Annotated in this window: 60 protein-coding genes, 1 tRNA gene and 1 pseudogene (1 of these 62 cut by a window edge); 23 read left to right on the forward strand and 39 right to left on the reverse strand. The window is 44.7% G+C overall.

Features of this window, described 5'->3' with window-relative positions; genetic code table 11:
* From CWC22_RS12200 to CWC22_RS12245, 10 genes are all read right to left on the reverse strand, one after another.
* Positions 1–766, reverse strand: the 5' portion of a protein-coding gene (locus CWC22_RS12200; RefSeq protein WP_138539609.1) for a hypothetical protein. It extends 263 nt beyond the left edge of the window; only the first 766 of its 1,029 coding nucleotides appear in the window; the start codon lies at positions 764–766; the stop codon falls past the left edge of the window.
* A 198-nt stretch (positions 767–964) separates the two neighbouring features.
* A complete protein-coding gene (locus tag CWC22_RS12205) occupies positions 965–2,227 on the reverse strand; it encodes a tetratricopeptide repeat protein (protein ID WP_138539610.1) in 1,263 nt (420 codons plus the stop codon).
* A gap of 12 nt (positions 2,228–2,239) precedes the next feature.
* Positions 2,240–2,854, reverse strand: a complete 615-nt coding sequence (locus CWC22_RS12210) for an energy transducer TonB (RefSeq protein WP_021032687.1) — start codon at positions 2,852–2,854, stop codon at positions 2,240–2,242.
* Positions 2,854–3,258 (reverse strand): ExbD/TolR family protein, encoded by a 405-nt coding sequence (locus CWC22_RS12215; RefSeq protein WP_010381814.1) that lies wholly within the window; start codon positions 3,256–3,258, stop codon positions 2,854–2,856. The genes CWC22_RS12210 and CWC22_RS12215 overlap by 1 nt, the downstream gene beginning before the upstream one ends.
* A 14-nt stretch (positions 3,259–3,272) precedes the next feature.
* A complete protein-coding gene (locus CWC22_RS12220; protein WP_125561636.1) occupies positions 3,273–3,797 on the reverse strand; it encodes a MotA/TolQ/ExbB proton channel family protein in 525 nt (174 codons plus the stop codon).
* Positions 3,797–5,161, reverse strand: a complete 1,365-nt coding sequence (locus CWC22_RS12225; RefSeq protein WP_125561638.1) for a MotA/TolQ/ExbB proton channel family protein — start codon at positions 5,159–5,161, stop codon at positions 3,797–3,799. Before CWC22_RS12225 ends, CWC22_RS12220 begins: the two co-directional genes overlap by 1 nt.
* 6 nt (positions 5,162–5,167) lie before the next feature.
* A complete protein-coding gene (locus tag CWC22_RS12230) occupies positions 5,168–5,938 on the reverse strand; it encodes a DUF3450 domain-containing protein (RefSeq protein ID WP_010381823.1) in 771 nt (256 codons plus the stop codon).
* Between the two features lie 395 nt (positions 5,939–6,333).
* Entirely contained in the window at positions 6,334–6,981 is a 648-nt protein-coding gene (locus CWC22_RS12235) for a CatA-like O-acetyltransferase (protein ID WP_138539611.1), read from the reverse strand.
* Between the two features lie 52 nt (positions 6,982–7,033).
* Positions 7,034–8,074: a Leu/Phe/Val dehydrogenase gene (locus CWC22_RS12240; RefSeq protein WP_125561642.1), complete on the reverse strand. Its 1,041-nt coding sequence runs from the start codon at positions 8,072–8,074 to the stop codon at positions 7,034–7,036.
* Between the two features lie 428 nt (positions 8,075–8,502).
* Positions 8,503–10,029 carry a fumarate hydratase gene (locus CWC22_RS12245; protein ID WP_125561644.1) on the reverse strand — a complete coding sequence of 509 codons (1,527 nt, stop codon included), beginning with the start codon at positions 10,027–10,029 and terminating at the stop codon, positions 8,503–8,505.
* A 225-nt stretch (positions 10,030–10,254) separates the two neighbouring features.
* Here CWC22_RS12245 and pabB point away from each other — a divergent pair, with 225 nt between their 5' ends.
* The 3 genes from pabB to CWC22_RS12260 all read left to right on the forward strand — a co-directional run bounded on the left by pabB (position 10,255) and on the right by CWC22_RS12260 (position 13,724).
* The gene (gene pabB / locus CWC22_RS12250) at positions 10,255–11,598 is read left to right on the forward strand and encodes an aminodeoxychorismate synthase component I (RefSeq protein ID WP_138539612.1); all 1,344 of its coding nucleotides are present in this window, start codon (positions 10,255–10,257) and stop codon (positions 11,596–11,598) included.
* On the forward strand, positions 11,595–12,152 hold the full coding sequence (locus tag CWC22_RS12255) for a CoA pyrophosphatase (protein ID WP_138539613.1): 558 nt from the start codon (positions 11,595–11,597) through the stop codon (positions 12,150–12,152). The genes pabB and CWC22_RS12255 overlap by 4 nt, the downstream gene beginning before the upstream one ends.
* Before the next feature lie 195 nt (positions 12,153–12,347).
* Positions 12,348–13,724, forward strand: a complete 1,377-nt coding sequence (locus CWC22_RS12260) for an L-serine ammonia-lyase (protein ID WP_125561650.1) — start codon at positions 12,348–12,350, stop codon at positions 13,722–13,724.
* An 87-nt stretch (positions 13,725–13,811) separates the two neighbouring features.
* Here CWC22_RS12260 and cysB read toward each other — a convergent pair whose 3' ends face one another.
* Positions 13,812–14,789 carry an HTH-type transcriptional regulator CysB gene (gene cysB, locus CWC22_RS12265; protein WP_049866017.1) on the reverse strand — a complete coding sequence of 326 codons (978 nt, stop codon included), beginning with the start codon at positions 14,787–14,789 and terminating at the stop codon, positions 13,812–13,814.
* Between the two features lie 278 nt (positions 14,790–15,067).
* On the opposite strand from cysB, the gene CWC22_RS12270 reads away from it, so the two are divergent.
* Positions 15,068–15,829, forward strand: coding sequence for a hypothetical protein (locus CWC22_RS12270; protein ID WP_010381845.1), 762 nt, complete (start codon positions 15,068–15,070; stop codon positions 15,827–15,829).
* Positions 15,830–15,835: 6 nt separating this feature from the next.
* Here the strand turns inward: CWC22_RS12270 and CWC22_RS12275 are convergent, their stop codons facing one another.
* The gene (locus CWC22_RS12275) at positions 15,836–17,125 is read right to left on the reverse strand and encodes an NCS2 family permease (protein ID WP_125561654.1); all 1,290 of its coding nucleotides are present in this window, start codon (positions 17,123–17,125) and stop codon (positions 15,836–15,838) included.
* Between the two features lie 118 nt (positions 17,126–17,243).
* Between CWC22_RS12275 and CWC22_RS12280 the strand changes: the two genes are divergently transcribed.
* The 3 genes from CWC22_RS12280 to CWC22_RS12290 all read left to right on the forward strand — a co-directional run bounded on the left by CWC22_RS12280 (position 17,244) and on the right by CWC22_RS12290 (position 18,724).
* Entirely contained in the window at positions 17,244–17,708 is a 465-nt protein-coding gene (locus tag CWC22_RS12280; protein WP_125561656.1) for an SEL1-like repeat protein, read from the forward strand.
* Positions 17,709–17,826: 118 nt separating this feature from the next.
* Positions 17,827–18,252 (forward strand): SulA-like leucine-rich domain-containing protein, encoded by a 426-nt coding sequence (locus CWC22_RS12285; protein ID WP_138539614.1) that lies wholly within the window; start codon positions 17,827–17,829, stop codon positions 18,250–18,252.
* Between the two features lie 16 nt (positions 18,253–18,268).
* Positions 18,269–18,724: a YchJ family protein gene (locus tag CWC22_RS12290; RefSeq protein ID WP_138539615.1), complete on the forward strand. Its 456-nt coding sequence runs from the start codon at positions 18,269–18,271 to the stop codon at positions 18,722–18,724.
* Between the two features lie 441 nt (positions 18,725–19,165).
* On the opposite strand, the gene CWC22_RS12295 is transcribed toward CWC22_RS12290, so the two are convergent.
* Positions 19,166–19,687, reverse strand: a complete 522-nt coding sequence (locus tag CWC22_RS12295) for a VC2046/SO_2500 family protein (protein WP_138537803.1) — start codon at positions 19,685–19,687, stop codon at positions 19,166–19,168.
* 112 nt (positions 19,688–19,799) lie between these two features.
* Here CWC22_RS12295 and CWC22_RS12300 point away from each other — a divergent pair.
* Positions 19,800–19,884, forward strand: a tRNA-Tyr gene (locus tag CWC22_RS12300).
* A 453-nt stretch (positions 19,885–20,337) separates the two neighbouring features.
* Here CWC22_RS12300 and CWC22_RS12305 read toward each other — a convergent pair.
* Positions 20,338–21,183 carry an enoyl-CoA hydratase/isomerase family protein gene (locus CWC22_RS12305; RefSeq protein WP_138537802.1) on the reverse strand — a complete coding sequence of 282 codons (846 nt, stop codon included), beginning with the start codon at positions 21,181–21,183 and terminating at the stop codon, positions 20,338–20,340.
* Positions 21,184–21,437: 254 nt separating this feature from the next.
* Entirely contained in the window at positions 21,438–22,139 is a 702-nt protein-coding gene (locus CWC22_RS12310) for an IS5 family transposase (protein WP_230090569.1), read from the reverse strand.
* Positions 22,140–22,479: 340 nt separating this feature from the next.
* Between CWC22_RS12310 and CWC22_RS12315 the strand changes: the two genes are divergently transcribed.
* Entirely contained in the window at positions 22,480–23,202 is a 723-nt protein-coding gene (locus tag CWC22_RS12315; protein WP_138537800.1) for a substrate-binding periplasmic protein, read from the forward strand.
* A 478-nt stretch (positions 23,203–23,680) separates the two neighbouring features.
* Here CWC22_RS12315 and CWC22_RS12320 read toward each other — a convergent pair whose 3' ends face one another.
* Positions 23,681–24,361, reverse strand: coding sequence for a M48 family metallopeptidase (locus CWC22_RS12320; protein ID WP_138537799.1), 681 nt, complete (start codon positions 24,359–24,361; stop codon positions 23,681–23,683).
* A 72-nt stretch (positions 24,362–24,433) separates the two neighbouring features.
* Here CWC22_RS12320 and CWC22_RS12325 point away from each other — a divergent pair, with 72 nt between their 5' ends.
* Positions 24,434–25,414 (forward strand): ion channel, encoded by a 981-nt coding sequence (locus tag CWC22_RS12325; RefSeq protein WP_125561666.1) that lies wholly within the window; start codon positions 24,434–24,436, stop codon positions 25,412–25,414.
* Here the strand turns inward: CWC22_RS12325 and CWC22_RS12330 are convergent.
* Complete coding sequence (locus CWC22_RS12330; protein WP_125561668.1) at positions 25,411–26,058, reverse strand: HD domain-containing protein; 648 nt, start codon at positions 26,056–26,058, stop codon at positions 25,411–25,413. The genes CWC22_RS12325 and CWC22_RS12330 overlap by 4 nt on opposite strands.
* A gap of 83 nt (positions 26,059–26,141) precedes the next feature.
* Here CWC22_RS12330 and CWC22_RS12335 point away from each other — a divergent pair, with 83 nt between their 5' ends.
* Positions 26,142–27,332, forward strand: coding sequence for a class I SAM-dependent methyltransferase (locus tag CWC22_RS12335; protein WP_138537798.1), 1,191 nt, complete (start codon positions 26,142–26,144; stop codon positions 27,330–27,332).
* 67 nt (positions 27,333–27,399) lie between these two features.
* On the opposite strand, the gene CWC22_RS12340 is transcribed toward CWC22_RS12335, so the two are convergent.
* Positions 27,400–29,259 carry a S8 family serine peptidase gene (locus CWC22_RS12340; protein ID WP_138537797.1) on the reverse strand — a complete coding sequence of 620 codons (1,860 nt, stop codon included), beginning with the start codon at positions 29,257–29,259 and terminating at the stop codon, positions 27,400–27,402.
* A gap of 516 nt (positions 29,260–29,775) precedes the next feature.
* Here CWC22_RS12340 and CWC22_RS12345 point away from each other — a divergent pair.
* The 9 genes from CWC22_RS12345 to CWC22_RS12385 all read left to right on the forward strand — a co-directional run bounded on the left by CWC22_RS12345 (position 29,776) and on the right by CWC22_RS12385 (position 35,877).
* Positions 29,776–30,378 carry a hypothetical protein gene (locus CWC22_RS12345; protein WP_138537796.1) on the forward strand — a complete coding sequence of 201 codons (603 nt, stop codon included), beginning with the start codon at positions 29,776–29,778 and terminating at the stop codon, positions 30,376–30,378.
* Between the two features lie 173 nt (positions 30,379–30,551).
* On the forward strand, positions 30,552–31,178 hold the full coding sequence (locus CWC22_RS12350; RefSeq protein WP_138537795.1) for a hypothetical protein: 627 nt from the start codon (positions 30,552–30,554) through the stop codon (positions 31,176–31,178).
* Between the two features lie 116 nt (positions 31,179–31,294).
* Positions 31,295–31,672 (forward strand): hypothetical protein, encoded by a 378-nt coding sequence (locus tag CWC22_RS12355; RefSeq protein WP_138537794.1) that lies wholly within the window; start codon positions 31,295–31,297, stop codon positions 31,670–31,672.
* A 37-nt stretch (positions 31,673–31,709) separates the two neighbouring features.
* Entirely contained in the window at positions 31,710–32,141 is a 432-nt protein-coding gene (locus CWC22_RS12360; RefSeq protein WP_138537793.1) for a GNAT family N-acetyltransferase, read from the forward strand.
* Between the two features lie 321 nt (positions 32,142–32,462).
* A complete protein-coding gene (locus CWC22_RS12365) occupies positions 32,463–32,834 on the forward strand; it encodes a VOC family protein (protein WP_138537792.1) in 372 nt (123 codons plus the stop codon).
* A gap of 182 nt (positions 32,835–33,016) precedes the next feature.
* On the forward strand, positions 33,017–33,313 hold the full coding sequence (locus CWC22_RS12370) for an antibiotic biosynthesis monooxygenase (RefSeq protein ID WP_138537791.1): 297 nt from the start codon (positions 33,017–33,019) through the stop codon (positions 33,311–33,313).
* 55 nt (positions 33,314–33,368) lie between these two features.
* Positions 33,369–34,157, forward strand: a complete 789-nt coding sequence (locus CWC22_RS12375) for an alpha/beta fold hydrolase (RefSeq protein WP_138537790.1) — start codon at positions 33,369–33,371, stop codon at positions 34,155–34,157.
* Positions 34,158–34,166: 9 nt separating this feature from the next.
* Complete coding sequence (locus tag CWC22_RS12380) at positions 34,167–35,159, forward strand: S66 family peptidase (protein ID WP_138537789.1); 993 nt, start codon at positions 34,167–34,169, stop codon at positions 35,157–35,159.
* A 4-nt stretch (positions 35,160–35,163) separates the two neighbouring features.
* Positions 35,164–35,877, forward strand: a complete 714-nt coding sequence (locus tag CWC22_RS12385) for a hypothetical protein (RefSeq protein ID WP_138537788.1) — start codon at positions 35,164–35,166, stop codon at positions 35,875–35,877.
* A 168-nt stretch (positions 35,878–36,045) separates the two neighbouring features.
* Here CWC22_RS12385 and CWC22_RS12390 read toward each other — a convergent pair whose 3' ends face one another.
* Positions 36,046–36,732: a DUF4386 domain-containing protein gene (locus CWC22_RS12390; protein ID WP_138537787.1), complete on the reverse strand. Its 687-nt coding sequence runs from the start codon at positions 36,730–36,732 to the stop codon at positions 36,046–36,048.
* Between the two features lie 140 nt (positions 36,733–36,872).
* The gene (locus CWC22_RS12395) at positions 36,873–38,009 is read right to left on the reverse strand and encodes a helix-turn-helix domain-containing protein (RefSeq protein ID WP_125561695.1); all 1,137 of its coding nucleotides are present in this window, start codon (positions 38,007–38,009) and stop codon (positions 36,873–36,875) included.
* A gap of 370 nt (positions 38,010–38,379) precedes the next feature.
* Between CWC22_RS12395 and CWC22_RS12400 the strand changes: the two genes are divergently transcribed.
* Positions 38,380–40,176 carry a serine hydrolase domain-containing protein gene (locus CWC22_RS12400; RefSeq protein WP_138537786.1) on the forward strand — a complete coding sequence of 599 codons (1,797 nt, stop codon included), beginning with the start codon at positions 38,380–38,382 and terminating at the stop codon, positions 40,174–40,176.
* A gap of 67 nt (positions 40,177–40,243) precedes the next feature.
* Here the strand turns inward: CWC22_RS12400 and CWC22_RS12405 are convergent, their stop codons facing one another.
* Both CWC22_RS12405 and CWC22_RS12410 read right to left on the reverse strand, forming a co-directional pair.
* A complete protein-coding gene (locus CWC22_RS12405; RefSeq protein ID WP_125561699.1) occupies positions 40,244–41,521 on the reverse strand; it encodes a metal-dependent hydrolase family protein in 1,278 nt (425 codons plus the stop codon).
* A 118-nt stretch (positions 41,522–41,639) separates the two neighbouring features.
* Positions 41,640–43,415, reverse strand: coding sequence for an MFS transporter (locus CWC22_RS12410; protein ID WP_138537785.1), 1,776 nt, complete (start codon positions 43,413–43,415; stop codon positions 41,640–41,642).
* A 66-nt stretch (positions 43,416–43,481) separates the two neighbouring features.
* On the opposite strand from CWC22_RS12410, the gene CWC22_RS12415 reads away from it, so the two are divergent.
* Complete coding sequence (locus tag CWC22_RS12415; RefSeq protein ID WP_138537784.1) at positions 43,482–45,884, forward strand: hypothetical protein; 2,403 nt, start codon at positions 43,482–43,484, stop codon at positions 45,882–45,884.
* Between the two features lie 92 nt (positions 45,885–45,976).
* On the opposite strand, the gene CWC22_RS12420 is transcribed toward CWC22_RS12415, so the two are convergent.
* From CWC22_RS12420 to CWC22_RS12470, 11 genes are all read right to left on the reverse strand, one after another.
* Entirely contained in the window at positions 45,977–46,288 is a 312-nt protein-coding gene (locus tag CWC22_RS12420) for a hypothetical protein (protein WP_125561704.1), read from the reverse strand.
* A 518-nt stretch (positions 46,289–46,806) separates the two neighbouring features.
* Positions 46,807–47,133, reverse strand: coding sequence for a DUF5992 family protein (locus CWC22_RS12425; protein WP_138537783.1), 327 nt, complete (start codon positions 47,131–47,133; stop codon positions 46,807–46,809).
* Positions 47,134–47,486: 353 nt separating this feature from the next.
* The gene (locus tag CWC22_RS12430) at positions 47,487–47,996 is read right to left on the reverse strand and encodes a type II secretion system protein GspG (protein WP_138537782.1); all 510 of its coding nucleotides are present in this window, start codon (positions 47,994–47,996) and stop codon (positions 47,487–47,489) included.
* A 61-nt stretch (positions 47,997–48,057) separates the two neighbouring features.
* Positions 48,058–48,552 (reverse strand): AAA family ATPase, encoded by a 495-nt coding sequence (locus tag CWC22_RS12435; protein WP_138537781.1) that lies wholly within the window; start codon positions 48,550–48,552, stop codon positions 48,058–48,060.
* 325 nt (positions 48,553–48,877) lie between these two features.
* Positions 48,878–49,144 carry a hypothetical protein gene (locus CWC22_RS12440; RefSeq protein WP_138537780.1) on the reverse strand — a complete coding sequence of 89 codons (267 nt, stop codon included), beginning with the start codon at positions 49,142–49,144 and terminating at the stop codon, positions 48,878–48,880.
* A gap of 178 nt (positions 49,145–49,322) precedes the next feature.
* Positions 49,323–49,640, reverse strand: a complete 318-nt coding sequence (locus CWC22_RS12445; RefSeq protein ID WP_125561714.1) for an antibiotic biosynthesis monooxygenase family protein — start codon at positions 49,638–49,640, stop codon at positions 49,323–49,325.
* A gap of 223 nt (positions 49,641–49,863) precedes the next feature.
* Entirely contained in the window at positions 49,864–50,223 is a 360-nt protein-coding gene (locus tag CWC22_RS12450; protein ID WP_138537779.1) for a hypothetical protein, read from the reverse strand.
* 132 nt (positions 50,224–50,355) lie between these two features.
* Positions 50,356–50,973 (reverse strand): LysE family translocator, encoded by a 618-nt coding sequence (locus CWC22_RS12455; protein ID WP_138537778.1) that lies wholly within the window; start codon positions 50,971–50,973, stop codon positions 50,356–50,358.
* Between the two features lie 263 nt (positions 50,974–51,236).
* Positions 51,237–51,692: a GNAT family N-acetyltransferase gene (locus CWC22_RS12460; protein ID WP_138537777.1), complete on the reverse strand. Its 456-nt coding sequence runs from the start codon at positions 51,690–51,692 to the stop codon at positions 51,237–51,239.
* A gap of 186 nt (positions 51,693–51,878) precedes the next feature.
* The gene (locus tag CWC22_RS12465) at positions 51,879–52,409 is read right to left on the reverse strand and encodes a hypothetical protein (RefSeq protein WP_138537776.1); all 531 of its coding nucleotides are present in this window, start codon (positions 52,407–52,409) and stop codon (positions 51,879–51,881) included.
* A gap of 112 nt (positions 52,410–52,521) precedes the next feature.
* Positions 52,522–52,896, reverse strand: a complete 375-nt coding sequence (locus tag CWC22_RS12470) for a hypothetical protein (RefSeq protein ID WP_138537775.1) — start codon at positions 52,894–52,896, stop codon at positions 52,522–52,524.
* A gap of 298 nt (positions 52,897–53,194) precedes the next feature.
* On the opposite strand from CWC22_RS12470, the pseudogene CWC22_RS24445 reads away from it, so the two are divergent.
* Positions 53,195–53,428, forward strand: a pseudogene (locus CWC22_RS24445) (IS4 family transposase); the annotation flags it as partial.
* 196 nt (positions 53,429–53,624) lie between these two features.
* Here the strand turns inward: CWC22_RS24445 and CWC22_RS12475 are convergent.
* From CWC22_RS12475 to CWC22_RS12500, 6 genes are all read right to left on the reverse strand, one after another.
* Positions 53,625–54,089: a hypothetical protein gene (locus tag CWC22_RS12475; RefSeq protein WP_138537774.1), complete on the reverse strand. Its 465-nt coding sequence runs from the start codon at positions 54,087–54,089 to the stop codon at positions 53,625–53,627.
* Between the two features lie 89 nt (positions 54,090–54,178).
* Positions 54,179–54,934: a type 1 glutamine amidotransferase domain-containing protein gene (locus tag CWC22_RS12480; protein ID WP_138537773.1), complete on the reverse strand. Its 756-nt coding sequence runs from the start codon at positions 54,932–54,934 to the stop codon at positions 54,179–54,181.
* Between the two features lie 445 nt (positions 54,935–55,379).
* Entirely contained in the window at positions 55,380–55,790 is a 411-nt protein-coding gene (locus tag CWC22_RS12485; protein WP_138537772.1) for a hypothetical protein, read from the reverse strand.
* A gap of 78 nt (positions 55,791–55,868) precedes the next feature.
* Positions 55,869–56,357, reverse strand: a complete 489-nt coding sequence (locus tag CWC22_RS12490) for a GNAT family N-acetyltransferase (protein ID WP_138537771.1) — start codon at positions 56,355–56,357, stop codon at positions 55,869–55,871.
* Between the two features lie 98 nt (positions 56,358–56,455).
* Complete coding sequence (locus CWC22_RS12495; protein ID WP_138537770.1) at positions 56,456–57,016, reverse strand: hypothetical protein; 561 nt, start codon at positions 57,014–57,016, stop codon at positions 56,456–56,458.
* Positions 57,017–57,200: 184 nt separating this feature from the next.
* The gene (locus tag CWC22_RS12500; protein ID WP_138537769.1) at positions 57,201–57,560 is read right to left on the reverse strand and encodes a hypothetical protein; all 360 of its coding nucleotides are present in this window, start codon (positions 57,558–57,560) and stop codon (positions 57,201–57,203) included.
* Positions 57,561–57,671 lie beyond the last annotated feature (111 nt).

The following is a 57,671-nucleotide window of genomic DNA, read 5'->3' on the forward strand; positions in this document are numbered from 1 at the left end:
TTAAACCCGCAACTTTATCGCACTTAGCCAGCAGCTGATGTACCAAAGGATCACTTGCCTTGTAATTCACCCGTACCATAACGTCCCTGGTATCATTCGTTACACTCTGTAATTTACTAAACAAGGATTCAGGTGCACTCACAGAGCCACCATAGAAATTGAGCTTGCTCTGATACCACTCTTTGCCGTTCGGCAGCTGGTACATCCCCAGAGACGACCTGACCCGATAACTTTCCAAATACTCCGCCAGCTGCTGCGCAGCTTGTGATTGTCTGGTTACCTCAGGCGTAAGATGTTCAAGCAACTGATTTCTCTCTAACCGGTTAAGCACAATTTTACTTTCCCGGGCTTCGCTCAGACGTGACTCTACATATCCGTACCAGGTATCCAGTTGAGACGACAACACACCACGCTCTTGTGCAACCTTGGGGAGATTAATATGTACCGGCCAGGGTAAAAAGCGTTCAGGGTATCTCTGCTGTATGCTCAGATACTGACTTTCCTGAGCTGCTATTTCCGTAAAACTACTCAAGTCTGCGCGCTGTAAAAGATCGTGACGTTTTTTCAGATAAAGTTCTGTAAAAGGTAATCCGGCAAGGTCATTCTCAGGTAAACCCTGCGACTGACTTACAGATGAAAACCAATTAAGTTGCCTGAGCTGCGCCGACAACTCTGTGTAAGGGAGGTTTACTTGCGGCTCAGTGCAGCCGCCAATCATAGTTAGCAGCACAAGTGCTGAGGACACATAATGCCGAGAGGTTTTCATGTCGGTTTATCCACTTTGTTTCACGTTGCAGATATGCACTAGGCACAGCTGATCCCAATCGGGTTAGATTATAACAAAGATGAGGAGAGATTTTAGTACTTAAATCAGCGTACTAAGCTCGAATATATCACTGTGGATGACAGCGTTAGGTGAGCTGGGGCTATAAAAGCAAAAAGCCCCTTGCGGGGCTTTTTCGACTTAAAGGCTGATGCCTTTACGCTGTGCTTTCTCTTTAATGAAAGAGGCCCAGCTGCGAGCAAATTTACGTGTTCTAGGATCTTCCTGAGCCTTAACAATCGCAGTATATGCTTGCTTATACTTTTCCTGATACAGGTAAGCTTCCGCCAAGTCTGAGTAGATTGTGCCTTTTTTCTCAGAACCCAGTTCCAACGCTTTGTTCAAACGAACAACGGCTGCGCTGTACTGCTGATCCTGAAGTAACAAGCTACCAGCTTTGCGGTATAACTCAGCATCTTCGTCAAACTTTGCAGCTTCTTCATAGTACTTAGCAGCATCGCTGATGTGCTTAGCCTGATGATAGTAGCTGGCAACAGCCGTCACGTTTTGCTTAGTGCGCTTAACCTTCTCCTCTTTGACCGACTTTTCCATCACCTTAGCGGCTTTGTATGGAATTTCGTTCAATGAGTAGTAGCTGCTCAGAATTTTATAATGGTTTTCTTTTTCAAAATAACCATTTTTATAAGCCACTTCCATCACGGTTTGACCTTTTTTGTAGTCTTCCGTTTGCATATAGAAGGAGCCCAACTGAGTCCACATTTTCGGGTCTTCAGGGAACAGTTTCACCAGCTCTTCAGCCACCTTTACGGCGTTTTTGAACTGCTTAAGCTCAAAGTAAGAACCAATTTTAAGCATATAGAATGACTTATTTGGTTCTTCTTTGTTTAGCGCAATTGCCTGGTCCGCCGGCTCAATCACATCTCTGAACTGCTTGAGTTCATAGTTTGCCTGAGCAATACGGCCATACACTTTAGCATCTAGCTCGCCAGTGAAATCCATCCAGTCGTAGTAAGCTTTCTTGGCACCGTCGTATTGCTCAGTACCAATCAGAAGGTCACCTAACAACTTAATTAGATCGCCTTGATCTTTAAAGTTCAGCACATCTGGCGCAATCGCCTGACGGATGTACTTGATTGCTGTTTGATACTCTTCTTTCTGAGCATACAAGTTACCCAGGTAACGGTTTACCGTAGCGCGGTCGAAGTCGTCAGACGCGTCGATTTCAAGCAATAATGCAATCGCTTCATCAACTTTGTCTTCGTTATACAAGTCAAACGCTTTGATAACCTTTTTACCAACTCGCTCACCCATAACCTTAGTTTTGGCATTTTTGCGCGCTTCGATCTTTGCAGGATCAGGGGCGGCAAATGTGGCAGTGCTTAAAGCACCGCCAGCCAAAGACATCATCAGAGCAAGAGCTGTTGCTTTAGACATTTGCTTCATACCTTACTCCTATTAGTCTTGGTTAAGTTTAAAGTCGAGTTGTACAGTAATACCTGGCTGTTTCTGAGGCTTACCATCAACGATTTTAGGTCTGTACTTCCATTTGCGAAGCGCACGTTTTGCTTCACGGTTGAAAATACGCTTTGGTTCAGCATCGATGATCTCAATGTCATCTACACCGCCCAGCTCGTTGATAGTGAAGCGCAGCTGTACCCAGCCTTCTTTACCATCACGCGCTGCTTGAGGCGGATACTTAGGTTCGATACGAACGATAGGTGTTGCTTCACCGTCACGACCGAAATCACCAGGACCACTTAAACCACCAGCTGTGCCACCGATGTCAATGCTTGGCATGTTAAAGCCAATTGCACCTGCATTTGGGTTAGCATTCTCAGGCTGAGGCGGCTGCGGTTTAGGCGGCTGCTTTGGCGGTGGAGGAGGTGGAGGCGGTACACGCTTCCTCTCCTGCACATCTGATTCAGGCGGATTCGACATAATCTCGACTATGATCTCTTCCTTCTTATTATCAGCCCTATCCGCTCCTCCTGAGATAAGATAGGACATAAAGAAGAATAAGCCGAAGGTTACTGCCCCACCTGCAAGAAGTGAAAACAGAAATCGAATCATCACTTAGCTCCAGCTATTGAAATCTTCAAGGCGTCGTCAGTTGCCTTAATCTGGTCCATTACCTTAACAACTACACCGTGTTTCGCGCCTTTATCCGCCTGGATAATAACGGTCTCGGTTTGTTGCTCAGCTAACAGATTTTCAAGGTTCGCACTTACACGCTCAACATCAACCTGACGCTTATCCATCCAAATCTCACCGTTTTCACGGATAGCGATGAAGATGTTCGCATTCTTAGTTTGTTGTGCCTGCGCAGCTTTTGGCTTTTTAACTTCAATACCAGCCTCTTTAACAAAAGAGGTAGTAACGATGAAGAAGATCAACATGATGAATACGATGTCAAGCATCGGGGTCATGTCTACTGCTGCTTCTTCTTCCTCACGAAAACGTTGTTTACGTGCCATAATAAAATCTCTCTCTAGTGATGTGGCAAGCTATCAATTAGTTTCTCTTTAGCCATCTTCGCTCTCGCTTCAAGACGGGTGCTAAAGAATACACCTGATAGTGCCGCAACCATTCCAGCCATTGTTGGTATCGTTGCCATTGAGATGCCTGAGGCCATCAATCGAGGGTTACCTGTACCTTGTGTAGCCATGGTTTCGAATACCGAAATCATACCTGTCACTGTACCTAGTAGACCGATTAACGGACACATTGCAACCAATGTTTTGATAATCAACATGCGCTCATCTAATTTTTCAGACGCTTCAGAAATCCATGCATCGCGGATTCTGTGTGCGTACCAAGATGTAGTATCTTGGCGGGCATCCCATCTGGCTACAATTCCCTTCTTAATTTTAGGAAACTCAGCCAATAGGAACCAATAGCGCTCAATCATTAATACCCACATTAGAAAGAGTGCTATCGCGACCACGTATAATACATCGCCGCCTGTAGCAACAAAATCCCTGATAGATTCCCACGTCTCCACCAGGACTAGCATTATGCTCTCTCCTTCTCCGCGTGCGCAGCAACGATACCCGCGCTTTGCTCGTCAAGAATGTGTAGGATAGATTTACTACGACCCGCAACGATAGCGTGAAGTAGGATTAACGGTAGCGCAGCAATTAGACCAAGCGCAGTAGTAACAAGAGCTAGAGAGATGTTACCTGCCATGATCTTCGGATCACCAGTACCAAATAGTGTGATTGATTCGAACGTCAGGATCATACCAACAACCGTACCTAGTAGACCTAGTAGAGGTGCGATAGCTGCAAGGATCTTGATGATGTTGATACCAGCTTCGATACGAGGCGTTTCACGTAGAATTGCTTCGTCAAGTTTAAGCTCAAGGTTTTCAACGTCTTGGTTCTTGTTGTCGTGGTACACTTTCAAGATACGACCCAGTGGGTTGCTGTCACTTGGGTTGTTAGCGTTCTTGATTTGTGCCTTGATCTTCGCACCAACCAGCATTAGGTCTAGGAAACGAACAACAGCGATTAATGCACCAAGTGCCAACAATGCAGTGATGATGTAACCTACTGTGTCACCCTGGTGCCAACGTTCTTCAACAGTTGCACGCTGAGTGTTCAGACGTAGGATAGCACCACGCGTTGGGTCAACAACGAAAGGTGTGTACTGGTCAGCAGACGTGCTCAGAAGATCAGCAACAGTTGCTAGAACGTCTGAAGAAGGTTGCTTACCTAAAGGTACGATTTGTTTGTTTTCTGCATCGTAAACAACGTAGCCGTCTTTAGTTACTAGGTTGAAGTTACCAACACGAGTTACTTGTTTAACATTGATGTCGCCGCTTAGTTCAGCTACTTCAGATTCGAAAGTAGAGATTTTTGCAGACTCAGTCATTTCAGTTTGGAAAGCAATCCAAAGCTCTTCCAACTCGCGAGTAGTTGGTAGTTCTTTAGCAGCTGCCAGTGAACGAAGTACTTCTGAACGTCCAGGCTTTTCAGCACTGATGATTGACGCTTCGATAGCACCGATTGCTTCAGCAGCGTTACGACGTACCACACCGAACATCTCACCCAGGGTACCCTGTGCGTTAAGTAGTTCAGTTTCTTTCTCAGCAAGTGTTACTTCGTTTTGCTTGAATTCCTTGTTAAGACGCTCACCACGTGCTTTTTCAGCAGCAAGGTCGCGCTTAGCTTTGTTCAGCAAAGCTTGCTTGTCAGCACGATCTGACAGGAACTCTTGTTCGCGAGCTTTGTTGATTTTACCTTCAGAGATACGGTTCTGCTTTACTTGCTCAAGGATTTTATCCAGAGACTCAGTGCTTGCATGTGCGTTCAATGCGCCACCAGCAGAAACTGTTAATGCTGCAGCAACGGCAAAACCTTTAAATAGTTTCTTCATGTTTTATTACTCCGCGCCGAAAATAGGTAGTTTAACTAGTTCTGGGGCAGCCTGACCACGTGCGATACGGATCATGTCTTTAATAGGCTTCAGATATTCTTCACCTAACTGATCCCACTGCTTGCTGCTGGTGTTCCAAACCCACGCTTGCTTCTGGTCGAAAGACTGAGCAACAAATGCGATACGGCCTAGACGGGCGAAGTCAACATTGATGTTTTTACCGTTGATCTCAAGTGAACCTTGAGAAGCAACCATTGCAGAACCATAGTTGGTTTCAATGCTGTATGCTTCAAGTACCTGACGGTATTTTTCAGACGTCGTTACTTTTGCATTAGTAAGTGTCTCACGTAATCTCTCAATACGCTCTAGACGCTTTTCAGTATCAAACGGCACGTCCGCTTTGATGAATTGCTCGAGTGTATCAATCATGCGATACATCAAAGGCACAACGTCTTGCTTAGTTTTATCAACCGTCGCGATCTGACGTTCTAGAGATTCGATATTTGCATTTTGGTCTGCAACCAAACGTGCTACGTGGTCGTTGTAAACTTTCAGAAGTTCTGTTTCGTCAACAATTCCACGGTACTCAGCTACCATTTCGATAGTTTGACCGTAGATACCATCAATCTTGTCTTGAGACTTTTTAGCAGCCGTTTGAGTTTGCTGACCTACTTTTTGTATGTCATTCAAAGGATCTGCCATCACATTGCTGCTTGCAATTGCCGCTGCGCCAAAAAGCGCTGAAGCTACAAGGCTCTTTCTGATTTTAACAGACATAGTTCCCAACCAATTAAGTAATGTTACTTTTATAATTTTTGCACTCTCTTAGAGAGTACCCCGGATACTTTTAGCAGTATCAACCGTGCAATAATGCTAAATGCTATTGCCCATGTCAACTTCATGTTTAAAACAATTTTTGCTTGTCGCGATGAAATAAATTGAAAAAAAACATTGTATTAACAAGGAAACCAAGAATAAAAACCTTAAGCACTTATATTTCATACACAAAGCAACTTTATTTACATTTTATTACAGCTATTTAGCCCTAATCTACAGCCTTAAATTTGCACAACTTAGTAATTTATTTCGTTTTTAATATCAAGGATCTAGGCACCGACTGAACACTTAGCATTCACCTTTGTGCAACAGCGAATACAGCCAGAAAGGAAGACTTAGCCTAATAACTGTTCACACAATAACCGGCACTGAATTTCTATTTCCTGGATAAATTCCGCTACATGTAAGCCATCCATCAAAGCATGGTGTACTTCAATAGAGAATGGCAATTCACCTGTTTGCACATCAAAGCGACCGAAAACACACTTTGGAATACCAAGGTTATCTTTTGCGTTTCGGGCATGGCTGAAGCTACTGAAATCCAACCAAGGCAATATGGATAAATAAAGTTGCTGTGGAGTCTCAGAAGTCGCCAAAAAGTGTTCACTAACCAAAGGCTGTTCCAGATACGCATTTTTCTGCGCTACATTCTCTTTAATGTAGTCGTGGATACCTTCACAAGCAACCAAAGGCACAAATCGAAAGCTTCTGTCTTCACGCAAAAATACACAGCTCATCTCAACTTGATCAACAACACATGGGTGTTCATTCATTATTCGGTAGCGGATAGGCTCGTATTTCTGACAGGCTTTGCTCAGACAATACAAATAGCTAAAGGTAAAAGAGAGTTGCTGTTGCTTGCAAAGTGTGTACAGCGTGCCCATCTTCAGGCGGGTCGTAATATTAAAATAAGGCTGGTCGAAACCTAAATAAAATTCAAAATGTTCGGCTCTGGGCCAGTCTGAGGGAGTGATTTTTTTCATAATTCAATATAGAGGGAATACTCCCCTCTATATTGAGTGTATCAGCTTACGATTACAAACCGTTTGCGATGATCTCTTGTGCCAACTCATCGGCAATCAGATGCGTTGATTTTTGCTCAGCATCAGAACGAGCAAAGATTTCAGTCAGGGTGTCGTAGATGCCCTCAACGTGCTTAGTTGCCGCCTCTTCGCTGTACCCCTCAGGTTTTGTCTCGTAATATACATTGATGATACCACCCGCATTAATGACATAGTCAGGTGCATAAAGCACACCCTTTTCGCGCAAGATCTCACCATGTCTTGATTCAGCAAGCTGGTTATTCGCACAGCCAGCAATGATGCTAGCTTTAATACGAGGGATAGTTTCATCGTTTACTGTTGCACCTAGTGCACACGGCGCGTAAACATCTACTTCCAGGTCGTAGATTTCATCAATGCTCACCGCTGTTGCGCCAAAGTCATTCACGACTTTATCAATCGATGCCTGATTGATATCGGTCACAAACAGCTCAGCACCCGCTTCGTGCAAGTATTTACACAAAGTGTAAGCAACCGCGCCCAGCCCCTGAACGGATACTTTCACACCAGACAGGTCTTGATGACCATGCTTGTGTTGGTAAGCAGCCTTAATACCTAGGAACGTGCCCAATGCAGTGAAAGGCGACGGGTTACCGCTTTTGCCTTCGAGACCCATTACATAATTAGTCTCTTTATGCATTGTCATTACATCACCTGTGGTGATGTTAACGTCTTCTGCTGAATAGTAGCTACCACCGAGGCGTTCAAGGTGTTTGCCAAACGCTCTGAATAACGCTTCAGATTTGATTTTCTTAGCATCACCAATGATCACAGATTTACCACCGCCAAAAGGCAAACGCGCGACGGCGTTTTTATAAGTCATGCCCTTTGAAAGACGCAATACGTCATAGACTGCATCGGCATCATCTGCATAGTCCCAAAGGCGACATCCGCCAACCGCAGGACCAAGCTTAGTATTATGAACAGCAATGATTGCCTTCAAGCCCGATGCTTCATCAGAACAAAAAACTACTTGTTCGTGGTTATCAAATTCAACTTGGTTAAATACAGCCACTTTGTTTGTTCTCCGTTATAGACTGACTTTAAGTCAGATAGCGCTGAAATTCATCGAACTGTATCACTAACTCTCTAACCAATCCACAATATGAGTTGATATTGACCTTAAAAGCGTTAAACCTGCCTTCATGATACATTAAATAGTCATATATCGGCTTGATTATGCATTTCATTTGAATATATGAGTTTAATTCTTCACTATTTTAACGATTTTTAGAGGTTAATCTTTACGTAAACGTCAACACAAACGATTGTGTACGGTTATTTGTACGATAAATAGAGGTCTGATGAGGAGGTGAGCACGTTAAGAAACGCTGAATCGCAGTTGCAAAGTATGGCGTCTGAAGCCAATTCAGCAAAATACACAGCGACAAGATCAAAAAAAGAGGGACATGCCCTCTTCTTTTAAGTCACTCAGGATTACCGTTATTTCAGCTTACTATCAAGCTCTTCAATCTTAGCTTTCCAAATTGCCGGACCTTGAGTGTGTGCGTTAACACCGTTGCTGTCTACAGCCACAGTGACAGGCATGTCTTCTACTTCAAATTCGTAGATAGCTTCCATTCCCAGGTCTTCAAACGCAACAACTTTAGATTTCTTAATCGCTTTAGCTACCAGATATGCAGCACCACCCACAGCCATCAGATAAACAGCTTTGTTTTCTTTGATGGACTCTACAGTCGCTGGACCACGCTCTGCTTTACCTATCATGCCGATCAGGCCAGTCTTCTCTAACATCAGATCAGTGAACTTGTCCATACGGGTCGATGTTGTTGGACCAGCAGGACCAACTACCTCATCACCTACAGCATCTACCGGACCTACGTAATAAATGAACTTGTTGGTCAGATCAACCCCGTCTGGCAACCCTTCACCTGAGTTAATCATGTCCTGCAAACGCTTATGTGCTGCATCACGACCCGTCAGGATCTTACCCGATAACAACACGGTCTCGCCCATTTTCCAATCCTGAATATCCTCTTTCGTGATTTCATCCAGGTTAACACGACGAGTATCTTCCCCGACTTCCCAGGTCACTTCTGGCCAGTCTTCCAGTTTAGGCGCTTTAAGATCAGCAGGGCCTGAGCCGTCCAGAGTGAAATGTACGTGACGTGTCGCAGCACAATTTGGGATCATCACTACTGGCTTAGAGGCAGCGTGGGTAGGCGCAGACTTGATTTTCACGTCAACCACGGTAGTTAAGCCACCCAAACCCTGTGCACCAATACCGAGCTTGTTTGCGCGCTCGAAGATTTCTAGACGCAGTTTCTCTTCTGCTGTTTCCGCGCCACGCTCAAGTAGCTCATGGATATCAACTGGATCCATCAATGATTCTTTTGCCAGAACCGCGGCTTTTTCTGCGGTACCACCGATACCAATACCCAGCATGCCAGGCGGACACCAGCCAGCGCCCATTGTTGGCAATGTTTTCTCTACCCAGGCAGCAACATCGTCTGATGGATTAAGCATGACCATTTTGGTCTTGTTTTCAGAGCCACCGCCTTTGGCAGCGATCATCACCTCAACTTCTGCGCCCGGGACCATATCAATGTGAACAACAGAAGGTGTATTGTCTTTGGTATTTTTACGAGCACCAGCAGGGTCCGCAACGATTGAAGCACGCAATGGGTTATCCGGGTTGGTATAGGCGCGGCGTGTGCCTTCATCTACCATTTGTTGAACAGTCAAGTCTGTTTTATCCCATTTAACATCCATACCGACCTTTACAAAGCAAGTCACGATCCCGGTATCCTGACACAAAGGACGTTTGCCCTCTGCTGACATACGCGAGTTAATTAAGATCTGCGCGATGGCATCTTTGGCCGCTTTACTTTGCTCTTTGTCGTACGCCTTTTCTAAAGCTTGCACAAAATCCAACGGATGATAGTAAGAAATGTATTGCAATGCATCTTCGATGCTGTCAATGAAGTCTTGCTGACGAATAGTACTCATGACGGTTCCTTTATTCTCCGGCCTGTGACGAGGCAAACCGGTGTTTATTGAGAGGCGCGATTATATACCATCTTGCGATGAGTGAGTATCGCAATCATAGACTAGCGACCAAAGTCCGACACTTATCTAAAATCGTTCGATGGAATATAAGGTAACGCTCTAGGGATTCAATGACAATTATGATACCCTCCTCGCCCGTTTCGGGCTAGCATTCGGGTTCAGTAAATGACAAATCCAAGTAGTAACTCCATTGAACTAGACATTTCTTTGTCAACCATCGAGGTGTTTGGCACCCTCGCCTCCCAGCAACTGGCAATCTTGCTCGATTCCAGTGACGCCAATCACGAAAATAGCCGCTTCGATATCATGAGTATCAACCCACTGTGTATACTCGAAGCCAGAGACGGTCAGTTTTACCTCGACGGTGAGCAGGTTGAGCAAGATGGCTTCACGGTAATGCAAGACAAGCTTACAGAGCTCGATTCAAGGCCTCATTCAGATATTCCCTTCACGGGTGGCTGGCTCGGTTACTTTGGCTACGATCTCGGCCGATACATAGAGGCCATGCCCAAAATCGCGATGCAGGATATTGCACTGCCAGACATGATAGCCGGTCTTTACCCCGATGCTCTGATACGCGATAACCTGAGCAACCAATGGTACTTTGTTACGCAACCAGGATACAACCGGCTGAGTACTTACCTGTCACTGATTGAACAAGGTGGCCGTGATGATGATACTTTCACGCTAACCAGTCGCTGGCAGGCCAATATGACCCAGTCAGAATATGCGCACAAATTCGCCAGTATCCACGACTATCTGAAAAGCGGCGACTGTTATCAGATAAATCTGGCGCAAAGATTCAGTGCCGATTATCACGGCTCGCCCTGGCAGGCCTATAAAACGCTGCGCGCAAATAACCAGGCACCTTTTTCTGCTTTTATTAATCTTGGTGAGGATGCTATCGTGTCTGTGTCACCAGAGCGCTTTATCTCAGTACGCAATGGCCAGGTTGAGACCAAACCAATCAAGGGCACTTTGCCCAGAATACACGACGACAAACAAGCAGATGCGCAGCAAGCCACCCGGTTACAACAGAGCCGCAAAGATCGCGCAGAGAATGTGATGATTGTAGACTTGCTACGCAATGACCTTGGCAAAGTGGCAACGCCTGGTAGTGTGCAAGTGCCCAAGCTATTCGAAATTGAAAGCTTTCCGGCTGTTCACCATCTAGTTAGTACAGTCACGGCGCAATTGGCAACAGGCAAAACAGCCGTTGATCAACTCAAAGCCGCATTCCCGGGAGGCTCAATCACAGGTGCACCGAAGATCCGGGCAATGGAAATCATCGAAGAACTTGAACCTCACCGGCGCAGCGCTTACTGCGGCTCAATTGGCTATCTGAGTGCTTGTGGAGCAATGGACACCTCGATCACTATCCGAACCTTAGTTTGCCATCAGCAAAAAATTCACTGCTGGGCCGGAGGGGGGATTGTCGCAGACTCAGACTGTGAGTTAGAGTATCAGGAGACTTATCACAAGGTGAACAAAATACTCCCTGTACTATGAATCTACAACATGTCATTAGCCGCTTTAGTTTAAGTGCTTCAGATCACGTGCCAGCATCAGGACAAGGACAAGAAAGCGCGGTATTAGTCCCCTTACTCGAGGTGGATGGGGAAGCATCCCTGCTGCTTTGCAAGCGCAGTGCGCAACTGCGCAGCCATCCAAGTCAGCTCTGTTTTCCGGGTGGTAAAGTTGAATTACAAGACAAATCAGTGATCACTACGGCATTACGAGAGAGTCAGGAAGAAATTGCCCTTGATCCACTACTAGTTAACCCGGTTGGTATTTTACCTTTGCATACAACACTGACCGGCTTTCGTATTACGCCTGTGCTGGCAACCTTAGCACACAGTGCGACCTGGCAAACCCACAGTGATGAGGTGGAGCAAGTGTTCACCCTGCCATTGTCTTTGCTCGCACAACAAGGTGTCTGGCAACCTGTGCAGACGCGATTACAAGGAAAAACGGTGACCTTCAACGCCCTCATGACAGAGCATGGGTTACTTTGGGGAGCCACAGCGAAGATTGTTCAACAGTTGCTGAACAGAGTAGCCTGACCAGCCAAACACGCGTATCTGCCACCCCACTAACTAAGTGATTTTGATTACATTTCAATATATTTTACTCACCATTGGTTACAATACCTGCATGTCCAGATAAAACTGTATACAATTTTGCTGTGAAGTGGGTTACTTATGCAATAATTAACGTTATGATGTGCGCCCGTTCAGAGGCAATGTTGAGTAGAATTTATGATTAGTGCATTTGACATGTTCAGTGTTGGTATTGGACCGTCATCTTCCCATACTGTTGGACCTATGCGTGCTTCGCGCTTGTTTGTGAAAGACCTGCAAAGTAGCCGCATTATTGATAAAGTCACATCAGTAAAAGTAGAGTTATTCGGCTCATTAGGTCAGACTGGTATTGGGCATGGTTCTGGTAAAGCGGTGATCTTAGGGCTGGCTGGATATGATCCTGAGTCGGTAGATGCGGACAAAGTCCCTGAGATCCTGGATACCATTGAGCGTGAGCAGGTGATTTACCTGGATAAAACCCATAAAGCCGATTTTCCTAAACAAGGCGCAATTGTCTTTCATCGCCGTAAAACGCTGCCTAAGCACTCCAATGCCATGGAGCTTCAAGCTTATTCGGGTGCAGAGCTCGTACATAGCCAGATTTATTATTCTATCGGCGGTGGTTTTATTGTCACTGAAGAGCAGTTTGATACTGAGAAACAAGCAGCGCTAGATGTACGTGAGCAAAATCCAGCGCCTTACCCTTTTGAGAATGCGCAACAACTGCTCGAGATGTGTAAAGAAACAGGCCTGAGTGTCTCTTCGCTCATGATGCACAATGAAAAAACGCTCCGCAGTGAACAAGAAATCAAAACAGAGTTGTTTCATATCTGGGAAGTGATGAAAGCGTGTATTGAACGCGGTATGCGCACTGAAGGCATTTTACCTGGCGGGCTAAAAGTAAAGCGCCGCGCGCCAAGTTTGTATTTAAAACTAAATGTTGAAAACAGCAACGATCCACTTCGGGCAATGGACTGGGTTGATCTGTTTGCGCTGGCCGTTAATGAAGAAAATGCTGCTGGCGGCCGCGTAGTAACGGCACCCACAAATGGTGCTGCCGGGATCCTACCTGCGGTACTCATGTATTATCATACGTTTATCAAAGAAGTGGATGCCGAGATAGCAACGCGCTACCTGCTCACTGCCGCAGCAATTGGTATTCTGTATAAGAAAAATGCCTCTATTTCTGGTGCTGAAGTTGGCTGCCAGGGTGAAGTAGGTGTGGCCTGCTCTATGGCAGCTGGCGCACTCACAGAAATCATGGGTGGTAATGTGGTACACGTGGAAAATGCCGCTGAAATAGGAATGGAACATAACCTGGGGTTAACTTGCGACCCGGTCGGTGGATTGGTACAGGTACCATGTATTGAGCGAAACGCCATGGGCGCCGTAAAAGCCATTAACGCATCACGTCTTGCCATGCGTGGCAGCGGCGAGCAAAAAGTCTCTTTGGATAAGGTTATCAAAACCATGCTGGATACTGGTAATGATATGAAAACCAAGTACAAAGAAACGGCACGTGGTGGACTCGCGGTTAATATCATTGAATGTTAATCCGTACCGTCAGACATTAAAAAAGCCGCTTTTGCGGCTTTTTTAATGTCTGATATCAGGTCGCATTCAGCAACCTGGTGTGCTCATTTATTTGACTGGTAACTCAGTGTTTTCAAACAGCGCATCCACATCGTCCTGATTGCGCATCAGGCTGGCGCGTTCAACCAAATCTTTAGTCAGGTGTGGTGCAAAACGTTCGATAAAATCGTACATGTAACCACGCAAGAAACTACCCTTTCTGAATCCAATCTTGGTTGTACTTGCCTCAAACAGATGACTGGCATCAATGCATACCAGGTCATTGTCTGTGATTTCATCAACTGCCATTGTTGCCAGCACACCCACGCCCAACCCTAATCGGACATAGGTTTTAATCACATCGGCATCCGTGGCGGTGAACACAATATGCGGAGACAGCCCATGCGCATTAAAAGCTTTATCCAGTTCAGAGCGTCCGGTAAAACCAAACACGTAAGTGATCAAAGGAAACTTAGCGACATCCTGAACCGTAATATTACTGCCTTTCTTTGCCAATGGATGATCTTTCGTCACCACAATACTGCGATTCCAGTGATAGCAAGGCAGCATGATCAGATCGCCGTAAAGATGAAGCGCCTCCGTTGCGATGGCGAAGTCTGCATCACCTCGCGCAGCAGCATCCGAGATCTGTTGCGGTGTACCCTGGTGCATATGTAATGACACGGCCGGATACTTTTGCATGAACCCCTGGATCACATTCGGTAATGCATAACGCGCCTGAGTATGTGTAGTCGCGATATTAAGCTTACCTTGATCGGGTAAAGTGTGTTCATTGGCAACGGCTTTAATGCCTTCTACCTTCGACAATATCTCTCGGGCAATATTTATAATTTCATTGCCTGCACTGGTAACATGTGTGAGATGTTTGCCACTGCGGCCAAAGATCTGTACACCAAGCTCGTCCTCCAGCATACGCACCTGCTTGGAAATTCCCGGCTGGGAGGTATACAAGCTTTCTGCGGTTGCTGACACATTGAGATTGTGATTCAGAACTTCAACTATGTATTTCAGTTGTTGTAATTTCATAACTAAGCGTTTGTTTTAATTGTTATCTGGTGTACGACTAGGCCAATTATCGTTAGATACAGGCAAATAATGACTCAGCCTAGCATAATTATAGTATATCCGATAGGACAATACTTTCCCCAGTGTATTAGAGCCAGCTTCCAAGCATTAAGCTATACTAAAAAATGATGGAATTTGGTGGATTTTCAAGTCTCTTGTTATTAACACTGTTCAATCCCCAATTATTTGATGTAATATAAAAAAACTGTCAGCTGTATGATTTACGAAGAGATCCGGGTATGTTTATTACCGTAATAATTTTGTTGATTGTAGCACTCATTGTCATTGCAGTGTGGGTCAGTGCTATTCAACAACACAAAGAAAAACAAGAAGCGGAACGCCGTAAAGAGCTGGCAAAACAAAAGCGGATCATTGAAGAAGCCGAAGATGTAATCCTTAATAGCAGCAACATTCCTATGTCCGGTGCCATGATCAAAGTCATTCAGCGCCGTGTGCATGATGCACTGGTATCTATGGTCGAGCTTTCACCCACCTCTCGAGAATTAAAAAGTCGCATGCATGAATCTCAGGAGCGTTTAAACAACGAACCTCAAAATGCAAACGAATCTGATAAAGTCACATTACCCGACAACGATAAGCAGCTCATCGCGCTGGTTCAGGGCATTAAAAAATTGCGCCACTTACTACGTTCAGAGCACAGCAAAGGCAAAGTAGACACACAAGTGTTTGTTCAGGAAGACCGTAAAATGGAGCGGTTGCAACTAAGAATAAATGTAGAAAGCCAAATCAAGCGGGGAATGTCAGCTAAGAGCGCTAACATGGTGGGATCGGCACGTCAGTATTTTGAAAAAGCCTATGCGATCATCTGCGGTGTCACCCACGCCGATGAGTACACCAAAGAAAAGAAAACTCTGCTCGAAGGATACCTGAGTGAGATAAGCACTGAGCTTAAAGCCTCCAATGCCTCTGCGGTGAAAAAGAAAGCAGAGAAAGAAAAGGACGACCTCGATGTCCTTTTCGCTCCCAAGAAAAAGTGGTGATCAGCCTCAGCTGATCGCAAACTTGACAATAAACAGCACGGTCAATACCCAGACACTGACAGAGATCTCCTCGCGTTTATTACACGCCAGCTTCACCGCAGTATAAGAAATAAAGCCAAGCGCTATGCCATGCGCAATTGAGAACGTCAGTGGTGTCATAAGTAACACCACACTGACCGGAATGGCATCACTCATATCATCCCAGTTCACCAGCTTCAAATTTTGCAGCATCAGTACAGCGACGTACAAAATCGCTCCGGCAGTGGCATACGCAGGGACCATTTGCGCCAAAGGTGCAAAGAACATCATAAGCAGGAAACACAAACCAACCACCACTGCGGTTAATCCTGTACGCCCACCCACAGACACACCTGACACAGATTCAATGTACGAAGTGGTTGTGGAGGTACCAAGAAAAGATCCAGCTATCGTTGCTGAGCTGTCAGCCGAAAGCGCTCTGCCAAGGCGTGGCATCCGCCCTTCTTTATCTGCAATACCAGCTTTTTGTGTCACCGCAACCAAAGTGCCACTGGTATCAAACAAATCAACAAATAAAAATGCGAACACCACGCTCAGCATCGAGATTTCCAACGCACTGGCAATATCAAGTTGCGCCAGAGTTGGTGTAATACTCGGTGGCATAGAAACAATACCGGCATATTCGACCAAGCCAAGGCCCCAGGCAAGCACAGTAACCAACAAAATACTCAGCAGCACGCCACTTTTCATATCACGATACATTAAGGCAGCAATAACAAAAAAGCTCAGAATGGCAAGTAAAGGGCCAGGGCTGGTGATGTCACCCAATTGCACAAAGGTTGCCGGGCTGGCAACGATGATCTGCGCATTTTTAAGCGCTATCAGTGCCAGGAAAGCACCAATACCTGTAGCAATGGCTTGCTTGAGTACCAGCGGGATTGCCTGTATCACCCACTCTCTGACCTTAAATATACTGAGTAATAAAAATAGACACCCAGATAAAAAAACCGCGCCCAACGCGCTTTGCCAGGAATGACCCATACCCAACACGACGCCATAAGTAAAAAAGGCATTTAAGCCCATGCCTGGCGCCAAAGCCAGCGGATAATTGGCCCACAAGCCCATGATAAAACAACCTATAGCTGCGGCTAAACAAGTGGCAACAAACGCAGCACCATGATCGATGCCCGCCTCAGCTAGCATGGCAGGGTTCACAAAAACAATGTAAACCATAGTGACAAATGTCGTCAGGCCGGCGATAAACTCGGTTTTGACTGTGCTCTGCTGTGCACGGAGCGAAAATAATTTTTCCAGCATGTCTTTGTATTTTATATAGAAACGAAAGCCGGATTTTATCACAAATCTCTGGTGTAATCGGACAAAATAGTTAAAAATCAGCTACACTCTGATCTAAGTCGTATTAAGTGAAATCAGTATGAAAAAGAACCAATTAGCAGTTGCAAACGGCAGTGATTTAGAGCAACAGCTGCTCAATGTGCTGGAATTTGTGACCGCAACACCGGACTCTGAAAACCGCTGGCCCAACGATACCGATAACAAAGCTGTCTATAAAAAAGGCCTTTATTATCTGAAAAATAAACAATATCCGCTCGCTGCGAAATGGCTTCGGCTTGCTGCGATGTCAGGTGATAATAAAGCCCAGTTTTATCTCGGGATGTTATTTGTAAAAGGTCAGGGTGTACCAAAAAGCGTTTTTCATGGTATTGCCTGGCTATCGCTCTCTCAAAGTCAGGGAAATCAGGCAGCAGCTGGCACACTTGAGCAAGTGCGTACCCATCTGACAGCTAAGCGATTCATAGATGCCCAGTGCTATGCCGCTACCCTGTATGAGCAAATCCATCAAATGATGCACTTTAGCCCGGACGCGAACCCAAAATAAAAGTAAATGTAATCAAAGCACTATTAAAAAAGCACAAAAAACACGCGATATTTTACTTGCCAAATAGCACTGTATGAAATACTGTATAACCACTGTATAGAAAATCAGTGGTCTGCTCATGTTACATACTCAAGTGCAAAATATATCAGTGTCTCAGGCTAAAACAGCCAATAAACGCTATCAGTTAGTATATGCGGAAGATGACATAGTAAGCAGTTTAGAACTGCTTAAAATCCTGTATCGATGCAATTCACTTCACAGATGGACCTTGCTTATTGCACCAGACAACATTCCAAGCAAAGCCCTGCTGGATAACAGTTCAATTGATAGCAGCAAGCTACTGGTGCTACGTCAAAGACATTTGATAAACTTAGAGTATGTTATCAACAGCGCTTTATGCAAAGGTAACTTTGCAGCGGTGATCACCTGGACAGACATTGTGTCGGAACAACAGCTGTCTCAGTTTAAACTGATAGACAGTGACACTGAGGTCTTTTGTTTTACCCGCACCTCTGGACATGAGGTATCTGTCGTTGCGCATTAAGTTCAAATGAGAAAATATGTGTTATTGCGGTTCTGAAAGAGAAGCACAAGCATGCTGTCTGCCTTTTATAGCAGGCCAAAAGCTACCTGACAGTGCGGAGCAGTTAATGCGCTCCAGATACAGTGCTTATTGCCTCAAAGACACAGGGTACATACATCGTACTTATGCACAGTGCAAACGTGCAGAAAATAGTGAGGCCAGTATCAGTGCATTTGCTGAGCACGCAACCTTTATTGGCTTGGAGGTCATCCAAAGCAATGATTCTCCAGAACATCACTTTGTGGAGTTTAAGGCTACATACCTGGATGGCAGCACCTGTATCACTATGCACGAACGGTCTCGCTTTTTACGTGAAGACGGCCAGTGGCGTTATCTTGATGGTGAACTGTTTGCCTGCCCTGAGAAAAAAATTAGCAGGAATGATCCTTGTCCCTGCCAAAGTGGGAAGAAGTTCAAAAAATGCCACGGCTAGATAGGCAGGCTAGATGATCTGGGTTATTGAACCTTCAATAACCCAGTTCTAAGTAGGCAGCTTCTTCGCGTTTGTTGTACCCAATTTATTTGTGCTCTGCAACTAAGGCCCCCTAAGCGACTTCAAAGCCTTGGAAGCGGCCTAACAAAATCAAAGACAAAGACTCTAGCAAACGACAACATCATTCCAATATGCTTATGATGTTTGCACGCATCAAATTACTCGCCCAATATTTACGCATCGCTTAGTTTTCTTTTTTAAACTCGCTGTGGCGTTTGTTATACCAATTTGCTTAATTAAGTGATCTATTTTGAGGCGAGAAAATAGGGTCGATAACAAGGCAAAAATTTTGCTATTTAGTTGTTCTAAATAAGAAATTTTTAACGCCGTTAGCGTCCTATTTGCTCCTTCAAATAGACCAGGTATTAAGTGAAATTGGTATTACACCGCAACCTGCAACATAGATTGCATTTCACCACTGGCTATCTGATCATAGAAACCTGCAGCATCTATATCGTGTTTATCAACAAGCATTTGCGGATTTCTGGTATTTTCGAGCTTCTGTCTTACGGCAGGCTCCAAATTATCAACGATATGCAGCGGAATGTGCTTTTTGTCGTTACGTACCGCAAAGGGCTCTGGCTGCAAACATTCTTTAAGGCGAAGACTTGTCAGATCGCCCCCCTGAGCCATAAACCCATTGCTCTGGCCAATCAGCATATCGAACTGTTCTGGGGCAAGTGGCTTTTGCGGACCAAGCTGCAACGCCTTTTTAAGCGCTTCTTCTGATTTATCAGCTTCCTGTGAAGACGAATGCGGCAGGTCAAACTGGCTAAAATCTAATGCATCCTGAGACAATAAAGACAGCAGCAAGCCAAAGTCGCCGCGTCTTGCTTCATGAACGCTGTGATTGAGTGCACTGCCCAGCTGAGCCTCTTTGCACAAAATGCCATCTATCTGCATGTAAAATCGCCACAATTTATCAAATATGAAAATTTATCGGCATTTTTTCAATTTTCTTTAGGACATTTCTTTACTTCACTAAAAACTTTGATATTATCAGCGCCCATGTTGAGGAGGGGTTCCCGAGCGGCCAAAGGGATCAGACTGTAAATCTGACGGCACTGCCTTCGCTGGTTCGAATCCAGCCCCCTCCACCACTTTACAATTTGTTTTCTCCTAGGAGGGGTTCCCGATCGCCCAAAGGGATCAGACTATAAGCCTGACAACACTGCCTTAGCTGGTTACAATACAGCCTCCTTAGCCACATTAAGCCATATAAAACAGTCAGTTAGAAAGTTTCTTCAACTGTCTTTTTGTGTCTGCTGAAAAACATCCAATTTCCAAAAGCATAGTCCCACTTGGGACACTCGCTAGCTGCCAAAAACAGCCTCTACAATAAAAAAACACATGATTTTTCACAGTAGTAAATAAACAAAGTGCAGTTACGTTAACTGCACTTTGTTTGGTACAGAACCGAATATGGGCATTGCATGATTTTCGGTAAAACAACTTAACTCAATATTACTAGAAGGCCGGCCATAACAGTGCCATAACGACTAGATCAAAGTTGGAACATGGTCACATTAGTGACTAACTCATCTTATTTGACCCTATTTAATATCCTGAATACCCATCACTAATTGATCCCAGTTGCGCTGATTTTCCATGCTATCTTGCGCACCATTATCGTCAGCATACTGAAAACGTTTTTGTGCTGGTGTTTTGCTCATTGATTGATACAACCTGTAAGCTTCTTCTTTTAGCGAATCTTCAATTGGCAAATCAATTGAGGCATATACAGCGCGTTTACAGGCTTCTATCGATTCAGCAGGAAATTGACTAATTCGATTAGCTAGTTCTTCTACATAAGGACCAATTTTATCCGCATCCAGTGCTTGGTTAATTGTGCCATACGCTTGTGCTTGGTCGGCATCAAAATCACGCGCACTCAAAATTATCTCCAATGCACGCCCTAACCCTACCTGCCGAGCCATGCGGGATGCTCCACCGCCACATGGTAAAATCCCCATACCCACCTCCATTTGCATAAACTTGGCTTTACCGCGAGCAGCAAAACGCATGTCACAAGCCAGCATAAATTCATGACCCCCACCACGTGCAAACCCCTCTACTTTTGCGATGGTGGCTTGTGGCAGTACACTGACTCTCTGCAAGACTTGCTGCAAATAAAGTAATTCAACCTCTTCTCTCGCCACCGCTTGAGTAGACATATCCTTTAAAAAGTTTGTGTCGGCATGTGCAACAAAAATTTCTGGGTGTGCAGATTGAAATACAACAACTTTTACACTTTTGTCTGTCTCCAGTGCTGCAGATAAGCGATTAAGATCATCCAACATAGGAATGCCTTGAATATTTACAGGTTCAAAATCAAAGGTAACTGTAAGCACTCCTTGATTTTGCCTTGCCTTAAATGTTGTATAATTTTCATAAACCATAATTATCTCCACTCGTCACAGTCGTTCAAAAAGTAAACTTTAAAATGGAGAGTAACACCCACTCAAAACCTTTATAACCAGCCTTAGTTAAGATTGAGTTTATGGGTTTTATTGATAATCATTTTTATGCTCAAATCCGGCCTTGTTGATCAAATCCAGATAGCTTAAACAACGCTGTATTTCAGCTGTTTCCACCAGTGAGCGTTGATGGTAATTCACACACTTCTTCCACTCACTGCTACCTATATGCTTTGTTAAAATGACCACGCTATTCGAGTATGCGCATTCTCCCACAACTGCGCGTTGCACCTTGGTGGGATCACTGCATCAGCCTTTTTGACTGCGACTTCGGCATAACAGCCTCTAGTATCATAAGCGCCATCAGCTTTTACCGAACTGATTTTCCTGCGCAATGGTCTGAGCAAATCGCCCAGAACTTCTGGATCAGCTACGGAGATTGCAGACAACTCAGCACCCACGATTTGGTGCGTATTTGCATCAATGGCCAGATGTAACTTTCGCCATGTCCGGCGTTTGTTCGCACCATGCTTTCTTGCATGCCACTCACCATTTCCGTGCACCTTCAAGCCAGTGCTATCAACCACGATATCAATGCCCGCAGATGCACTGGAGCTTGGCCTGTAACGAACTGCGAGCTCTGCACTACGCTTGCACAAACAACTATAAGTTGGCGTTTCCAAATTAAGCTTCATCATTGATATCAGAGAAGAAACAAAACCCTGTGCGGCTCGAAGAGACAAGCGAAATACAGCCCGTAAAGTCAGGCAGGTCTCAATCGCCAGCTCAGAGAAATGATTGGCTCGCCCTTTACCGCCGTGATGTTGCGTGTTGTTCCACTGAGTAATTGCATCCTCGGAAAACCAAAGTTGGATGTTGCCTCTGGCGATAAGGGCTTTGTTGTAATCGCGCCAGTTGGTGATACGCTTTTCTTTCAAAATTCAGTCTCGGTGTTTGCTTTTGAGATCTGATCACACAAGGCTAAATTAGTTCAATGATTTAGGAAACAATGCCCTCAAATCCCCACATTTCGAGTTAGTTCTCGTTGTTAAATGCCCACACAATAACAATAATAAAAACCTGACTTTAACTGTAGAAAACCTCAATAGCTCACTTCTATCGCACAACAATATATGAATGCATCAGGCGTCCTTTTATCAAAGCTACACTCGAACAATTGTGATGATTTTACCCCTTCTCGACAGGCTACCAACAAATTGTGCCATCGAAGCGGATGATGACTATAATTGAATTGGTCGATAACACAGGCAAAAATTCATGCATGCGACAAAAGCGCTTCTTTTATTTTGTATTTTCTTTGGAATATCCCCTCTTCTATTCGCACAACAAATAAAAGTTGTCACAGAACACTTTCCTCCGTATCAAATAGTTGAAAATGGCTTGCCAATTCAGGGAAGTGCTGTTGAGCTAGTCAAAAAGCAGCTTTCCAAAGCCAATTACAAAGTACCTATAGAGGTATACCCTTGGGCGAGAGCATATAAACTGGCTCTCAACGAGCCTAATACAATGATATTTTCATTAGCTAGAACTAAAGAGCGAGAACACTTATTTCATTGGGTTGGTCCGATTAGTAAGCTAAAGGGTCATATATGGGCTCTTACAAGCAGCTCCCATATAGAAATTAATGCTCTAGCTGATGCTAAGCACTTTTCAATTGCTGTAATCAGAGAAGACAGTACTCATCACTTTTTAAGATATATCGGTTTTAATGATGAATCCAATCTATATTTAACAACCACCTTCGAACAAAACGTCCAAATGCTCTTTTTAAAACGGGTTGATCTAGTTATTGGAACGCAATCAATGCTAGAGGAACAGATGAGTAACTTAGGGTTAGACATAAAAAAACTAAGAAAGATCTACACGTTCGGCCCTGATGATTTTCAGCTTTACATTGCCTTCAACAATGACACCTCTCTTGAATTAGTATACAAATTTCAACGAATATTAGAAGAAATACAACAAAGTCATAGCCACTAAATTTTTGCAGTCTAAAACATTAGTTTTGTCAGTTTAATCCCAGGACACATGCTACTGTGTAACTCCACCTAACCTAGTACAGCTCATTAGTAGAATTATGCAGCCTCAAGGTAGCCAACTGAAGTCAAGTCCTACCGCGTATCGATAAAGCTAACTTCAATTGGACGTGTATCGGCTTCTTTTGGGTTCAAATCTACGCTTCTTATGAACAAGTAAAGCGTCCAGCAAAATGTCCTCGATTCTCGCCATTTCATCGAACAATTGGTTTAACTCATTTTACGTAAGCTCCACCACTTTTCTACTCGGCACCGTACAACACCCTGTGTTAGCTTTTCATACGGGCATTCATGTTCAGGCAGTCGCACCAGCGCCATTCGTAAACCGATGTTTTCATTAATGCCCAAAATGGAAGCAAGCTTCAGGCTGCCTATCTCAAAACCATCACTCCATCAGTGTCACTGTGTAGATCCGGTCTCCGCTATGGCTTTTCGATCTGTAACCCAACCCCATATTGCTTCAGGTAAGCTTGAGCTTCCCGGTACCTGGGATAATGACGTGCCACTATCTGCCAAAAGGCCTGATTGTGTGCCATCACATGACCGTGTGCCAGCTCATGCACAACAACATAATCTATAACCCACTTAGGCGCACCAACCAACAGGCTGTTAAGCGCCAGCGTGCCATTTGAAGACAAACTTCCCCAGCGGCGTTTATATTCCCTTATTTTCAATTCCTGATACTGACTGTTCATCAGGACCGAATACTCAGCCAGTACCGGCGTTACATAGCTGAGCAGTATCTGGTTTAAGAGCTTAAATAAGGCTTTGCGCGCGCCCTCTGTTCCTGGTTGTGCCCGGGTTTTTAGACCAATACATTTGGCGTCATGATCAATATAAGAACGACGCGGCGACAGCACCAGCTGATATCGTTCACCAAATATCTGAATTTCTTTGTGACAGAAAGGTGATTGGATCTGTTGTTGCTGAGCAGACACTGCTAGCTTCTTATCCTCAACCCAGCTCGACTTGCTCTTCAGCCAGGTTTCCAGCCATTGTCGGTCAATGCCATGCGGCGCAAACACTTTCACGCCATTCGCTGTGACTTTTATCGCAACACTCTGTCTGCGCTTACTGATACTTAACTGATAATCGAATGACATAGATACAATTTTTTATTTACCCTGAAAAAATGCTGCTACCCTTACTAATAGGAAGGATTAAACTGGCGTAACATGAATAACAAACCACTTTGCCAATATGAATCTCCCGACGGCCATAAATGCCAGGAAATAGACATGGGTTCAGGCTATTGCTTCTGGCATGATAGCAAATTTGACAAAAGCGGTCTGGAGTTAACTCAAAAGCTGGAGCGGTATGCAAAACGAGGCGGCCTTTTACAGGGGTTGGAGTTAAAACGTGCCAACCTGGAAGGTCTTAACCTGGTTAAATTTGGTAACCACGAAGGCTATGACCTGTCATACAGCAACTTCTATCGTGCCAACTTGCAAGGTGCTCACCTGTTCAACAGTACCATCAAAAATGCTTCCTTAATGAAAGCGGACTTGCGAGATGCCAATCTACATTGCTGCAAACTCGAAAACACCAATCTGCTCGGCATGAAACTCGATAAAACTCGTATCGATAACCTCTACCTTGGCGATAAACTGTTACAAGAAAAACAAGCCAGCGACGCACTGAAAGAGCAAGATTTAGATGAAGCCAACGACTTGTTTTTACAATCAGAAGAAATCTATCGCTTATTGAGAAAAGGCGCAGAGCAGCAAGGTCTGTTTGAAATGGCTGGCAAATATACCTACAGCGAACTTCGCATGCGTCACGCGCAATACCCTAAATTGTCCAAACGCCGGTTGGTATCCTCTTTCGTTGATATGTTATGTGGCTACGGCGAAAAGCCCGAAAATGTGATCCGCTTCAGTCTGGGCATGATAGTCGCCTGTGCGATTTGCTACTTTATATTCGGAATCAATTATAACGACGGGCTGATCCAGTTTTCCAGTCAGGCCTCATGGTCAGACAACCTCAGTACATTACTCAACTGCATTTATTTCAGTGTGGTCACCTTTACTACACTGGGTTATGGCGACATAACGCCGACCGGCATTACCCGGTTAATCGCCACGGTTGAAGCGTTTACCGGGAGCTTTTCGCTGGCGTTGTTTGTCGTTGTATTCGTAAAACGCATGACCCGCTAGTCGGGGACACCTATCTCTCTGCCCAATTCGAGCAAGAATCCACGCATAAACTCAGTTCGGCGCTGCGCTTCTTGTTTTGCCGACTGCGTGTGCATTTGCTCCGCAATATTCAGCAGCTTGATGTAGAAGTGATCTAACGTGTACTTTTTATCATCCGCTTCTCGTTGCTGACAAAATGGGTCATCAATGTGATACAAATGTCTGGCAATGGCACCGCCCACTTTCATGCATCGACTCACCCCAATCGCCCCAAGCGCATCCATTCGGTCTGCGTCCTGAACAACTTTAGCTTCCAGCGTATCGGGTGGCACGTTGGCACTGAAGCTATGTGCAACTATCGCATGATGTACCGCTGAGAGTTTGTGCTCTGGATAATCCAGGGTTGATAGAAAGGCAACCGCCCTGTCCCCGGCCAATTTCGACGCTATGGGCCTGTCCGGGTGATTCTTTGCCACAGCCACACAGTCGTGTAACCAGGCCGCGGGCAACACAACTTCAAGATCAGCCCCTTCCGCAGCACAGAGTTGCTTGGCGGTTTTAACCACACGCAGGATGTGTGATAAATCATGGGCGGTATCGGCAAACTCGGTTGTGAGCATAAAATCTCTGCATGCCGTCTCTAATTCCGTCATATTTACTGTCATTTATCCCTTAACCTTATGGTTCTGATTGTATGTTTTTATTGGCTTCACTAAAATGTCACCATTATCCATAGTAAGGAATTTATATGTCTTGCGCGCTGTATTTACAACCTGGCCGTGAAAAATCTTTAAAAAGAAAACACCCCTGGATCTTTTCCAAGGCAATCAAAAAAGTCAAAGGTAAGCCTGCGCTTGGCGATACGGTGACCATTTATAGTCACGACGGACAGTACCTCGCAACAGCCGCATATAGCCCCGATTCACAGATCCGTGCCCGGATCTGGAGTTTTGATCAAGCAGAGTTAATCGATCAGGCCTTTTTCGAACGCCGACTCGCACGCGCACTTGCAGCCCGCGAACAGGTCATTGAGGAAGGACAGTTAACCGGTTTCAGATTGTGTGCCGCGGAGTCAGATGGTTTACCCGGCATTACCATAGACAAATTTGATAACTATCTGGTTTGCCAGTTACTCAGCGCCGGTGCAGAGCGTCACAAGGGCGAAATTGTACAAGCGCTCAGAACGCTGTTCCCTGAATGTCATATTTACGAACGCTCTGACGTCGATGTACGTAAAAAAGAAGGGCTTGAGAAAACCACTGGCGTATTGTGGGGAGACGAGCCAACGGCACCTGTGGTGATCATGGAAAACGGCTTAAAAATAGAAGTCGATATAAAATCCGGACATAAAACAGGTTTTTATCTGGACCAAAGAGACAGCCGGGCAGCATTAGAGCGCTTTTCAAAAGGTAAATCTGTACTGAATTGTTTTTGCTATACAGGCACATTTGGCTTGTATGCGCTGCGCGGCGACTGTGATGAAGTCATTAATGTCGATGTGTCTCAACCAGCTTTAGATACGGCGAAACGTAATGTCGAACACAATGAGCTGGATGTATCCCGTGCTCAGTTTGTTAAACAAGACGTGTTTAAGCTTCTCAGACAGTATCGGGAAGAAGGCCGTCAGTTTGACACTATCGTCATGGATCCACCTAAATTTGCAGAGAGTAAAGCACAGCTCAATGGTGCATGTCGCGGTTACAAAGACATCAACATGCTGGCAATGCAATTGCTAAAGCCAGGTGGCACTTTATTGACCTTCTCTTGCTCAGGCCTGATGGAACAGAATCTATTCCAGAAAGTCGTAGCTGATGCAGCGCTGGATGCCGGTAAGGATTTATTGATCATGGAGCGTCTTAATCAGGCTGCTGACCACCCCATTGCGGGTTGCTATCCGGAAGGTTTTTACCTGAAGGGTCTGATCTGCAAAGTCTATTGATTGTTACCAGCAAAGTAAAAAAGGCCGCTCCAGAGCGGCCTTTTCTATATTACTTACTCGGTACTGTTTAGAAACTGCCTTGCAGAGTCAGGCCTGAGTAACTGCTGTATCCACGTACCATGATGTGGTAAGTACCGCCATCTGTACCTGAACTCAGACTACAGCTTTCTGTGTTGCCAGACAGATATGGACGACAATCATAGTTATTAGTGGTTGGCTGAGTGCCTTTACGGACATACAAGTCCGCATCACCTGATCCACCTGAAATGCTCACATTCAATGTTACATTGGCCGGTACTTCGATGGTATAACGGGTATCTGTGTTAGTACCACCAGACAACCCCGTGACTGGCACGCCGTTTTGAAGGCAGTTTGCCCCACAGCCTGAAGCATCACCAAAAGTACCCGTCAGCGTAGCGCCTGAGTACTGGCTATAGCCATGTAGCATTACGTACCAGTCACCCGCTGCCGGGTTAGAGAACTCACATGATTCGTTGTTGCCGTTTTTATATGGACGACACGCGTAGCTGCTTTGAGTCGGTTGAGTGCCTTGTTGAACGTACAGATCCGCATCACCCGAGCCACCAGCCAGAGTGAACGAAACCGACGCTGCACCAGCTGGAACAGCAAGCTTATAGAAGGTCTCAGAGCCAGACGCACCTGACGCCGACACACCTACACCTGAAACAAGCTCAGTTGGGCCTGGAGGAGGCGGTGGTGGTGGCGCATCACCTTCCAGCGTATAAAGCAGTTCATTAGGCGAGCTTGCTTTTGCATCAGACACTGCACCTTTAGTACTTCTGCTGCTCAGCAATGAGTCAATCTGAGCTGGCGTAAGCGTCGGATCCTGGTCAAGGTATAAAGCCACCGCACCGGCAACATGAGGTGCTGCCATTGAGGTACCACTGATAGTGTTAGTAGCGCTGTCTGAGTTATACCATGCAGATTTGATGCTTGAACCTGGCGCATAGATATCCAGACAAGAGCCGTAGTTAGAGAAACTAGAGCGGCCATCACTGCTTGTTGTAGAACCAACGGTTATCGCATCAGCCGCACGAGCAGGTGAATAGTTACAGGCATCGCTGTTATCATTACCCGCAGCCACAACGAAGGTAACACCCGAGGCAACGGCAGCATTAACCGCATCATCAACAGCCTGAGATACACCACCACCCAGACTCATGTTGGCAACAGACGGGCCTGACGCATTATTTTTAACCCAGTCAATCCCTGAAATCACACCAGAATACGAACCGGAACCGTTACACCCTAATACGCGGACGCCTACAACATTGACATTTTTCGCAACACCGTACTCTGAACCACCGATAGTACCAGCAACGTGTGTACCGTGACCGTTACAGTCAGACGAGTCTGCATCGTTGTCAACAAAGTCATAACCATGGCTTGCACGATTACCGAACTCACTGTGCGAAATACGCACACCAGTATCGATGACGTACGCGGTCACACCTGTGCCGTCAAAGTCATAGTGATAGTTTGAATTCAAAGGTAATGCACGCTGATCGACACGGTCAAGGCCCCAGATCGCATTATTCTGATCACCAGAAGCCTGAGGTGTAACAGTGACAATCTGATCTTGCTCAATGTAAGCAATGTTAGGGTCTTTAAGCATTGCTTTAACATCGCCTTCAGATGCATTGACTACCACACCGTTTAGCACGCCGTTAAAGCGTTTAGCAACGCTTACATTATAAGCATTGCTAAGTGCCTGTGCCTGGGTAGTCGCATAATCAGAGATAGCCATAGCGCTTTGTGTATTAAGCACGGTTGGCGTTTTAAACACGACAATATAATTGTCTGGAATGGCTTTACCCTGATCTGCTGTCAATAACTCGGCCTGAGCCATGGACTGTCCAGATAGGCCTGCCAGAACGGCAAAAGCCAGTGTGTTTAGTTTACGCATACTTGTTCCTTTTTTGTTGTTTGGTTAATTTCCAATCAAAATGTAGCGCATATGAAGAAAAAATAAACAACAAAATAGAACATTTATTTAACTATGTTTACAAAGTTTGTAAATTTAAATTTACATTAGTTTTTTTCATTTTAGTGAATATTTCATTAGCCTATTGATTTTTGTAATTTAATTTCGCTTAACCCAGCCTTTATTACCCATAACAGGTTTGCCTAACGTCAATTCTTTTCACGTAACCTGAAAGTAACAGGTATTACAAAAGTGCCTATTTACCCCCCTCCGCTCACAAACCAGCCTGAGCTTTAGTGCTCAAACAACAGCTTCCTTGAGGTCAAACCGTTCAAAACTTATATGGTGACATTATCGGAAGTTTTTTCAGACGTGTTGGTGTAAAGTAATTGCAAAAGGCAGGCAGATGCGAGTTTTAGAATACCGAGAGTGGGTTGTTTCACTGGCTGTAAACTCAATCATGCCCTTCTTGTAAGTCTTCACGTTTAAGGAAAAACCATGAAATTTAAGTATATTAGCTTTATCTTAATGGCACTCAGCCTGAATGGCCATGCAGGTATGTGGGCGTGGGAAAATAATGGCGCCACAAAGTGGCTGAATGGATATCCTGAATGTCAAAGCTACTTTAGCCTTAAGTTTGCAGAAAAAGTCACCCCAAAGAGCGCTACGCACTTTGAATATCAGGCGACCCCTTATCAGATTGTGGCTATCCCCATTGCTTCATTTACTGACAAGGATGCAAAAAAAGCAGGTATAAAAAGCATATTAGAAAGCCATCTGGAACATGAATTTAACTATCTAAAACACGCCTCCAAAGATCACTCTGTCACAGTGCATCAGCAGGCGTGGCTCGATGGAACAGAGCTTCTATACTGGCATCTGAAGCGCCATAATGACACCGAAGAAAGCCATTTGGTCTCTTTATCAACGCTCAGTGACCTGTGCGTCTTTTACATTGTCTCAATGATCGAAAGCGAGGACGATATTGCCAGTACAAAAGAAAATATTCTAAGCATTATCAGAACACTAGATACCCATGTGCCAACTTCACAGACAGAATTTGAAGCTTTAATATCTCAGTTCAAACCTAATAAAGGGTGACGCTTTGAGACACTCAGCTACGCACTCCCACCACAGTGCTCACCAAAGAAGTCTCAACACCGCACCTGCTGAAGGCGCCCCCCCGGTGACCTCATTGACCTTGGCCAAAATGTTCTGACTCCACCTTGTGAGTACTGTAAAATAAGGGTCACTATGTCACCGGGATTTATCACATGCCAATTGATTACACCATTCAAAAAATAGACACCCACAGTGCTGAAGAAGCCGCCAGACTGCTAGTCAAAGAGTTCCATGAACGAGAGCCACTGGCGCACTTAAATACTGCAGATCCGCAGGAATTTTCAGATTATATCCACTACCTTTCAAATCAATGTGCCGTTCAGGGCATGGGGTTCATCGCTAAGGAGGTTAACTCGGGTCGAGTTATCGGCGTGCTACTGGCTTCAGATTTGTCAGACTCAGTGAATGCATCACCTGAAGGAAATGAGAACCCGATAGCGGCGTTGATTGATTCGCTAAATAATACCTACTTCAACAAAGGTGAATTGACAGAAAACACCTATCTGAATATCAAATTTGTTGCCACAGATGCCAATGTCAAAGTAAAAGGTATGGTGGTTGCACTCATTTCAGCATGTTTACAAGCGGCCAAAGCTCAGGGGTTTCAATACGCACAGGCCGAAGCCACCGGCAATATTTCTCAACACATCTTTGCCAACAAATTAGGCTTTGATAAAAAGGCCACAATCAAATACAGTGAGTTTGAAGTAAACGGGAACAAACCGTTTATTTCAATTACAGAGCATGAAGGCATTCAGTTGCTAATTAAGAAGCTCTAGATCACAAAGGCAGAGTAATAGATCGCCAGTCAGAAGTGAATGATCCAGCAAGATTAATAAACGCCTGAGTGGCGCACTAAATCCGCTTTTGATGTTAAGTACGCTACGGAGAGAATGTGAATTACATACTGACCATCCTATTTGCAATCAGTTTCCAGGCACTGAGCTGCTTGCCACCAATCGCAATAGAGCTTGGTGAAATCCAGATTGAAGTTCCGGACCCACTTTTTTCTGACAAAGCAAATATTCAAGACAGCGAAGGCAGAATCACAGCCACCCTGTTTTTTGACGCTCAAGGGCACGTTGTAAAGCTGGAAAACTTAAAAACGTTTCCGGCGACCTTACCTAGAGAGCCTGTCATCAGGGCACTAAATTCTGCCAGGCGACTTTACTCAGCAGCTAAAGCAACATCCCACGATGTTGATCTGGTGTTCCCAATTAAATTCAAGGAAAAAATGCGCTTACAACTGAATTTAACACCACCAACTTTATAGAGTGATTTACCCGTCATACCCCTTTAAGGACAATCATATGGCTATTATCATCAGAGATGCGTTAGCGTCTGATTCACAGGAAATTGCTCAGGTCTCAGAGCACCTCGGATACATAAATCTGTCACCAGAAGAGTCTCATGCCAACCTCATTGCATTGCTGGACTCTCCGGTCGATAAGGTATTCGTCGCTCAGCTAAGCACTCGTATTGTTGGCTGGATACATGTTTTCTTCGCCCGGCGGCTAGCCTCCAACAGCTTTTATGAAATTGGTGGGCTGGTTGTACTCCCTGATACCCGTGGCCAGGGCGTAGGTCGCATGCTGGTAAAACACGTGCTAGCGCACCAGCCAGGTCAATACCGAGTTCGCTGTAATGAAGTCAGAACGGATGCACATGCGTTCTATGGATCCATTGGGTTCAAGCACAGCAAGGTGCAACACGTCTTCAGGGCCATCTCTGATAACAAATGAAATTGAACACGCTTAAAGGAGTGAGCATAGGCGCCTGACTGTTCCTTTCTGACTGTAGAAAATGCCAGTTTGTTCCCAATACAAAACCACTTGTAAACTTCGCCAATTCCCGTTTTAATGGGGTTAGCGGATAGGACATTTTTCAGCCCACATATCATACGATGAGCACACAAACGTAATATGACTGAGACACCATGAAGCATGTATCACAGAGAGCAGGTGGCTCAAAACCAGTTCTGGACACAGAGCAACTAGCTCCTAAAATCAGAGTATGGCCAAGACGTGCCATACTAAACAAAACACCTCAAAAAGGCGGAAAAGATGCTTCTGAATAACCCAGTGAGATATTTTGAAATTCCGGTGACCGACTTAGATCGCGCCACGGCCTTTTATCAAGCCGTTTTTGGCTTTGAGTTCGAACGTGCCCTCATCGATGGTCACGACATGGCTCTATTCCCATCAAACGATCAGGTAGCCGGGATCACCGGCGCACTCGTCAAAGGAGACAGTTATATTCCTTCTAAAGCGGGGGCACGGCTGTATTTCCATACAGAAGACATAGATGCCACGCTGGCCAAGGTTTTTTCTTTGGGTGGAAAAACCCTCTACCCCAAAACCTCTATTTGCGGATTCGGCTGGGTTGCGGAATTTGAAGATTCAGAAGGCAACTGCATTGCCCTGCATACTGAGTAACCACTTTTTGATTGGCTGAGTATCTCTTTGACAGCCTGTGTCAGGAGACATCGCTCAGAACACAGGGTCCGCGTGCAGCTCGATACAACCCATGATAGCCTTTCCACCTAAGAGCTCAGTCACACGTTTGCTGTCGTTGCGCCATATGGCAGGTCATTGAATGACATTAAGGGTAATTAACTATGTTCAGAGTGATTTATCAGTGGCAGGTACCCACTGAAAATATGACTGAGTTTCAGGCCACATGGCAAATAACAACCGATGAAATACACCGTTCTGTTGACGGTGCACTTGGCAGTTTTATGTTACAAAGCACCGACCAGCCAGACAAAGTACTGACCATAGCCAAATGGCGTTCTCGCAAAGACTGGCTGAACTTCTGGGATAACAGCAACCCGGAAAAAATGCAGCGGATGCGTGAACTTGCAAAACGTATTTCGGTAGAAACTTTTGACGAGGTAGAGGACAGAACACGATAACGCGGCGCCCAAAGAGCAATGTCGAATAATAACAACGCAGTTAAAGGATATGATCATGAATAAGCAGTCAGCATATGCAGACATCAACGGCACCCTACTCCACTATGAACTCAGTGGTAATCCAAATAGTTTTCCTCTGGTCATGCTCCATGGTGGCCTGGGTTCAACCCGGGACCTGGATGTACTTAGTGAGTATTTGATTGAGCACTTCCGTTTGATATCCATCGATTTACGCGGGCAGGGAAAGTCGCACCTGGGCTATGCACCATTGACCTATGCTCAGTATCAGGAAGACATACAAGCCCTGCTTAGTGCGCTGGGTATCAGGCAATATGCCCTGTTTGGCTTCAGTGATGGCGGTATCGTTGCCTATCGCCTGGCAGCGCAGAACCCTCAGCAGGTTGTTCGCCTGGTTACCCTGGGGTCGACCTGGCGGCTGGAAGAAAATGATCCGACCATTGACACTCTGCAAGGCCTGACGGTCGAACTCTGGACAGAATTATTTCCTGAAGGAGTCGCTTATTATAACACCTCAAATCCCACCCCAGACTTCCCTGCTCTGGTTAGTGCGGTGAAGGCGCTCTGGCTCGATACCAGTGAGTCGGGATATCCTTGCGATTTGGTAAGCCAAATCACATGCCCTACCCTCATCATGCGAGGCGATGATGACTTTTTATTTTCTCTGTCAGAAGCCGTTGCGCTCAAAGCAAAGCTGACTGACGCAAACTTTGCAAATATTCCATTCACCGCGCATGCCGCTCACCAGGAATTACCTGAGCTGGTTTGTCCTATTATCCAGCAGTTTTTTGTTACGGCAGACACCACTACTGCATCAACGAATTAGAGGAAGTTTATGAGCACGCAAAAGAAAATCGCACGTATTGTCTCACCCAGCAGGTCAGCAAATATCTTATCCGATGAGACCGTGGCCATTGCCACTGAAACACTGGCGGGGCTTAATATTCAGTGTGATTTTGCAAAGCACTACATCCACCAATCGGATACCACGGCGCAACGGATAAAAGACAAAGCACAAGATCTCAATGAGGCCTATGCAGATCCTAACGTCGCACTGATCCTGAGCACCATAGGTGGCCACAATGCCAACAGAATACTCGACCACCTTGACTGGGAAACGATCCGTACTCAGCCTAAGCCCTTGTGCGGCTATTCAGACATCACCGTGCTGCTCAATGCCATCTATGCCAAAACAGGTCAGATAACTTTTCTGGGGCCACACTTTTCATCATTTGGTATGCAACAGGGCTTTGCGTACACTTTAAAGCACTTTGAACACGCATTACTACGCGGTACTGACTATGTACTGGATGTATCAGAAACCTGGTCAGATGATCTTTGGTTTATCGATCAGACCAGGCGGCAATTTATCAAAAATGCAGGCCCGGTTATCGTCAACCCGGGAAGTTGTGAAGGCACTATTTTAGGCGGCAACCTGTGTTCATTCAACCTGTTACAGGGAACCCAGTATATGCCAGACCTGACAGGTGCCCTCTTGTTTTTAGAAGAAGACAATCTCCTTGGAGAGCTGACTCTGACGGAGTTCGAACGCAATTTACAGTCCTTATTGTCTCACCGGGGAGCAGAACACATTCAGGGCCTGATGATTGGCCGGTTTCAAAAAGACAGTAAAGTCGAACTCAACGACCTGGTTGAGATTCTGCGCAGCTTTGAGCAACTTGAACACTGCCCGGTTGTGTGCAATCTCGACTTTGGCCACACTACGCCCATCTTTACTATACCAATTGGCGGGCGATGTCAGATCAATGCACATAAAGAGACCGTCTCGATAAAAGTATCACCATCCATTTCAGGCTCAGCAGAATAAAAGCATGTCACAGAGCTTAATCACCACGGATGATAAACATGCCTCACACACTGTACAGCACGCCAACTCAGCCTTGCCCATGTCCTTCTATGTTAAGTGGCTTTGGGCAATTGGCCTGCTGATATTACTGGGGTTTATTCCAAGTTATGTGCTGCAATTTTCATCCTTAACTGAAGCGCATCACTCGCACGCCTCGGTGTCTTTTTTATGGATCGCTGGCATGCTGGTTCAGGTAACACTCATTCACTATCAGCGCTACACCCATCATCGCATTCTTGGGTACTTATCAACCTGTGTCTTACTAGCGTTTGTCCTTTCTACCTTATCGCTATACGCCAATATATTTCAGACTCAGTTTAATACCTCCACTATCTTTCGGCTCGTATTGAGTCTGGATCTGGTACTTTTTCCTGCCTTTATTTTATTCATGTATAAAGCTATTTTGCGCACTGACTCACCGCATGCACACGCCCACTGGATACTCCTTGCAGCTATGATGCTATTACCACCCGGGCTGGGTCGCCTGATCCATGGCCTGTTCTTCTTTCCGTTTGATGCACCAGTGCGGTTTTTCTACGAACCCACAGTTGTGCTCACAGGGCTATTCATCTACTCAATAGGGCGTACACAACGCTGGCACTTTAAAAGTACCAAAGCATGCTTAGTGCTATTTATCGCTGCTGTTATTTTCAGTTATGGTGTTGGCTATGGCTTTTAATATTGGTCTTAGTATTGGTATTAATGCCCCCTTTTAAGCTTCGGAAGAACACATGCCAAAAGGAAATAAAAGTAAAGACGAATTGATAAAGCGCTGGCAGAGCCAATAGAATACAGATACCGCTAACGCAAAATCCAACGGGACACATCCATTGCCCGACCATCCTGCTTATTTGCCTGATGTGCCTACCTGCGGCTCTACGCTCAAATCAAACCCTCTGAAAATGAGCCAAAGTGGTAATAGGAGCTCAAACAAGCCACCAGGAATATACATCCAGGCACCACCCATACTCACACCAAAGAAATCAAACAGCACTTTCAATAACAGCATGACATAACCGAGCAACCCAAGACCTGCTAATACACGCGGTACCAGGCGATACTTAAACAAAGTGATGTTCAGCAGGAATCCGAAAATAGCCAGTGCTATCATTCCCATCAGGAAACTAAAATAGCGCTCCGTTTTCAGCGCATTGCCCATAATATAAAGCTGCTCACTGTGCATCACCGAGCTGGCTGCCAGATTCTCTCCCATCGCCCCGAATGTCATCAACATCACCGCACCAGATGTCAGCATAGCTGCTTCTATCACACGGCCGGCAATATAACCAATCGCAACCCGTTCGCTATATCGCTTAATAATGGGATAAATCACAATGGCAATCCCAACAACCGCTGCACAGTTAATAAACTCAAGTAACGAAGCCAGCGCCAGTGTTGACTGATTCTGTGCTGCCTGATTGAGAAAGTCGGGCAGCCTGAGTAGCGGCGACAATATGGTGTCAGCATACATATAAGAGCTGGTCGAGATCAGAAATAAAAACCCAGCAATACGCGCCGCTAATTGGTGAGACATAGATAAAACTCCCTACAATGATAATATCAGGCAACCTCTATTCGGTTGTGGCCTGTGCGTGTTTGGTAACGCCATTGTCAGGGAGTGCCTCAGAATTGTCGTTCGATTGGGCCCGTTCGAACTTTTTATTCATATACTTTTTAGGCTGTTACAGCCTTTTCTTGCTTACGGTACAGAGATGGTGTGAGCCCTGTGGCTTTTTTAAATGCCGTATTGAAAGTCGATTTTGAGTTAAAGCCAACTTCAAACTGAATAGTCAGGATCTGCATATCCGTTTCTTTGAGCAGTTTTTCGGCATGTGAGATCCGATAGCCATTCACAAACTGGAAGAAATTGGTTTTTAGCAATTGCGATAAAGTCTCTGAAATATGATTTTCGCTGATACCAATCGCTTTGGAGAGTTTATTCAAAGATAAGTCTTCTTCCATAAACAACTGCTCCTCTTTCATCGCGCTTTGCAGCTTAGCCGCAATGCGTTGCATTCTGTCCAAACTGACCGTCGACGTGCGCGGCTGCTCGGATCTGGGCTCTCCTTTGTCGGCCTTAACCAATATGGGTTGTTTCAACGCAAGATACGCAAATGCCAGTAAGACGCAAGTTTCAAAGATAGGCAAAATCACGCCTTGCCCGAACCAACGCCAGCCATAAAAAACGGAAATGTAACCGGTGGCATAGCACAACCACACTAATCCCCAGAACAGTAAAATGACCCCAAACCAGCTCAGAGAGCGTGATTCTATTTCGGAAAACCGCTCCATCAATTGCTGACGATGACGACGATGCAGTTTCAATGCACGGAAGAAATAAACAGCCGTATACAAAACAAAGATTTGCGTTGCTGCAAAACAGGAAAATAACGCCAGCTTATAGTGCTCAGGGTTACGGGTGGCCGGATCTGCCAGTGCCAGCTTTTCAGCAGAGCTCAGGCTGATGGTGAATGGTAACATCACCGCAATCACCAGAACCGGGCCCGACAGCGCCCACAGGTAGGTGCGTTTTGAAAACTCAGGGTTGGGAGACATAGTGGCACAGGCATACAAATACAAAGCAGGCCCAAGCAGTACACGTAAGGGATATTGAGCCCCCACCAGCCAGGGGACGTACTGATAAGCGCCCGTATATACGACTAGCTCACCGCAAACATGGATGATCAGTAAAACCAACAAAGCTATCAGGTAAGTTGTCTGCATTTGCCTGGGTTTATTAACCGCCTGCAACAAAGCCAGCGCCAGTATACCAAACATACAGGCGTAAATTAGCGTGCCCAATACATTCATTTATTGCTCCCCGAAAAAAGCGCCTTACGAAACAATGAGCCATCTTGCTTAACCACTATCGCTCATGCTGCCATTCGGCTTTATTTTTTATTATTATTTTAGTCTTTCAATTATCCAATAGAAGATCAATATTTACAATATGTTAGGGTTTTACCCTGACACATATAAAAGACTGAACGAGCACTAGCCACACGAATTCTCATCGTGTCTTCTATCTCACTACGGATTTTATTGCCCTACCTTCACTACTTTTTCACACAGTAACTTGTTAAATTTAGGCGAAATTTATCAGCCCTCAGCTTTTTTACATCAGCAAATGTTCGAAAATCGCGGTACGGGCACACGACCAGAGCCAGGTAAGGAGAAGTCAATGCTCAGAAGTCTTATCATATTGGCCACTTTGTTGCTGTCAAATTTGACCTATGCAGAGACCAGGCATACCAAAATACAAACATTGCTAGACGCGCAGGCACTGTCGGGGATCACCTGGAGCATAGTGACTCGGGCACAGATCACAACGGGCAGCGCAGGATATGCCAATATTGAACACTCGCAGAAGATGCTACCCAATCAAAAAATGCATGTTGGCTCAGTCACCAAAACCGTCCTATCACTGGGGGTTTTGCGGTTAATTTCTCAGGGGCAGCTGACACTCGAAACCCCGGTTCAGCCGTTGCTGCCTCACTTGCATTTTAATAACCCCTGGGAACCCCGTGCACCTGTACGTGTTAAGCATCTGCTCACTCATACAGCCGGGCTGGACAACATTCGTATGTGGCAATTTCTGAGTACCACGCCCACACCAGTTACGCCACTTGCTGAGGCTTTTCCGACAGAGAATAAAGCGCTACTCAAAATAAGAACTGAGCCCGGTACTCAATATTCATACTCCAATATGGGCTATACGTTGCTTGGTATGGTAATAGAAGCTGTCACCGGTCAACGCTATGAAGCTTACCTGGATCAACACTTGCTCATTCCGTTGGGTATGCATGACAGCACCTTCGAGTTTACCAGTCAAGGTGCCAACACCACACTGGCCATGGGATACCATGAAAACCATGTTGCTCAGAGCGCCGTGCCAGTTTATACCCGACCAGCAGGTCAATTCACGACAACTGCGCAAGATATGGCTAGATTCATCCAGTTTGTATTGAGCGATGGCGTACTTAATGGAGAAGCCATTGTTGCCCCTGAATTAATGGACAAACTTTTTGATTATCACATTACCAACGCAGACAAAGCGGGTCTGGAAATTGGCCGGGGTCTGGCATTTGCAAACCGCGACAGATATGGTGTTATCGGCCATTGCCACCCAGGCACAACTTTTGGTTTTCGCGCCAATATCTGCGTGTTCCCGGAGCAAAAGAAAGGGTATTTTTACGCTATCAACACGGACAGTGAAAGCGCCGACTATGAAGCGTTCAAAGCCTTGTTTGTCGAATTACTTGAGTTAAGCGAAACCGATGTTGCTCAGCCCGGCACATCGACAAAGGACATGTCTGCCTGGCTTGGTTTGTATGAACTGTCGCCCAATAATATGGCTGAATTTGAGTTCCTTGATAAATTATTCGGTCTCGTTTGGGTCGCGGCATCTGGTGAGCAGATCACTCTACACTCGTTGCAAAGTGCCCCTCGAATACTGCACCACATCGAAGGTGGTCTTTACCGGGACTCCGAACGAACTCAGGCATCTCATGTGTTTTTTACCAACCAGGCCGGTGAACTAATATTGAGCAACGGTCTGAAAACTTTTAAAAAAGCCAATACTGTTGAAATCTCACTATATTGGGCCAGCCTGCTACTCGGGTTGTGTGGCTTTTTATACATTCTGATCTTTGCGCTGTTCCGATTGGTAACCAAACGTTTTACTGGATTCCGGCGCCTGCGGTGGGGGTTAGTGAATTTACTGGCCTTTACTGTGCCAATCATCCTGTATTTAAATCAGTCTTTTCTGGCTTTTGGCGATGTCACTCTGGCAAGTGTCTCACTTGCCATTCTGACCGCTTTGTTGCCATTCAGTTTGATCTGTTCATTGTGGCAGTGTTACCAGCAAGGTATAACAACAAAAGGCAGTATGAGAGATGGTATAGTGCTTATAATGGCCCTACAGTTGTGCGCTGTCCTGACAGCATGGGGTCACTTACCTGTACTATTCTGGCGATGAGCAAAAGTCTGCGAATAAAATCAAACATACCGGCCTGTCGCCGGTATGTTTAAAACGCCAACTCCTGTTACTGGCGTTGATCCACTTCTACTTTACCGTCTTTGATCACCAGAGTAACGGTTTCCATAACCTGAATGTCCTCCAGCGGATTACCTGGTACAGCAATAATGTCGGCCAATTTTCCAGCCTCTAAAGAGCCCAGTTTGTCCTGCATTTTTAGTAGTGATGCCGAGTTGATGGTTGCAGCCTGAAGCGCCTGTAGCTCATTCATGCCAAATTTAACCATACGACTGAACTGCTTACCATTTTGGCCATGGGGGTAAACCCCACCATCGGAGCCAAATACCATGTTGACGCCAGCTTTAACGGCTTTGGTAAAACTCGCCCGCTGGGTGCCACCCACTTTACGCTCTTTATCCAGGCTTTCAGGTAAAATACCGGCCTTTTCCCCTTCGCTCAGGATATATTCTGTGTTGTAAATATCCATTGAAAAGTAAGTGCCGTGTTTTTTGGCAAGCACAATGGCTTCATCGTCCAAAAAACTCACATGCTCAACTGAATCGACCCCGGCACGAATAGCAGATTTAATACCATCGGTGCCATGCGCATGCGCTGCAACCGTCAATCCTCGCAAATGGACTTCAGCTACCAGTGCCTGCATTTCCTCAAAAGAATATTGCTGTGCGCCGACTTTAGTGCCCTTTGACAATACACCACCTGTTGCACAAAACTTGATCACATCGACACCATACTTTATGTTCTCACGTACTTTTTGCCTGACAGCCCACGGGCCATCCGCTACACCAGCTGCAACCACCTTATGCTCATGGGTAAAGAGGTTATTATCACAATGGCCACCGGTGATCCCAAGCGCAGGGCCCGATGCAAATATCCGTGGCCCTGGCACGTCGCCATCGTAGATGGCATCTCGTAATGCCAGATCGGCATAACCTGGCGCGCCCAGGTTACGAACGGAAGTAAAACCCGCAGCCAATGTACGTTTAGCATTGCGTACCCCTGTAATTGCCGAGCGCGGTGCTGTACGACGTAAACGTTTATAACCGTGTACCTGAGAGTCTCCGGTCAAATGCACGTGCATATCAAATAATCCGGGCAATAATGTGTGGCCCTTTAGGTCAATCACTGTCGCGTCTTCAGGGTAAGCCCTGCGATTACTGCGGGCCACAGACACTATGGTGTTATCTTCAACCACCACAGTGGCCGGGCGGATCAACTTACCCGTCTTCACATCCAGTGCAGCATCCGCATTAAGAATCAAGGTGTCAGCAAATGCGTTGCCACAGGCCATAAGCACAGCAGCACTGATCAGAGTTGTTTTCAACATATTCGCTTCTTTTTTGTAGTAATTAGTCGAGTCAGTCTAGTCACAGCACGCTGACAAAGGCAAACTAACTGCGACTAAAAGCAATCAACGTCACGTATCCAGGCTGCAAATACACTAACTAGCTTGTCTGTGGTGCAGATGAAATCTCGTGCGTTGAGCCCTCGATTACATATCGATTAAACAAATACAAAGCGATCGCTGTCAGCAAGGCAAGACCACCAAATAGCGCCCACATTAAATCCGGGCGGCCATCCTGTTGCACCAGAGTTGCATAGCTCCAGCCAGATAAGAACCCGGCGAACAAGAAACCCAGTGCCATGGAGACGAAGTAGTACCCCATATATAAGGCTGCCTGAGAAGGCGGCGCAATGCTGGCCACATACTCCTGGCTCTTCGGAGAGGTGAGCATTTCGCCCAATGCAATCAGCAGGATCACAGTTACTATTACCGCGCCTCCCATGGCTGTCAGCTCTACTGCCATCAGAGCAAACGCGCAACACATCACCACCAGTCCGGCCGTCAGCACGTAAAAAGGACGGATCCGCTGACATAAATAACTCACCAGGATCTGGAGCAGCACAATGGCCGCAAAGTCGAGGTTAATCAAGTACTCTGGGTTAATCTGGCGATATGCTAACAACGCGCTGGTAAACTGCTGCAACTGAATCGTTGTCAACACTTCCAGTGATTGTAAGTGTGTCATCAGGGCTGAAAGCTCTGAGGCTGGCACATTCACCTTCAGATGCACCCACTCCAGGCGCAACGCTTCAGCAGTCGGCTGAGTACCTGCATGCAACTGGGCATGCAATGCCTGCACCGCTTCTTGCAGCTGCGTACTGTCGACATAAGCAAAGAACGAGACAGCATCTTCACCAAACCAAGCGATAAAGTTCAGCAAATCGCGCGTATCTACATAATCGCGAATAAACAAGGGCAAGGTATAAAACAACTGATTATAAACCGTCCAGAACCCGGCAATAATGGCCAGATACAAAGCAAAACGCACATTGCTCACTTGCATTGGCTGAGCCCACCAACTGAGATTCGATGGCCCTACTTTCGATGCAATGCGATCCCAGATCAGATTAATCACCAGCCACAATCCAATGCAAGAGAATGCTTGCGCATAGCTGAGCACCTCGACACCTGAACACATCAGCAGCAGGACAGCAACCAACAGAGTCAATGCAAAACGACCATTGCCCAATACTGACTGGGCCTCTCTGATCACGTTGCTCAGTGGCGCTTTTTCACGTTTGAGACTAGGCGGGTCACGATAAAACCACAACACGGGAATAAAGTTAACCAGGATCCAGCATGCCGACATCATAAACACCGCATCCCAGCTGATAGCGCGCAATGCGCCGGCCAGCAAAGGACCCAGAAAGCCACCAATATTCACCATGGTATAAAAAATACCAAACCCCAGGCCGCGATTGCTGTCATTGGTACTATGAGAAATGGTACCCACAACCACAGGTTTAAAACACGCAGCCCCCAGTGCAACCAAACTTAACGCAGCAAAAAACGGCCAGAAACTTTGCGCCTGACCCAGCAAATAATAGCCGGGCGCCATGATGGCAAACGACAGTAAAAACATTTTTCGATAACCGAGCTGATCACCCAGCGCGCCGGTTAGCACAGGCAAAAGATAAAGAAAAAAGGGAATGATCCCCTGTACAGCGCCACGCTCTAGATCAGTAAAACCCACGCCCCCTTGTGCACTGGGCGTGGTCATATACACAGACGACACAGCAAAAAAGCCATACCAGGCTAACCGCTCAAAAATTTCCATCAGATTAGCCACATAGAAAGCGCGGCTAAACCCACGATGCTGAATATTTCCAGTTTGCAGCTCAGGCCCTGGCTGACTGGACGGTGTACTTATCGACATTGACTTGGATCCTATTGATTATTATTGTATACAATATACATAAAACACTAATAAGAGAAAGTCAAAATGTTACGTTTGAGTTTAATAGCGCTGGCACTACTGAGTGGCTGTCAGTCGATAGAAAAACCCCATCAAGATTCCAGAGTACACTTATCACAACAGCGTGCGCAGGCCATACCAAGCCCGGCCCAGATGCGCGTTGATATTGACGTTGCTGGCAGAACCAGCACATTAAATCACATAGACATCACGTATGTCGGCAAACAAATCCCGCGCACCTATAGCGATGGCAAGATCAACAATAGTCGAGGTTACAACTGGTGGGTCAGCAAACACTTTGCGCTGAAAAGTGACTTGAGCGAAGAAAAAGTGCGCTTATATCTTGAGTTACTGGAGATGTCTTACCCTCATTATGTTGAGCTGTTTGGTATGGCGCCTGCTAACATAGCGCATCAACGTATTGCCGTGGTGTACGGCAGCTCTCGGGAGCGCGTGCGCGAAGCCATGCTGGATGACGGCTTTTTACGTGGTGTACACAAAACAGCGGGCGGTGAAACCATGTATTATAACCGTGCTGGATATAGTTTCCCCAGCCATCGACAACACCATCAGCGTTATATTGTCATCCACGAAACCATGCACGCCTTTCACATGGCACTGAACGGCCATTCGACCTGGGCACCGAATTGGATCACGGAAGGCATGGCTGATGCCATAGCAAGCCACACCTATGACAGCAACAAAAAACAGCTCAGAGTCATGGTGTTTGACCGCGCACCGATGAACTACCAGTCACTGGGGCTGGCGCAATATCATCAAAATGCAAAGCCTAGTTTTGAGCAAATCAACGACGACCCGCAGTTGCGACGGGGCCTTAACTTCTTTATTGTGCACTTTTTGCTCAGCGACCCCATCCGTTATCAGTACTTTAAGCGCTACCTGCGTTCATTAATGGCTCTGAACCCGGACTCAGAGGCCACATTGCCAACGGCCAATGCCTTACTTAAAAAAACCTTTGCAGACTGGCCAAAACTGGAGCGCGATTTTGCCAGGTTCGTCAATTCAGCACACCCCAGCTTTTATATTGTGCGTGGACCCTGGGAGCAGAATGGCGCAGGCTATTGGCTGCGCAGCAATGACCAAAAGCAGCTGCAACGCTTAGATATCACCCCAAAACACAATGCCACACACCCTGTGTTAGATTACCCGGCGCCCGCTCCTCACCCTGCCATAAACCCAATTAGTAAAGAGTCTTTTTCAGCTTTGCTGACTCTGCAACCCGAACAACACACACGGGGTGAAATAGGGATCGGCTTACTTACCAAGCTCACGGCAGACAGCCTGGCCAAACGAGCCGGACTAACTGACAAAGCAGAGTTTGAACAAGATCAAATGATAAAAGTGTTACTTAAAGATGGCACCCGGCTGTCGGTCGATAACACCTCACAGGGGACTTCTCTGGAAATTGCGCTGACACCCACAATTTTGCAAAGTTTAAAGCAAACGTCACAGCTCGGCCTGAATCTACAGCGCACCTCTGCAGGTCTCGCCATTGAGATTAAATCCGGCAGCAGCCAGCAGAACGTGCTGTTTAAAATGGCGGACGACACGTTAAGTGTAATCGATTTTCAACAGGTCGCCTTGCTTGGTCGCAACATGAACCACACGATCACCCCTTACCTGTTCGGCCACACATATAAGGTGCCGGACCTAAGCAAAGACACCGCCAATCCCTGGTACTTTGCTAATGCGGATCTGGCGCATCGGGCTTTTAATACGTGTGTCGAGTTTTCGACTCAACTGCCGGGCTGCATGGCCACATTGCGCGACCAATTAGCTCAACAAGCGAGCGTTACTAAGCATCCCGTTATTAATAAAAACCTGTACTCCCTGATGCAGGACTGGCAAGGTAAGCTCTCTGACACAGCCCTTTTTACGCTCAGTGGTATTGAATTAAAACTAAGGTTTGACGGTCAAACCCCGTTTATCTTTGCCCATAATCCGAGCGAACAAGTGGCAGAAATTACATTGCAAAACGGGACATCCTACTCCCTGTTGCCTGGTACACATAACCTGCCTCTGTCAGCCAATCACAGCACAGTTGACTATTCTGTGAGCTGGCAAGGCTTAATCCAGCCGGGTCAGATCACGCTTGCAAATCAACACTTTGACGGTGTGTATTTAAATGCACAGTTACCTCAGGATAAATCAGATATAAAGATCACCCTGACCGGTCCATATTCAGGAGACACCCATGGCAAATTGTCAGTTCAGTTTCTGCCCTATCAGACTCCCGAGGCTCAGCCAACGCTCTGGGAGCAGGACGTCACCATTGCGCCGTACGAGAAAAAGCGCTGGCAGCCACGCTTGAATGAAGCAGGCATACTTGAAAATGGCGTCCTAAAAGTAATTGCTATACTGGATGTAGATGGTGAACCCATCAGATTAGTGGAGCGCTTTAAGCTTTAAGAAACAAGCTGGGCCGACCGAATGAGTTGGCCCAGCTGCTATTAAGCCAAATATCGTTATATTGGCATAGCTGCATGTATTTCAATAACGCGCTATTTCAGGTAAAGCCCTTCAAGCTCAATTGCTGTTGGCAGGCCACCGCACGCACTTTGCTTATCATAAACAGTTACGGGCCTATCTCGTGCCTGCGCCGACAAAGCCATCGCATACCATGCGCTGTGACTGGGATCGTTAATACTCCAGCCCCACCAGCTATCTATAGCGCCGCATGCACCATAGGTAACGCCTATCTTCAGCCTCACCACCTCATCGACAACTTGTATCTCTTCTATTTTACGTTCAAATGAACTCCCGGCAAAACACAGCGAAGGGGCAAGAAAGAACAGCGGCAGAATTCTTTTCATAATACTTCCTTATCAATAACAATATTGCTACAAAATAATTGGTTAAAAATTAGAAAAATGTGGAATTAATAAGTCGCCATTATAGTCGGTAATGACAGCAACTAAATAAGAAGTAACTAATATAGTATTAGCACTTTGGAGACACGCTTAAAATCACGACAAAGCGGCTCTAAATACAACGGAGAATATACCTAAAAAAGGGAAAAAGAAAAAGATCTGGACACGACTATTTCCATTTCAGGATGGTTTATATGGAATGGGTAAAGTGCTCAACTCATAAAATACAATGAGTACCCATAAACGCCTTGTACCCACCAAGCCAAGCCAAGCCAAGCAAACAGTAGTCACTTTCAAGCGATAGCATACGCTTTTAGCCAGGCAAATTTAAGAATAGATGGTTTGGATTAGATCTGATAAATAAGAGGCTGTTGACCCATCAGCTAATAAAAGCACTGTAAAAAAATGTTAACTTGCCACTTTGTACAAGCCAGACAGGCTCGCACACAAGCGCGTTAAAATTACTTACTCACCTTTATATATGCAGCATTGTGGCAATCTGTATTGTAATAATTATGTGCCATTACTTTATCTCCAGTAGCAAATGCCGTCATTGCTGCTGAGTAGGCTCGATCATGACTCTCTTTTGACCCAGCCGCAGTCAGAGGAAAAGAAATAGATTTATTAGCACATAAGCCAGTACCGCCCTCTAGCCAAATCGTAAATGTATTCTCGTTCCCATTTGTGTTTGAGATGCCAGTAATAGTTGCGTCTTTAACGAGGTCAGTTGCGGCAGATAAATTGCACGAAAAAACGAGCAATAGTGTAGATACTGATAAACTTTTCATATTTAATCTCATGATCAATTATCAATTTAGCACAATAAAACGAAAGGTATGAAATACCTTACTACCAATTCGCTTAATAAAGTGAAATTGGTATAAGTTCAGCTGTCGAACAATCCCCAATGAAACCGCCGTCAGAGACTTGCTCAAATTATACACGACAACTCTAAACAAAGCATGTTCATTTCCCCTGACAAGGTTGCCTGACGACACGGAATCACTCTTTTTCATGATGCGCTTAAAAGCACATAAGAGTGTTCAGAATACCCCCAAACAAAACACGGTTCAGGTACTGACAGATAAGATATTCAAACCGATAAAAGCTTCTGGCGGAACTGGCTGCACCAACCACGTGTCTACAAGCCCTGCTTGCTATGTTCTGACGAAAAACCAGAGTAAATAACAGCACATTGCGGGGTAATCTTCTTAGGTAACTTTGCAACAACGTCTTTCACATTGGAGGCAAAATCCGAGTTGTCTGGGGCAAACTTAACCACATAGCATACATCCTGGCTATTTCCCGTACCGCCTGACAAGGCGTCAGAACCGAGCTCCCAAAGCAATATCACCTTCTCTTCAAGATTAAAATAGTAATAGTCATTACCCCACCTGCTTTCTGGCACTGCCCTAATATAGCCACGCTCAGATCCAGCTATTTTTGCAGAGACTAAGTGTTCAAGTCCCTCCTCATTACTAGGATATCGACCTGTTTTTAACTTATGCATTTCTAAGGCATCGGCAATATGCCGAAAATTGAGCTGAACAAAGTCTTTCTTACATCCCTGATTTTGCCAAAGCCACGGCCAGGCTGTGCCAACCCCCAAAAGCAAGAGTACAAGCAAAACAATCGTTCGACTTAACTTCATAAGGTTCCTTACGTACTAAACGCTCTGTCACGGAAGCGGCGTAATATTCCTTGCTATTTTCTTACGCGCTCACCTTGCAGCCATGCTCGAGCTCACTGTCGGCCGGCGCTTCAAACTTAGGCTCCATGAAGTCAAACATCATGTCCGTTACTTCAAACGAATACACCTTCGAGTCCTTTTCTATATTCCGTTTAGCGACTCGCTTTCTGCGAGTCTCCTTTTGTGCGTCAAGATAATGGATCTCGGCTCTAATACCTAACTCACTCGCTTTGCCGACAAAAAGATCACGCTGAGCTTTAGTCGTAAAACCCAGGTCAAGCACAACGTTGCCGCCTAATGATAGAATTTGCTCGCAAACTTCCCATATTTGCTCGTGACAACGACCCACACGCTCCATCATCCAGGAAAAATCAAGCGACTGCATATCTTTCGCAAATAATGTCTGCATCCAGGGGTCAATTGAGAACTTGACGGCCCCAACCTCCTCACATAACGACATAGAATAGGTCGTTTTACCTGCCCCGATAGGACCACAAACCAAAATTAACCGTGCCATTTTTAAATTCCTATTGTTATTTCCTGTGAACGGCACATCATACTGACCATATTATGGTGCAGACGTATCTAGTCTAATTTTGCCAGTACAACGTCTTGAGCTCTACATATTAAACCACTCATGGCCTTACAAACCAAAACCCTGACTAAGGGCACCAAGTTCAATAGTGATATAGCCCACCTCTAAGTTCAATAATACACTTGGTAACTCATCACTACTTTGTATTTATAGCCAAAAGATAAACAGTAAAGATATTAAATAGCTGGCTAAACACAGCTCAAACAACAGGTAACTCAGCTATTTTTAGAATATAACAAATGTCACTTCACGCTTTATTTTTAAACAGCAAAGGCGTAATTAGTAAACTGGCCAGCATGCAAAGTGCTATGATAAACCCAATATTTTGTAGCAAGCCTGTGTCAGAAAAAAGAAAAGTAAAAGCAATAAGCAACGCTGCTAATTGACTATAGCCTATCCATAATCTCGAACTACGGTTACCCGTGCCACGATACATCCAGATAAATATTACGGGTAAAACCAAAAAGAGTAGTACCATCAGAGGGTAGATGACCCCAGCACCGCCATATGTCACAGTTCCCTCCCTTCCGCGTAAAACGGTGATAAGCAGCAAAAAATAGTAGTCATAAAATAAACACTAATTTACTCATTGCCCCCTCGTTTAATTAATAAATAGTCTACAACACGATAAGGTGCCTGATGCCCCAAGGTTAACCTTATGTGGCAAAACGGAGCTGAGCCTGGTTGCTCTGTTATATACCGTAATCCCGCTCTACTTTTGCAATACGCACCTTAAATGACTTGTACCAAAGCTTACGGCCTGATTTTTGCGCTTCCATGTGCTCTGCATTCGCTTTCCAGAGTTTGATGGACTCCAAATCTGTCCAATAGGACACTGTAATACCTAGCTCCTCTCTAGCTGATTCAATGCCTAAATATCCGGGTTGCTGTTCAGCTAACTCGACCATTCTACTTGCAATTTCACTATAACCATTATCCTCTTCTGTTCGACTCGAGGTAAAAATAACAGCATAGTAGGGTGGCTCCGGAGTATTAGCTAACAGTGACATCTGAATTCCTTAGGTATATGTTATTTCGCTTTTCTATACACATATTGCGACAAGCAAGCTAGTTAGTTATTGTGAGCCCTGCGTACGAAAACGCCTGGAATTTTCTATTTAAAATCGGCATGGTGAACAAACACGTCTTTTTTGAACCAATTTCCCTTATGCAAAACCAACCTGGTAACAGCAATACACAAGCCAGCTTTTATGTCTGAGAACATATGCATTTCTATTTGCCGTCTTGATGAAGCCATTGTACGTTTGTTTCTTTGATACCTAAACCAGCTTTAAACTTGACAGGGAAGGCTAATGTTGGTTTTCCTGCCCAACCTCGCTCCAGGTATAAATTATACCCTTCGCCATTTCTTTCGTACCGTACGGCAGATAACCATATACCATCCCAGTCTCCCAAAAACTCCAACTCACTCAGGCTATCAGGGTAGTGACCATTTCTTAGTTTATGTAATTCTATGATTGATACAGCTGATACAAAGTTCTGCTTACCAAACTTCTCATCGGCACCGGGGACTTCAAAGTCACAGCCCAATAAAATTACCGCGAGCACTATGCTGATTATTGTTTTAAACATTTACTCTCTGTCCTTTTATAAAAATCCACACCATTTCCATGCTAGATATGATAATCAATAGCTGCTGCAGTTTATGAGGGGTTACAAGCTTATGCCACGCGTTGCGCCTTCCCCTAAATCAGATTGCTAGTTTTATTGCTGACGACTTAGCAACAAATTTGCTCCAGATATAGCTAAAAAGGTTGCGCAGCCTCTATTGAAGCGCTTTGCTATTTTCGGCTTCGTGAACCACTGCCTTAGATATACTCCGAATAGGGCATAAATTGATATTGCCACTAATTCTAAAATGAGGAAAGAGGCCCCCAAAACGAAGAACTGTTCATTTACATTGGCTGTAACATCAACGAACTGAGGTAGAAAGGCAGTAAAAATTAAGATCGCCTTTGGATTTCCTGCAGCTAATAAAAACTCCTGCTTCGCTAAACCAAGTCGGTTGCGAGTACTTTCTGGTTCGGAGACTGGACTTGCTTCCGAGCGCCAGAGATTAAAGGCAATCCACAACAAGTATGCAGCACCGGCAACTTTAATGGTCAAAAACAGCGCCTCAGATGCAAAGAGCACAACCGCTAAACCTGAAGCAGCCAAAGCAATCATGACTGTGAACGCCACAATTCGACCCAGACCAGCAATAAAAGCGGATTTAAAACCGTAACAACGCGCATTGTTCATAGACAATAGGTTGTTTGGACCAGGAGTCATATTGAGCGCAAAACACGCCAACGCAAAGAATAGTAAATTCCAAAACTCCATAAATTCTCCCCATAAATATAACGCTCTTTAGAGCGGTGAGCCATAATTGGTCAGGTTTTTAAGTAAAGCAGAGCCAATTACTATAACTCTAACTTTAAGGCTTTATAATTATCTTTTTATGTATTCATAGTAGCGCTTTCTCGCTCTTTCATTCCCAGCACCAATACGCCAACCCATATAGTTATTTACATCTTTAATTGATGCTAGAGCACGCCTTTTATCTCAATCTCTAAAATCTTACCTCAGTGGCCACGAGGAACCTGTTAAGCGCCTTGCTCACCTTCACTTTTGACCATTTTATTTACCGTTACTTTTACAGAATTGTAAGTGGTTTCAAATGTTTCTGTGATCACGAAACCTGACTTTTTGTACATTTCCTTTGCGAAAGAATTCGAAGCCGCAACATACAAACTCGCACTTCGCGAGGTAAGAGACAGTAAATGCTCTAATAAGTCTTTGCCAATTCCGTGCCCTCGATGGTTAGGGTGGACAAATAACGCCCTTATTTCTGACTCAAAGATTGCGCAAAAAGCGACTATAGACTCAAGTTCGTAAACGAATATTTGGGATTCAAATAACAGTTTGCTTCGTTCCTTGTCTTCTGACAATGGAAGTAAAGTAAACAGTGTATCTTCCTGCGACAATTCGTCTAATTTAGAGAGGTTATATATTTTTTCTATTGACAGAAAGTCGACCTCTGAATACATCCTTATGGTCAAATTTTACTCCTTACGGCTCACGTCTGAATACATGAATGCTAGGATAAATTTAGCGACAAAGAAGCTCAATCCCGCTGATTTACATCCTTGATTAATGCGTTTGATATTTGTTCTACTACACCAATACAGTTTTATGGCTTGTTCCACATGCTCTTAGTTATGCACGAGGTACTTTTTAACAGGCACTTATTTTTTGTTTTCTTCATTTGGTGGTACATATGGATATTTCATCCCTGGGGCCCATTTTATTTTCTTATCTACGTATTCAGAAAAACCAGTGCCATCCTCTATGCCCAAAACTGAATGGCCAAAACAACTAACTAGTACAACCATTGATTCAGTACCACCATAAGGGTAGTCATGAGGATGAAAGTTCAGATGGTGGCACCCATTCTCTTTCGTGATGGAAATAAGATCGTAATCTCCATTCCAGAAAGCTTCATACATTGACTCTAAATCCCATGGTGGCAATGGCATTTCAGGAGATAGGCGAACCTCAACGGCGGTCTCTGCCCAAAAGTTTTGCCATTCTTTCAGCTCTTCGTTCGATGGGTCCCAGAAATGGCGCTTTTCACTTTCCGAAAGAAACTCGCTCAGTTTCATTTCGTCTGGCCCTTTCGAAGAATCTTTCTCTTTTTTCAGTAACTCAAAGAAACTTGTAAGCCGTGCCAGTGACTCATCACCCTGTGCATTAAATTTTACGTGGCAATATTTCATTGGTTCCCCTTGAGCATATGACACTTCGCTAAAGCGTCGCAAAATAACAGACTAAAATTAGCGAAATAAGGAGCGCAAGCCTGCTGTTTTTCGTCCTTGGCTGAAACGTTATTTAGGCCTGTGTAATGATTCTTCGTTGCCAGAGCAATAACACCCCAGCAAACACAATTGAAATAAATGATAAACAGAACAGCGGTTGCGAAGTTCCGGTAACACCAAAGGCCGTTAAAATTATCAAGCTTAAAGCTAAAAACAAGCAAGTTAATCTTGTCACATTTGGAAAGTCATATATCGATTTCACACCAAAAAAAATACACGTCAACCCCAGTAAAGAAAAAGTGAACAGACCAAAATAAAATAAACTTTCAAACATCATGAATGCACTGACAGACAAACTAATCAAAGATAACACGCCCCAGCCGACTGCTGAAGGAAGTATTAAAACCATCAAAAGTAGTTGTCTTATAAAGTTATTTTTCCGATTCAAAGGTATTCCTAACGCCCGTATCTGAGGAATCCCCAGATATTCATATTTAAAATCAATGCGATGGAGACACAAGGTATTGTTTGATTTAACTTATTTCGCTAAAGCTAACGAGATAACAACACCCTGTGTATTCTCTCCATCCTATACGATATGCTTAGAAAAAACTGCCCCAAATTCATGCCCGGCATCTTGGTATTAATGCTGGCAACCGAAATGCCGGGTTTCGACAGGTTGATAAAAAGGTTGGTCATGGCTCAGACGGATGCGTAGCAAAATCACTGTTCGCGAGCGTATGTAAATCGAAGAAAACTTTCGAGATCTGAAAAGCCCTCAATACGGTATGTGCCTCAGACATAGTAAAAGCCGATGTACCCTACCGGCTCGATACACTGTTATTGCTCTATTTACTTGCGACAATTATCCTCTGGTGGTTTGGCCTGTATGCTCGCACTCAAATAGGCAACGAAAGTTCCTGGCAAATACAATCAGAGATTGTGCCGTTTTGTCGACTGTCAGACTTGGCAAAAAGGTTATTTGACGAAATGGCGTGGAAACAGTCACGCAAGACTATAAGTGAAGAGGTTTGCTTCACATCGCAGCTTGAGAGCCCTCTTTTATGAGGGGTCCACAAGCGCCGCAGTATCTAGCTAAAAATAGCTGATAAGTAATTTATGGGCACAAACAAAGGCAACTACTTTTTGTCCGCGTTTACAATTTTGTTAGGTAAACTATTGACGCCTTCGGCCTCGGCTCCAATTAACAGTCGCGCAAATAGCAACAATCAACGGAGTAATGAACAGTGAAAATATAATATATAAATTGTAGTCACTTTTTTGCTCAGCAAAATCATATTGTTCGATGCCATCAACTTTCAGAGAAAAGACGTGAAGCTTTAACAAGATATTTCTCTGTACTGCCTCAAAAGAGCGTGCATTTTGATAAAATGCCACAAGCTGTGAACACTCTCCTTCTTTACTAAATTTCATCTCAAGCCCTGATTTATCTGTAAAAAATGTTAGCTTTTTCTGCATAAACGAACGTGAGCCCTCTTTACATTCTACAGAACGTATTTCTCCCTGAAGTTTTTCAAATTCAGTAAGCTCCCCAATACTGTCAGCATACTCAAATACAGAGAATCCATATACTAAACTGCTCAAGCCTATTAACCAAAGAAACTTTATAAATGCTGGCATCAATTCTCCTGCTCACCAAAAACCATACTCTGAGGAATCTTCAGAAGGCGCCAAATACTGACATTTAGCTATTGACGCCATAACGTTTTTTAAGTACCACTATTAGTAATAATCATTTCCTTTGCAACCAGAGCAGCAGATGGTAAAAACATAGTTGTAACCACACGTTGGTCAATGACAACATCATGTTTATTTTTTAATGTTTCCTTATTTTGCGCAAATGCCCCGTTCTTATTAAGCTGGCTTTCAATCAAAAAGGGTAATAGCGTCCCTTGTTTCGCCCACTTTTTCGATTTTTCTGTGGAGTTAGGGAAACCTGCGACTTTTTTACCCTTAACGAGAAATTGCCCGGAAGCCAATTTCACGTTAGCAATACCTGCAGCCCCATGACCACCCGTGCCTACAACACCGCCCGACTGATAGATTCTGGCAATGATTGACTGTATTTCTTTATTGCTCGCCACATCAAAAACAGGGCCGTACCCTCCACCTATATATACGCCCCAGTAGTCATCAGGATTAACGTCTTCTGGTTTAAGTGAACTGTTAGCTTTACCTAAAAAGTTCTCGTATTTTATTGTATAACTGCTGATTCCGAGAGGATCCATCATAAAAGGAACTTTCCCACCTTGAGGTGATACAAAGTCCACGTCAAAGCCATGACTAACAAACACATGATATGGCGGTGCCACTTCCCATAGGTTGTTTCTTGCATCATGTTTTTCTGGATCTCCCATGTTTTCCATATTTGATACAATAATCAATACTTTCTTAGCTGGCTCAGCGTACAAAACACTTGATAGCAACAGACAAAGTGCACTAAAAAATAAACTAAAAAACTTCATAATTTCCCTTAATTAAACCTGTGCCACAAAGACACATAACCTTTTGATTTTTATATCTTATTACATTTCACCATGAATACCCAGTAATAAATTCCCGATAACAGAAACTTTTGCAAAACACTTACCTCCCCCCTCAAGTGTTCTTTGCAATGGTTCTCGCACGCTTAATGCTATCCTGCTATCTCTTGTCTGGGATCATGAGTTCTGACATATTAGATGACTGCCCACAGTCAGATTCGGCAAAGAGCTCGGACGACGAAATGATTATTTTATGCCAGGGAAACGATTACACGGTGCTATACACGAATACGTGCGTTTGATACACCAGCTTGAGCGAACTCAATTATTTAGGAAACTCCACGCGTCGCTGTAGCTGGCTTAAAATATAAGCGCGAACAAAAACAATGGTTTCCTGCCCGCGTTGATAATCTGATTAGATTACTGTTCATAAACACGTATTACTGCGAATTCTGCGTACTTTTCGCCCTGCACTTGAAATAAACACAAATGATTTATCATCGATAGTGACTATTTTGTCTGTAACTATTATGCCTGTAGGCAAAGGGTTTTGACCTTGGCTTTCTGTCACCGTGATCGTGAGTTGTCCATCTTTAATCAACCAACTGCCGAGAGTAATTGAGTCTATCGAATTGCATTTACCGGAAGTGTATTGAATATGCTCTATAGTGCCATCACTTCTATAAATGCTGATATGACCTTCTTGCCCATAATAGTTATCTGTTTTTGAAATTGACCATGACCCAACCAGTTTTTTCGAAAGTTCAAAATCTGAAATTGGTTGAGCAGTAACATCAACAGACACAGATAACAGAAACGCTACTATTGTATATTTCAAAATAAGCTCCCTTTTTAAAGAAACCTGACGCCTTGCTCGGCCGCCGCCAGGGTGTAGTCGATTAGATGCAGCACCTTACTATGCTGCTAAAACCTTCTCCATTAAGACTGCATTTTTTCCATAACCTGGATACAGATTTGCTCCTGAGATTTCTTCGAAGCCCAGTAATGACCAAAAGCGACCAGCGCCTTGAACGGCAACAAGAGTGATTCGCTTAACCCCTTTACTTACACACACTTTTATTAGCAATTCCATCATTGAACGGCCTATTCCTTGGCCCTTGAAGTGTGGACCAACTGCCATATCATGGAGAAACAAGGAGTCGCTATTTACAAGGTCTGGCAAAGGCTCAAACAGCTTGGGAGGCTCTTTCCCGCTCCATGGATGTGCCAACAAATAGCCTAACACATCATCTCGATCTGACACGCAGACAAAGCAAGTGTCCGGCGAAGCAGATTGCTTAGATTTGAGTACCTCTAGTTCTTCTAAGCCAACTTCATGATAGGCACTATCTTGAATTTCTAAGATCCCGATCCAATTCTTTTCTTCGATTTTTTGAATTTTCATTTGTTTTGTATGACAGCGTCAAAGGATGATACTACTTGGCTATACTTGTGCAACGAAACGGAGCCAAGCGTTAGCAGCCCCACTACTTAATGCGCTGGTTATATTTCTCTTTGTACTGAGCAATTCGCGTGCTTTCCAAAGTGGTCAACAGCAAAGCTAAACAGTACCTTTACCATGAAAAAAATACTCACCATCAAAAACCAAAGTGGCAGTGACAAGTAAATCAATAAAAAGATGCCATAGCACATAAAATTAGCGGCAACAAAAGACTGAATTGACTTCCCCTTTAGCGCATTGACTATAAATGCTGACACGATAGTGTAGCCCCAAATCATGATTGCACTACCCATGGGTTCAGAAAGCAACCATGCAATAGCTAAAATATGAACGTGAATGGCGATAAAAATAAGGCGACTTTTGGGCCGCCGAGAATAAAATTCATTCGTGCCATAGCTAAAATTAGCAATGCAGCCCGCCAACACATCAAAGATTAATAGAAAAGCTATGATTGATTTCCAATTATCTAAGCTTGTATCTGCAACTGAATAAACAATCCAACTTCCGAACAAGGCAAATACAATCGTACAACAAACCTCTAAAAGTGATTGTTTTTCACCAAATACTTCGAAAAGAAATTCTGGGGTTTTAAAGTACCTCATTGTCTGTGTACCACTTCCTTATATGTACCGAATTTTGATGTGAAATATAACGCCATAATAGAGCAGCCAATACGTAGGTTGCTTTGTGTTAATTTGGTTCAAAGCGACAACACAAAGCAACTGGAGTGTTGAAAATCCAATCGACCCGTTTTTACCGGCGTTTTTGAATTTCCTTGTTAACAATTTAGTTTGGCAACTTAATACGTTTAAATATGAATACTCTTGTCTCCTTTTGAAGATTAAGTTCATATTTATTTCTTAATAGAATCTTTAACTTCTGACTTTGAGCGCCATGTTGTAAGAAAGATGGCTGATTAACCTTACGATTAAAGAAGTAGAAATAGTCGTTATCGAACTCAATATTTCCACTTTCGATGATGGGCTCTTTTGGATCGAAACCGTAGCAATCATTATAAATCTTATAATTATCACCCTTAAGTTTTAGCGCATCAGGACATTCGAGTTCTTCACCAAACTGAAGCCATGTATCAGCACTTGCCGGAAAGTTCAGTAGGAATGTAAAGATAGCTATTATTCTGCTCATAACCAAAGACCGCTACCAGTATATTTGTGAGAATGCCGGTTAAAGCCTGCTCTCAGGTTTTTCCCGCCTCCACAACTAAATTAACATAATAGGAACAACCTACCACCCTGA

The organism is Pseudoalteromonas rubra (assembly GCF_005886805.2).
In the GTDB taxonomy this organism is placed as follows: domain Bacteria; phylum Pseudomonadota; class Gammaproteobacteria; order Enterobacterales; family Alteromonadaceae; genus Pseudoalteromonas; species Pseudoalteromonas rubra_D.

Excerpts from the sequence above, each read along its gene's own strand:
- CWC22_RS12205 (WP_138539610.1), bottom strand. The coding sequence starts at position 2,227 with ATGAAGCAAATGTCTAAAGCAACAGCTCTTGCTCTGATGATGTCTTTG.
- CWC22_RS12210 (WP_021032687.1), bottom strand. The coding sequence starts at position 2,854 with ATGATTCGATTTCTGTTTTCACTTCTTGCAGGTGGGGCAGTAACCTTC.
- CWC22_RS12215 (WP_010381814.1), bottom strand. The coding sequence starts at position 3,258 with ATGGCACGTAAACAACGTTTTCGTGAGGAAGAAGAAGCAGCAGTAGAC.
- CWC22_RS12220 (WP_125561636.1), bottom strand. The coding sequence starts at position 3,797 with ATGCTAGTCCTGGTGGAGACGTGGGAATCTATCAGGGATTTTGTTGCT.
- CWC22_RS12225 (WP_125561638.1), bottom strand. The coding sequence starts at position 5,161 with ATGAAGAAACTATTTAAAGGTTTTGCCGTTGCTGCAGCATTAACAGTT.
- CWC22_RS12230 (WP_010381823.1), bottom strand. The coding sequence starts at position 5,938 with ATGTCTGTTAAAATCAGAAAGAGCCTTGTAGCTTCAGCGCTTTTTGGC.
- CWC22_RS12235 (WP_138539611.1), bottom strand. The coding sequence starts at position 6,981 with ATGAAAAAAATCACTCCCTCAGACTGGCCCAGAGCCGAACATTTTGAA.
- CWC22_RS12245 (WP_125561644.1), bottom strand. The coding sequence starts at position 10,029 with ATGAGTACTATTCGTCAGCAAGACTTCATTGACAGCATCGAAGATGCA.
- pabB (WP_138539612.1), top strand. The coding sequence starts at position 10,255 with ATGACAAATCCAAGTAGTAACTCCATTGAACTAGACATTTCTTTGTCA.
- CWC22_RS12255 (WP_138539613.1), top strand. The coding sequence starts at position 11,595 with ATGAATCTACAACATGTCATTAGCCGCTTTAGTTTAAGTGCTTCAGAT.
- CWC22_RS12260 (WP_125561650.1), top strand. The coding sequence starts at position 12,348 with ATGATTAGTGCATTTGACATGTTCAGTGTTGGTATTGGACCGTCATCT.
- cysB (WP_049866017.1), bottom strand. The coding sequence starts at position 14,789 with ATGAAATTACAACAACTGAAATACATAGTTGAAGTTCTGAATCACAAT.
- CWC22_RS12270 (WP_010381845.1), top strand. The coding sequence starts at position 15,068 with ATGTTTATTACCGTAATAATTTTGTTGATTGTAGCACTCATTGTCATT.
- CWC22_RS12275 (WP_125561654.1), bottom strand. The coding sequence starts at position 17,125 with ATGCTGGAAAAATTATTTTCGCTCCGTGCACAGCAGAGCACAGTCAAA.
- CWC22_RS12280 (WP_125561656.1), top strand. The coding sequence starts at position 17,244 with ATGAAAAAGAACCAATTAGCAGTTGCAAACGGCAGTGATTTAGAGCAA.
- CWC22_RS12285 (WP_138539614.1), top strand. The coding sequence starts at position 17,827 with ATGTTACATACTCAAGTGCAAAATATATCAGTGTCTCAGGCTAAAACA.
- CWC22_RS12290 (WP_138539615.1), top strand. The coding sequence starts at position 18,269 with ATGTGTTATTGCGGTTCTGAAAGAGAAGCACAAGCATGCTGTCTGCCT.
- CWC22_RS12295 (WP_138537803.1), bottom strand. The coding sequence starts at position 19,687 with ATGCAGATAGATGGCATTTTGTGCAAAGAGGCTCAGCTGGGCAGTGCA.
- CWC22_RS12305 (WP_138537802.1), bottom strand. The coding sequence starts at position 21,183 with ATGGTTTATGAAAATTATACAACATTTAAGGCAAGGCAAAATCAAGGA.
- CWC22_RS12315 (WP_138537800.1), top strand. The coding sequence starts at position 22,480 with ATGCATGCGACAAAAGCGCTTCTTTTATTTTGTATTTTCTTTGGAATA.
- CWC22_RS12320 (WP_138537799.1), bottom strand. The coding sequence starts at position 24,361 with ATGTCATTCGATTATCAGTTAAGTATCAGTAAGCGCAGACAGAGTGTT.
- CWC22_RS12325 (WP_125561666.1), top strand. The coding sequence starts at position 24,434 with ATGAATAACAAACCACTTTGCCAATATGAATCTCCCGACGGCCATAAA.
- CWC22_RS12330 (WP_125561668.1), bottom strand. The coding sequence starts at position 26,058 with ATGACAGTAAATATGACGGAATTAGAGACGGCATGCAGAGATTTTATG.
- CWC22_RS12335 (WP_138537798.1), top strand. The coding sequence starts at position 26,142 with ATGTCTTGCGCGCTGTATTTACAACCTGGCCGTGAAAAATCTTTAAAA.
- CWC22_RS12340 (WP_138537797.1), bottom strand. The coding sequence starts at position 29,259 with ATGCGTAAACTAAACACACTGGCTTTTGCCGTTCTGGCAGGCCTATCT.
- CWC22_RS12345 (WP_138537796.1), top strand. The coding sequence starts at position 29,776 with ATGAAATTTAAGTATATTAGCTTTATCTTAATGGCACTCAGCCTGAAT.
- CWC22_RS12350 (WP_138537795.1), top strand. The coding sequence starts at position 30,552 with ATGCCAATTGATTACACCATTCAAAAAATAGACACCCACAGTGCTGAA.
- CWC22_RS12360 (WP_138537793.1), top strand. The coding sequence starts at position 31,710 with ATGGCTATTATCATCAGAGATGCGTTAGCGTCTGATTCACAGGAAATT.
- CWC22_RS12365 (WP_138537792.1), top strand. The coding sequence starts at position 32,463 with ATGCTTCTGAATAACCCAGTGAGATATTTTGAAATTCCGGTGACCGAC.
- CWC22_RS12370 (WP_138537791.1), top strand. The coding sequence starts at position 33,017 with ATGTTCAGAGTGATTTATCAGTGGCAGGTACCCACTGAAAATATGACT.
- CWC22_RS12375 (WP_138537790.1), top strand. The coding sequence starts at position 33,369 with ATGAATAAGCAGTCAGCATATGCAGACATCAACGGCACCCTACTCCAC.
- CWC22_RS12380 (WP_138537789.1), top strand. The coding sequence starts at position 34,167 with ATGAGCACGCAAAAGAAAATCGCACGTATTGTCTCACCCAGCAGGTCA.
- CWC22_RS12385 (WP_138537788.1), top strand. The coding sequence starts at position 35,164 with ATGTCACAGAGCTTAATCACCACGGATGATAAACATGCCTCACACACT.
- CWC22_RS12390 (WP_138537787.1), bottom strand. The coding sequence starts at position 36,732 with ATGTCTCACCAATTAGCGGCGCGTATTGCTGGGTTTTTATTTCTGATC.
- CWC22_RS12395 (WP_125561695.1), bottom strand. The coding sequence starts at position 38,009 with ATGAATGTATTGGGCACGCTAATTTACGCCTGTATGTTTGGTATACTG.
- CWC22_RS12400 (WP_138537786.1), top strand. The coding sequence starts at position 38,380 with ATGCTCAGAAGTCTTATCATATTGGCCACTTTGTTGCTGTCAAATTTG.
- CWC22_RS12405 (WP_125561699.1), bottom strand. The coding sequence starts at position 41,521 with ATGTTGAAAACAACTCTGATCAGTGCTGCTGTGCTTATGGCCTGTGGC.
- CWC22_RS12410 (WP_138537785.1), bottom strand. The coding sequence starts at position 43,415 with ATGTCGATAAGTACACCGTCCAGTCAGCCAGGGCCTGAGCTGCAAACT.
- CWC22_RS12415 (WP_138537784.1), top strand. The coding sequence starts at position 43,482 with ATGTTACGTTTGAGTTTAATAGCGCTGGCACTACTGAGTGGCTGTCAG.
- CWC22_RS12420 (WP_125561704.1), bottom strand. The coding sequence starts at position 46,288 with ATGAAAAGAATTCTGCCGCTGTTCTTTCTTGCCCCTTCGCTGTGTTTT.
- CWC22_RS12425 (WP_138537783.1), bottom strand. The coding sequence starts at position 47,133 with ATGAAAAGTTTATCAGTATCTACACTATTGCTCGTTTTTTCGTGCAAT.
- CWC22_RS12430 (WP_138537782.1), bottom strand. The coding sequence starts at position 47,996 with ATGAAGTTAAGTCGAACGATTGTTTTGCTTGTACTCTTGCTTTTGGGG.
- CWC22_RS12435 (WP_138537781.1), bottom strand. The coding sequence starts at position 48,552 with ATGGCACGGTTAATTTTGGTTTGTGGTCCTATCGGGGCAGGTAAAACG.
- CWC22_RS12445 (WP_125561714.1), bottom strand. The coding sequence starts at position 49,640 with ATGTCACTGTTAGCTAATACTCCGGAGCCACCCTACTATGCTGTTATT.
- CWC22_RS12450 (WP_138537779.1), bottom strand. The coding sequence starts at position 50,223 with ATGTTTAAAACAATAATCAGCATAGTGCTCGCGGTAATTTTATTGGGC.
- CWC22_RS12455 (WP_138537778.1), bottom strand. The coding sequence starts at position 50,973 with ATGGAGTTTTGGAATTTACTATTCTTTGCGTTGGCGTGTTTTGCGCTC.
- CWC22_RS12465 (WP_138537776.1), bottom strand. The coding sequence starts at position 52,409 with ATGAAATATTGCCACGTAAAATTTAATGCACAGGGTGATGAGTCACTG.
- CWC22_RS12475 (WP_138537774.1), bottom strand. The coding sequence starts at position 54,089 with ATGCCAGCATTTATAAAGTTTCTTTGGTTAATAGGCTTGAGCAGTTTA.
- CWC22_RS12480 (WP_138537773.1), bottom strand. The coding sequence starts at position 54,934 with ATGAAGTTTTTTAGTTTATTTTTTAGTGCACTTTGTCTGTTGCTATCA.
- CWC22_RS12490 (WP_138537771.1), bottom strand. The coding sequence starts at position 56,357 with ATGAAAATTCAAAAAATCGAAGAAAAGAATTGGATCGGGATCTTAGAA.
- CWC22_RS12495 (WP_138537770.1), bottom strand. The coding sequence starts at position 57,016 with ATGAGGTACTTTAAAACCCCAGAATTTCTTTTCGAAGTATTTGGTGAA.
- CWC22_RS12500 (WP_138537769.1), bottom strand. The coding sequence starts at position 57,560 with ATGAGCAGAATAATAGCTATCTTTACATTCCTACTGAACTTTCCGGCA.